Raw genomic sequence first — 57,410 nt, 5'->3', positions numbered from 1 at the left:
CATGGGTCGGTGGACCAGCGTTCAGAGAATCCCGGAGGGCTTCAGCGGCCGAGAATGCCAGCTTCACAAGCTCCTCGCCCTTAAGCCTGGCTGGTCGCTTTAATAGTCGGTCCCACACCATCCAATTTGTGCCGCTGCCGTCTTGCCTAACAAGGAAGCGGGATAGTGAGCATTCAACCATGACAGCCTTCCGTGGCAAGGCGCGGCCCGCCGGGCGTGATCCCGGCCGCCCAGTCAATCGCGGCAGAACGAATTGGTTCCTAGCCGAACAGGTCGGTCCCCGCTTGGGTGAATTTAACGAACGTCCCACTCTCATGCAGCAACAGCCAACCGCGCGATATCGCCAAATCAAGGCCGGCTTTGTATTCGGCCGGGGTGGCGCGCTCCAGGTAAAGCATCGGCGCATTTATCTTCTCGATGTAAATCTTTCCGTCTACCGGCTCGGTGGCTCTGGCGATATCCAGCAGCTTACGCGCGGCCTTTTCAGGATCGGAATAGGGGCGGTCGGTGCTGAGCTTCATGCGTATTCCGAATCCATATGCGCATCGTGAACGTGTCGATCGGTTACCGCCATATCGATCGTGGCGCCACAGAAACAGCGTGCTCGTCCACTGGTTGATTGCGTCGGTAACGGCAGGCCGGCGGCGTGCATGGCGTATTTCCAAGCCGTCCAGGCGCGCTGGCGCCGATACTCGTTGAAATCAGCTTCCGTGCATTTCGGGAAGTAGTCTTTCCAGGCGACATCGAATCCCGCCCGCGCCTCATCGAAGCTCGCCGCATAGCCGGAGCGGTTATGCCCGCGGTGTGATGCTGGGTAGAAGCCGACGTCCCATCGCCATTGCTTAGCTTTGACGGGCAAGCCCGATTGGACCGCGATCGTGCCGACCTGAACGTCACCATAAGGATGTGCCAGCAGTCGGCGTTCGGGGTGAGGGCGGCGGGTGAGCTCGGGCATGCCCCATTGAAGCGCGCTCGTAGCGGCTAGGCAAACGACCCCAGCGCTAGGGTTCGTAACTGCCGCGGCATACTCGGGATTGCGCTGTATCTTCAGCCGGAGCTGGACAAGCCGAACTGCTTTGCTCGTTTTCTGTACCGCCGTTGCAATCGAGCATAGACAGCTTGGCGTGTTCGATTCAGTTCAACAGCTATCTCGGCGGCTTCCTTTCCGGCATCGAGGAGCTCATCAAGCTTCTGCTCCTCTTCGGAGGTCCAACGCCGTCTCGCTGGACTTGGAGCTGTCATTTCTTCGCTTTGAGCTGGACTTTTGTGGGCGGTGGCGCTGCAGCCTCGCGCTCCAGCCGCTCGGCCTTGAGACGCTCGCGGTTTTTTGAGAACGCCTTTTGCGCGATCTCGTGCTCGGTCATTGCCTTTTCGGCGTCGACTTGGCGGAATGCCTTACGCGCTTCGCGCGCGGCTTTGCTGATCGGCTTCTGTGGTTCAGCTTTGCCTGGTGTCTTCGTCATTTCTTAGCCCTTCAGCCAAGATCTCGACCAGCCGGAGTTTTCCGCAACCAGAGTGGGCGAGCAAGCGATAAGACACGGCCTGACGCGCAGGGTTCAAAAGTGAACAGACGGCCCAGGAACGGCGCGCTTAACTAGATCCATTGCTTTTAGCTGCGTAATACTTGCGCTCCGCCCGGCATGATGCCGGGCTTTTCGCATGCCAAGGAGCGGCCCAGCCATGAGGAAATTCGTTGCCTACGCGCTCGACCTTAGCGGGGTGGCGCTGGCCCGTTATGACCTCGCCGCTACCGACTCGCAAACCGCGGAGCGGGAGGCCCGCCAATGTCTTGAAGACCATCCGACCATCGAGATTTGGTCTCACGACCACCGGCGGGTCGCGCGGCTGGTGCGGAAATAGACGCTAAATAAACACTTAGCCGGGCACGCCATGGATCGCAGCACCCTATACTTCCGACTCGGGATGATCTGCCTGACCGTCTTGGTGGCGTTCCTTGGCTTTATGATCTTCGCGTAAGGCCACGCAGGATGCGTTACCGCTAGATTGGGGTGATAAAATCCCTGTGCAAGGCCGTTGGTCTGTTGGCTCCGCCGAACAACACGGTAACGCCCGTGTTGCTTTGGCTCACCTCAACAATGATCCCTGTCTGCCCGGCCAGATCCGGGCATCGAGCGGCTCCGAGTTCACTCATCTTAAAGCGAGTGCCGACAACCAATCTCTTGGTTTCGTAATCCATTTTTAAAATTCTTTCGAAGCAAAACCGTCTGGGCCAAAATGCAATGCTTCCACCTGGTAAAATGACCAGGCCTTCACGCAGGGACCGAAACTAAAAAAATGTGTCCTCGGCCACTGTCCGATAGTCGGAAGTTACCTGCAGAGGAGTGAAGCGACAAGCACAATTTGTAATTATGTCACGCGAAGAGCCGCACCGGCCGGGCTTGGCTACCTATTGTTTCGCCGCAGGGGGATTTGCTTCAGGAGCCGGCGCTGGCGCGGAGGGCTCGTCCGCGGGTGCGGTTCCCCGAAGTTCTGACGCCGCCACGCAATTGCCGGCCCACAGCTTGGTCCCCTTGACCGTTCCAACGAGCTTGCAGCCCTCTGCCGCTTTTGGCTTCACCTGAACCAGCGGCTTTTGGCCCACCTTCGGCGGCGGAGGAGCCTGCGCCATCGCGTTCGCCGAAAAACATGCCGCGGCTAGAATGATCAAAACTCTCATCGTCATTTCCCCTGTAAAACGGCAGCCTGCAGGGTGGCTATTTGCGCACGAAATCTCGCGATATCTTCAAGTAATTCGTCGCGCCGTGGTCCGGTCGGAAGTTTGCGAGCGGTGGCTTCGAGCTTCGCCGCCATTTCTTCGAGGTCCCGCAGGCCGATCGCACCCATTTCTTCGCCTTCAGCCCCAGTTCGACCAGGGGGCGGGATCTAGAGTTTGGGAAACAATCGATCGCTCGATTTGTCGAGCCGTTTGTCAGCACCGGCAGAGTTAAGGTGTCCGACGAATTCGCCCGTTGGTTTGTAGATCTTTTGACCGCGGAGGTCATACAGCTTCTTTCCGGATAGGTTATAAATTTGGTTGGCAATGATGATGGCGACGTACTGTCCTTCGCTGTTGAATATCTTTCCGTCCATCGTCACCTCTCCTTTGGACGATCAATCCCTTCCTTATTTCCTCTTCGCCTTCCGAGCCGCCAAAGCTTGCGCCAGTCGCTCTCGAACTCGGCCCGCCTTTCCTCAAACGGGCATTGCGGTTCCGGAATTAACCTGCAACGCGGACATCAAGCTTAACACGCGAGTTTCGTTGCGACCATTTTAGACAGGGTTAGCGTGGCTGCAGGTCGCGCTTTGATGCTGGAACCGGGGTCGACCGTTGCTCAGAATCCCCAGTCGCGCCGAGATCATCGCGTGACAAACGATTCATTTGACTGTGCAGCTCGCGGAATTGCTTACTTGAGCTGTCCTAGGATCGCCCATGCTCGAGGCTGTTGCAGTATTTTTGGTAATTGTCAGCGTCGGCATTCTTGTCGCTCACGCGCTGGATGCCTATCGATCGTGGAAATAGCCCTCAGGGTCGCGGGAGTGGGCGCGGCTTTGGCAGCGGGATACGACCGGTGATCCGTGGGAGCTCGTCGGCCGACGCCTTCGCATTTGGATTTCGCTTTAGGATAGCCTCCGCCGCTCGTTGGTAGGCGAACACCTCGTCTTCAGACGCTATATCCTGACCACCTGTCGCTTCAGACACAGTCGGCATTCGGCGATTTTCTTCGATGAGCGGCGGCGAGATCGGGAAAACGACGTAGGTGATCCAGGCTGCAAGGGCAGCTGCGCCTAGAACGGTCGGAACAGCAAATCGCCAGCTTATCATTTTTAGCCTTGAGCCTTAGCTCAACAAGCCGAAGGCCCATCGTATCGCAACCTGGGCGCGCGCGAAAGCGCCCACGAGGTACGCTGCGTGGACTGAGGTGGTGGCGCTAGGCGGCTGAGCGCCTTGAGGACCTTTCTGACTGAACAAGAGTGTAAATCGACGGCTCCGATACGAATGATTTCCCTTGTAGAAGACTGACCGAACCCGCTTGCCGTCGCGCTGGATGATCAAGCGGTAGCCATCGTGCTTAATCTCGTGGAGCCAGTTCTTGGAAGAAGGGACCTGGTGCCGCGGGTTGGGATGCAGGGTTCGAACGCGGCGCTACGCATCGGTCTTTAGCGAGTTTAGGGTGGATCTCGCCCGGGCTCGGACCATACTAAGACGACCTCTAATCGCAGAGGCCGAGCGTCTCATGGCCACCGCTATCGAAAGATAAGATCGGCCGCTGTCTCGTAATTCAAGCAGCCGGCGATCATCCTCCTCCGTCCAAGGCCTGTTCCTACGCCGCACGCATTTAAGGCAAATGACCCCAGAGCTTGGGTCCGGAACTGCCGCCGCACACTTCACGTCGGTCTGCCCGAACATCGTTGACGATTTCTGACCATGATCCGTCAACTCTGTTCAATGCCACGGGTCGAAAACTTAAAAGTTGATCCTTATGGTTCGGCCAAAAACGGAGATGGCCAGGCTGGAGGGATTCTTCATATGACGGATCGAATTAAAATCATTTGCTCAAATTGCCGGAGGCCTTTCTCAGAGCGAGCTAGCCGGCTCAAGAACGGCTATCAGGTTCAGTGCCCGAACTGCATGCGATTGATCACGTTCGATAGTAGCTCGGAAGATCCCAATATTCGCCGCCCTTTGAAGGCTGCTCGGGACTTTCGTCATGCGGCGGAGGACGCCCTCGTCCTCGCGAGAATGGCCGCTCAAGAACCAAAGCGCGACGCTGGATACTGATGGTGGATCGGCGCGCTCGAACGCAACGGGATTCAGTTATGCCGAAGGCCGCTGCCTCGACTTAGCCCCGGCCGCCCGGTGGCGTCTCCCGGCTCGGCTTAGGTATTGTTTCGACGGCTTGCCAGTCAAGATAGGCGTATGGGCCGGACCAAGCATAGATTTCAGTTTGGCAAACCTCACAACGGAAGCTGCCGGCGACCTGCTCATTCCGCGCCTTCTGAACAGTCTGATAACCCGCGCTGCACTTTGAGCAGACGAATATCACGGTGATTGGTGTGCTCATTCTCAAACCTGCATTGGCGCGATCTGAACTACCGCGATCGATCATAAATTGAGATCAGCATCGATAACAGAAACGCAATTCGCAACTAACAAACTGGCGCTCCCAGGGCGTCACGGAGCCATCGTCAAAGTTCATTTGCTTCGCCGTCGTCAGTTGCAGCCGCGCAGGGCGCGCTTGACTGAAATCAAGATGGCCAGTTGATAGGCGAATGCTGCAGTCGTCGCTTGATCATTTCCTGGCGTAGCTTGTCCGCCCGCTCGCGAACGTTTGGGCTGGCCGTGAAATGTTCCTTGTGCATTCGGTCCGCATCAGCCTGTTGACGGATGCTCTCGTAATAACGAGCCACGCTCTCATCGGAAATTCGCTCGAAACTCATAATCAACTCCCACTTATTTTTTCGCCTTGACTAAAATAGGGGCGCGCATTGCTGCTCGGTCAATCGGATCTCGGTCCGCGGCTTCATTCCGCGGAGTTCTATCCAACCATGGTCCCGTATCCGATCGAGCATAACAGGACCAGCCGGCACCGGTAGGTGAGCTACCACCTTCCATTCAGTCAAACTGAGATACTGCATCACCGCCCTTTGGCTCATGTTGGCGGCGACCGGAGTATCTTTGGTCATTTGGTCTTGCTGTTGAGCCCCAGCTCCACAAGCCGGCGGATGGCTTCGGGGCGCTCGAGTTTCACATCCTGAAGGGCGATCCACTCGTCAATTGAGCGCATTTCATACTCGGTCCACTCGGGGTTTGGACTGGTTGCTAGTGCCTTCTGTGCCATTCCTCTAGCAGCGGCTACGGCAGCCGTGATTTTGGCTTGAGTACTTTCCTTCATCGGGTCTTCGCCTTCTTGACTGGCTTTTCGCCTGTGTCTTTCGCGAGGATATTCAGCATGCGGCTGAGCGCCTTGTAAGGACTTACCTGATTGAGCCCGAGTTTAAATCGACGGCTCCGATACGGAGGATTGAAGCGAGGCCCCGCCGGTTCACCCCCGGCGGGTTGTTCTTGGTTTCACCAGTCATTGCCATGCTGGAGACGATCAACGGCGACTATGAGGTCGGGCCGCGCAAGCACCTCAACCAGCCTATCCAGGAGGTGTTCGTTATTGTGCGGTCGGGGTTCGAGATACTCTTCAAGGATGCGCTGGGCTTCGCTCACGGCTTTGAGAGCCAATTGCCGGTCGGTCATCCGAAACTCCACCAAAGCAATAAGGGACTTTAAGCAAAATATTCGCAATTAGTTCCCCGCCGATTAACTCTCGGGCCAGGGGGCCCCACTTCACCAGAGTCCGGTATTCATCCCGATTCGGGGTGTGCATCAGCGCGGCGGGAGGGCACGCCGGGTCAGTTTAAAGGATACTTCCGAGACTTAGCCCCGCTTCGCAGCGGGGCTTTTCGTCCTCCGCACTCCTTGGTAGCCTTCTTGGTGATCTCGGCGCGCCGTTCTGGCGCGATTGATGCCTGCGTGGTCTGGCGCTCCATGGGCGCGACCGGCGCCGGTCTGCTATCGACCGGACTCGGTTGCTGCCCCGTCGCAATGTCTATCATCGACTTGGCCAGCTGGTTGGAATCACTGGGACCCTTGGGGGTTGTCATTGGAGTAGCTCGGAAGCTCTAGAGACAGGCTAGCAAATCGCGATGACGAGCAAGGTAGATCCCCACAGGGCAATGCAAGTCGCCCACTCGAAGAATTCTTCGGAAACGCGCATGTCATCGCCTCCTGTTGTCAGGAGGAGGCTGTTACGAATTTATTAAAGATTTCTGAATCGGATTTGGGTCGTCAGTTGCCTCCGGACCCGCTAGAGCCAGGCGCCGGTGGTGACGCTGATCCGATCACTGCCGGATCTGAGCGCCCAACGAGACAGCCTGCCGGTTCACGTCGGCGGTTACCTTTGTTTAACCAAACCGGCCCAGGCTAAATCTGCTGGATTGAGCGTGTTATGAAAAGCCGTCGTCGGACTGACACCGATGGCGGCTTTTTTTGCAGGGCGGTTCATGACGGAAAAGCGCAAGGCGCACAGGGTCGTATTCGAGAAGGGATTTACGGCCAACATGATGGCGATCGACGGTACTTGGCGTCGACCCTGTACAATGCTGGATGCGTCGGATACCGGCGCCAGACTTTCAATCGACGGCTCGGTTGAAGGTCTTGCCATGAAGGAGTTTTTCCTGGTGCTGTCGACTATGGGAAAAGCATATCGGCGGTGCGAACTCGCTTGGGTCAATGGCGATCAGGTTGGTGTCCATTTCATCAAACCCGGCGAGAAGAAGAAATCCTAAGGGCGCGCATCCGCTGCGTTTGTAAGCATCTAGGCCGCGGTCGTGACCGCCGGCATATCGCGTTCTGATTTGGGAACGGTCTTGCGAGATAGGCAACCGCGTCGCGCAACCTGCCGCCCGATCAAGGGGAGCATCATGCCCTCAGCTAATCGCCAATCCGATGTTGAAACCAAATGCTACACCATGGCCGAGCTTTACGAGTTGCGCTGGTAATCATCAAACGCTCGCGTTCCATGCCGCCCGGCCCCGCCGGTAACGAGCACCGGCAGTTGGCGCGTTCGATGCGCTCTCTCTGCAAGGACGTTCAGGGGCTTGCGAGCATGCGCTTTCTAGGCGCCTCGTCCTCGTCGGCCATCCACGGCTTGTTCATCCTTCGAAATTTTGCGTCAGCGTGGACCGGCCTGCACGCGAGTTGGCTTTGTGACTTTCGACGGCGATCTTTCGCGCACGCTCCAGCTCGGCGAGCGCTTCATGCTCGCCCAGCTGGCGTAGGCTCCGTCTAGCCAACCAGGTCGTCACCTTCTGCGCACGACTACCCGTCATCCTATCTCTCATCATTCGCGCGGCTCCTCAATCGGCACATGGCAGCCTCCGCATTGTGAATTGAATTTGGCTGTCCGGAAGCTGACGCCAGTGCTCTACAATCGTCATGTAGCCGCCGGCAGGATACTCCCGAAGGAAATCGCGCGCCTGAGCGCGCGCGTCTTCGACAAAGAGGGTATAGGTTTTGGCGGAGGAAGCCGTCGGGATCGAGGCGGCGAAGATCATGTACCTCTCGCGATCGGGTGGCGGCATCGCGCGGTTTCATATGTCCTCCCGCAGTCCTTTGAAAAATGGGTGTCGCACCTTACCCTCGGCGGACTTAGCACGGTACTCGATCTCGGCCATCAACTGGGGTTCGACCCAGATCCCCCTATGCGCAATCCGTTTGGCGTAAGGCTGGGTTTTGCGGATCAGCGGCGTGAGTGCTTGGCGCAAACGCACCGCCGACCCTTTATCGAAACCATGATCGACCTTGCCGGCGTAGACCAGGTCTTTTCCTTTCCGCCGGCCGAGATAGATGCCGTCCCAATCGTTGCCGTCGAGCGCGAACCCGGCAATCGCCAGCGTCTCGCGCTGGGCGCAGGTCTTCTTGACCCAGTTGTTGCCCCGGCCGGACGCATAGACGCTGTCGCGCACCTTTGAGACTACGCCTTCCAACCTGACCTTGCAGGCGTGCTTGTATATCTCGCGGCCGTCGGTCTCAAAGCTTTCGCTGAACTGGATGTCGGTCGCGGCGATCAGTTTCTTGAGGTGCGCCTTGCGCTCCATCAGCGGCAATTTTCGCAGGTCGTAGCCGTTGAGATAGAGCAGGTCGAAGGCGACCAGCACGATGCGGGTGGATTTTCCCTTCAGTTCGTTCTGCAGGACGGAGAAATCCGTGGTGCCGTCGGCGGCCGGCACCACGACTTCGCCGTCGATGATCGCGGATCCGGCGCTGATGTGCCAGGCATCGTCGGCGATCTTCCTGAACCGGTTGGTCCAGTCATTGCCGCGCCGGGTGTAGACCTTGATCGCTTCATTGGCGAGGTGGACCTGGACGCGGTAGCCATCGAACTTGATCTCGTGGATCCAGCGTTCCCCATTGGGGACGTTGCCGATCGAGGTTGCGAGCGCAGGCTCGATGAATCCGGGGAACGGCGCCTTTACGCCGATCGCCGCCGGTTTCCTCCGCTGAAACGCCACAACGCAACTCCGTCACGGAACCGGGATTCAAGCGAAACGCTGCTGATTTGTTCCCCACACTGGAACGGGATGCCGGCTAAGCGATTAAATTAGCAGGAGGAACCATGAGCAAAGAAACCCCGAAAGACGACCCTCGCCAACGCACCGATCAAGGCTCGCACGCACAGACGGACAAGCCATGGAAGGGCAACCCGGAGAAAGAGCAGCGCAACGACGGAGCCAAGATCGACCTTGAGAAGTGGCAAAAGTCCGGAACACATTAGGAGCTGACAATGGATTGGCGTCTTACGAAATCGTTGGCAGCGCGGGGGAGCGGCGAGTGAGCCATGACGGCAAGGCAGAGAATGTCTATCAAACCAAGGAATCCGCATTCGAAGCCGCGGTTGCCGCAGCTTCATTGGCGCTCCGGCAGGGTCATGAGGTGATCGTCAAAGCTCCGGGCTACTGGACGGCTACGGGTGCCGCAAACCCGGGGTAAAGCTCGCAACGCTCCAAGCGAGCTAGCGAGTCAGAGTGATGAAGTGGTCTCATCCCGTGAAGAAACGCTTTGGAACGTAAAACGGCGGCCGCTGCTGACGGTCAGCCATGGGTCGGTGGACCAGCGTTCAGAGAATCCCGGAGGGCTTCAGCGGCCGAGAATGCTAGCTTCACAAGCTCCTCGTCCTTAAGCCTGGCTGGTCGCTTTGATAGTCGGTCCCACACCATCCAATTTGTGCCGCTGCCGTCTTGCCTGACAAGGAAGCGGGGTAATGAGGATTCAACCATGACAGCCTTCCGTGGCGAGGCGCGACCCGCCGGGGTGGTCCCGGCCGCCCCGTCAATCGCTGCAGGACGAATTGGTTCCTAGGCGGGCAGTTCGGCGCCGACCGGGGTTAACTTCACGTAGGTCCCGGATTCGTGTTTCCAGAGCAGCCGCGCTCGGGATTCGGCATAGCTCGCTGGAAAGCAAGAGGGGTATCCCCGCAATGGCCGCAACGGATAGCGGGTACTGGCCGAAATAGGCCACTCGCAGATTCAAAACAGGCCACTGGGCGAAGCTAGAAGCTTAGCCACTGCATTTCCCCCTCGACCCCGGCCCCATCTCGACAAGCAGTAGCCTGTCATCCGTCATTGCATACGCGTGCACCCACACCCCGCCGCAAGCTTCAAAAACTGTGCTTGACGACGAGGGCTTTAGGCCTGGATTAGCAATTCCTAGGTTTCGATGAGCACTATGCGCGCCGTGCATGGAACGGCGCAGCTGCCCGCGGGTGCACTCCGGCCGGTTTTTTCGTTGCCGTTGCTCCGATCTCGTCAGGAACGTCTTCGCCCGTCCGCGGTTAGTGCAAGCGGAGACGGAATCACGCGAGGAGCGGGACAGTCCCGGCTAAAGGCCATGCGGTGTAACGCCCGCATGGCCTTAGTCATATGTGTAGAAAGACCGGGAGCAACACTTTGACCTATAAAATAGTCGCAGAACGCGGCGACGAAACCATACGAAGCACAAGAGAGAGTGCCCTTATCGCTGTAGCCAAGGCCAAAATCTTCATCGAAGAAGGTTGGAAAACCTCTATCACCGACGAAAACGGAAGAAATTTCGAACCTCCTGATTTCCATTTGCTGCCTGCTCATCCTGCCAAATTCCTTCATCGTCCTGAGGATTAGGCGAAGAGATCGCTCCAGTCGTAACCGTTCCGTGTGAACAGACGTACGCGCTTGCCCTCGCGAGGAACGATCAGCGGGTAGCCGTCGTGCTAGACCTCATGGATCCAGCTTATGGAGGTCGGTACCTGGTGGCGCGGGGCGGGATGCAGGGTTCGAACGTGGCGCTACGCATCGGCCTTCAGCGAGCTTGGGGTGGATCTCGCCCGTGCCCGGACAATACACAGACGACCTCTAATCGCCGAGGCCGAGCGTCTCATGGCCACCGCTATCGAAAGATAAGATCTGCCGCTGTCTCGTAATACAAGCAGCCGGCGATCATCTTCCTCCGTCCAGGGCCTGTTCCTACTTCCAAGCATCGCAAGGTTCACGGCGTCAGGGTATACGACGTGGGTTAATTCCAGACGCGGGGCGCTGTTCCAGACGGAGCAAGCCTAAGAGCAAACTGCATGCTTCTTACCGTGGCTGTCGTGGGCCGGGGGAAGAAAGCCACTCTTGCATATGGGAAACGATTTCCGCCTGTCGTGCCCTGCGCAGAAGCTTATCGCGCTGAGCCCCCGGTGGGGTGCTCTGAGCTTCCTTGAGAAGTTGCTCGGCTCGCTCCTTGGCGCGCTCGTCGAGTGAGCTTGTTGGAGGTCCGAAACGGCGTCGCTGCATGGCGCTGCTCCAATTTGATGGAACAATAACGCGCGGACCAGCACCAGAGTTCTGTACACTTGTGCACCTACCGCAATTCGGTTTCGGTGCATGCTGGGCATTGTTGAAATCTGGATGCAACGGCCACGTTAGCCACCTTTGAGAACCAACTATGCTTGAACTGCTCACGAAACGCGATTGGGCGCTGGTGGCCGTAGTTGTAGCGGTAGCGGTCCTAGCTATTTACTGGTTGGCCTTTATCGCCTCAGGCGACCGTACCTCTTAAGCTCCGGTTGGCTTCCGATGAAGCAAGGCCTCTTCAACCTGATCGGCAAGGGTTGTGAGATGCAAGGCCAGCCGGTCAAACAGATCCCGCTTTGCCGGGTCCGTGGCGAGGTCGCTAATCAGTCTGCATTCGGCCGCGTCGGTCCTGAGCTTTTCTAACTGCTTTTGATAGTCCTTCACGGCGGGCACTCCAGCTAGCCATGAACACATCCTAACACCGCTAAGTTCAGACCGCCCTCAAAAAGCGACGGCCCTGGTGCACGAAATCCAGGGCCGTCTTGGAGGTTGTCTATCGTGCTCGGGGTTGGCACGACGCTTCGCTAATTCACGACCGCCGCGACCGTTCCATACGACTAGTCCTTCTAAGTGAGGAAGCGAACAATTGCCGGCCAACTTCGTCATACATTGACGGAGGTTAGCCATGGACCAGAATGAGGATCCCCGCGAACTGGAACGCAAGATCGAGCAGGCGACCCGGATAGCTTCCAGGGTAACCGACCAGACTACCTATCAGCGCCTTACCGCCTGGGTCGAGGAGCTGAGACAGAAGCTACGGCAGCGCCTGGCGGCGCGACGGACCAAAGAAGAAATCAGGGCGCGTGCCCACGAGCTGTGGGTGCAGCAGGGCCGCCCGGTGGGTCGGGACTTAGAGTTCTGGCTCCAGGCGGAATCGGAATTAAGAGAACGTGGAAGCGAGTAGCGCCGCCGAGCCGAAAACGATCTTGTCGGACTTGCCCTTGAGTTCGTTCTGCAGAACGGAAAAATCTGTCGTGCCATCGGCGGCCGGCACAACGATCTAGCCACGATGATCGCAGAGCCTGCACTGATGTGCCATGCGTCGTTGGCAGCTTTCTTGAACCGATTTGTCCAATCGTGGCCACGACGTGTGAAGACCTTCACCGCTTCGTTCGCGAGATGGACTTGGACGCGGTAACCGTCGAACTTGATTTCGTGGATCCAGCGTTCGCCGGATGGCACCTTGTCGATCGAGGATGCCAGTGCTGACGCAATGAACCCGGGGAAGGGCGCCTTGACGCCGATCGCGGCGGGTTTCTTCCGCGGCGCCATCTTCAGACCAAGCGCATCGGCAGCGGCAGTTGGACGTCTCGATACCGGCCTTCATAGCGGTCAGTGAAATCCTGCAGCGGCAACGGAAACGTGGCCGAACCTTTTCCCGGTTCCCGCACCTGGGTAGAAGGGGCTAGGCAATCAGTTCGGTGCGTAATGACGGGACACACTCAATTGGCAATAACACCGCGTGATCGCTTTCTTGAAGCGGCGCAAAGGGAGCTTGCGGCTTTCGAGCAACGCGAGCGCGAGTTTTCCAAGAAGGAACGGAAACAACGGGCTGCCGCGATGCAGCTACCCGTCGCGAACAGCAGACTGAGCAGTCAGGCGGGGGCGCCTGTAAAAAAACGGTCACGAGCCGGAATTAACAGTTGAAGTCCATCCCCCGTGGGTGGACGTCAATGGTTAAACTAAAGCCGCCCTTCGAGGCGGCTTTTTCTTTTGGCGAAGCATCCCGTCCGCGCACCCTCGGCGCAAACGGCCCCAGCGCAATGCGCAACGCTGCAGGCCGCCAACCCAGTGGGGGTTTTCTCCCGGTCAGAGGTTGAGGAGTCTATCGGGAGCGCAGAGTCGATTCCTAAGGCGCCGGAACGTTCCTAACGTCAAGAAGAAAGCTCCGCCGGTAAGGGCGGAGCCAAGTCGAGATAAGCATCCTGACCCGCGTAAGAGTCGGTGAGACGGAAACAGGCCTCAGCCTATCCGCAAGTTCTCAGCCAACTCTTTACCCCGGTTTGCGACGACCTCGTAGCTGACCCTCGCGTCGCCCACGCTGTTTCTGTGGCGCCACGATCGACTGCAGGGCGCAAGAATTTACGTATCGCGCTTTCGTTCACGGACACGATCCCGGTCCAAATCAAGCTTGCTGACGCACGCGGCGCTTGGGATTGTGTAAAGCAGCTCTGTACCCAGACTAATTCTTCCAATGTCATAGAGGCTAGGAACCAAACGCTTCGCCCAATGGTTTGAGGCTGTGTACGCAACGCGATGGACGAATGTCGGATATCAACAAGCTCACTTGGGCACAGGTTGGGCGCGTCAAAGATCCAGGTCGATACATGTTTAGGTTCGGCTGGCTGACGATAACAGCCGAGGATTTATGGGTATGGGAAAACAACCCAACCGCGGCTTTCACTCTCGTCCGAACCCTAGGCGGCCCAATAGAAACCGATGAATTTCGGCTGGGGACGTTCGAACTGCGAACAGCTTCGAATTATTCCGAAAGCGAAAAATAGCCACCCATTTTCGGGCACTTCCCTACGTCCGTCGGCACGACAAACGCTGGACCACCGCGAATACAAGCGCGGTCAACAGGTGTTTTGTTCCAGCACGTCAACGCTGAAATACTGTGCGGCTTGCTCACCAAATCGCCTTGCTGAAACTTAGCATCCGCGCTTCGATTGATGTGCGGGTCCTTGGCGCGACACCTAGAGACTCCGAGCTTTAGCCTCATGCCATCTTTCCTGCATAACCCCCGCCGTCTTGCCAGACCGGCGGGGGTTCCGCTTTTGCAAGTTCTTTGTTTCCACCGTTGCCAAGCCTGATGCGGCATTGTCATGTCGCGTCCATGCAACACCGCTTTCTTTTATCGTGCTCGAAACATGATTCGACTCCACTTCGATTCGTACTTGCCACATAACGCATTCACCGATCGGCGGGGCAGACCGCGTGGCGCGAATGCCATGCGGCACCGACGATCGAAAATGCGATTCGGACTGGGACTTCGGGGTGCGCCCTGCGGCGATATCTTACGGGCCGGTTTGTAGTCGTTAATCCTCAGTCGGCCGGGACAATCGTTTTAACGTCCGCGCTCTCGTTTTAATCGACTCTTGGGATCGCTTGAGGATAGCGGCGATGAGCACACGAAGCCGTCCCAAAAGAAGTGGATTAAGAAAATCAGCGGCACCATCATTGCGGAGCATAGGAAACTCCCGAAGTCGTTCATCTGCGATAGGCGCGAAAGTGAAGTCTCCCAGGACCAAAAAAACCCTCCGTGCCACGGGTCTTCCAATAATCGCTTTTGCTCGGGCATAAGAACTCCCAAACGACTGCCCACTACCTAGACCATCCGTGGATTCTGATGCCATCGAGGCCGGCGTGATCCCGGACAAGGTCCCAAGGCCGCTTGCGATCGGCGCGCGGCAGTCTGTTCGCTGCAGCGATTGCAGTTCCAGAATTAACCCGCAACGCGCACATCAAGCTTAACACGCGAGTTTCGTTGCGATCGTTCTAAACAAGGTTAGCGTGGCTCGCATTGCGATTGCCCTGGAAGCAGATGCATCCTGGCGTTCCCCAATTTTGACTTATCGTATTGTGCGGGCCAAAGGTCGTTTCATGAAGACCGGTATCATCGAGTTCAGCGGACGCGCGATCGCCTGTCTCATTCGTAACCAGTCCGAGACTGGAGCGGGGCTTGAGGTAGTCAGCCCGGCGGGCATCCCAGCGCAATTTACACTTCTGATCGCCGATGATCGTATCAGGTGCACAGTGATATGGCGAACCGAGAAGTTGATCGGCGTCAAATTCCAAGAATATTTAGAGGAAAGCCAGAAACGGTTCGGCCGGCATCAGTGATACCAGCGTCGTTTCGTAGGACACGATTAATATCGAGGCCCTAGCCATGAGGAAGTTCATTGCCTACGGGGTCGACCTTAGCGGGGTCGCGCTGGCCAGCTATGACCTCGCCGCTACCGACTCGCAAACCGCCGAGCGGGAGGCCCGGCAGTATCTTGAAGAACATCCGACCATCGAGATCTGGTCTTATGATCACCGGCGGATCGCGCGGCTGGTAAGGAAGTAAGACGCGGTACTGCCTTTTTCTGTTCCGGGACTACTCACTCTGGAGCATGAACAGAGCGCGGCAAGAATGCGGCGCTTACGAGGATCAAAAAGAGTTGAAGTGAAAGGGACCAATCGGCTAAGTAATGGTGGCAAGGGCAGCGTCCGTAGTTTTACCCGGCACAAAGCCCGGCAAAATTTGGACATTTTAACAGCAAAGACGGCGGGGCCGTGACGCGCGGGACGGAAGCCGCCCGGCGCCACAACACCTTCTCTTGCGGGGAAGCCGGGCCGAGCCGATGCGTTAACGCCCGATCGGGGTGATAAAATCTTTGTGCAGGCAAGTTGGTCTGTGGGCACCATCGAACAACACGGTGACGCCCGTATTGCGACGGGAAACCTCGACAACGATGCCTGTCTTGCCGGCCAGCCATCGTAATCGAGTGGCTCCGAGTTCACTGATCTTGAAGCGAGCGCCGACGACCGGTCTATCAAATTCTTCTACGTCACTCACAATTTTACTCCACGACAAAAAACACCACTTGGAATGAAATTCAAACGAGTGTCCCGGCCCAGCGTTCCAAACGGATGGCTGGTTTACGAAGAGGCTGCGGAGGTACTCCAAAGTAGCTCGGAACGATCCAACAAGTTGCGTTAACTTTAGTCGCCGTTGGCGTTTTTTTTGGCGTTGCGGTGGATGGGCCGGCCCCAGCGAGCTTCCCGCCCTGCTGGGGCCAGCTTCTCTGCGGCCCCCGAAATGAAAAAGGCCGCCAGCTGGGCGGCTTTACGGGCGATTGGAGCTAGTGGATAACAGGAACTCGCTTATATCAAGTGCCGTTTCAATCTGCCGAAGCTTCTGGACTAATTCGTCGCGCTCGCCTTAGCGGTCGGCTCATTTCCACATTCCTACGGAAGATAACGTGTCGGTGAACGAAACCGATTGCCTTCCCCCACGCAGTCGTCCGGAAACGAAGCCGGAGCAGTCTCCTCGTCACTGACAACAGGGGATTTTCAAAATGATTGCTCTCACAGTCACCGCCATTTTAGCCGTCTGTGCCGGAACATTGATCGCGCTGGCATCGAGCGATTTCGGCCCCGAACTAGTCCTTGCCGTTGTCAGCCTCGTATAAGTAAGGCAACAAAGAAAAAACCCCGCCTTCACCCGGCGGGGCTAGTGGGGTTGGCGCGTCTCGAAAAACGCAGGGCATTTTTACCGCAAGTCGGTTCAACCTTGCGAACTAGTTGGGAGTACCCCGAGCTGGCAAAGGTGAGATTGCTCCCCACTCCTGTATCTTCACAAACATGTCCGAAGACGCCGCCAGATTTCGGAAACTAGCCGACGAATGTCGCGACCAGGCCGGACGGGCGATTAACCCGCTCGATCAAGAGCGCTGGCTGAAGCTGGGGGGAGACTGGACCAAGATGGCGCAGGAAGCCGAAGCGGCAGCGCTAATGCCCGCCTCTGGAATGCAATTCCCCTCTACCCCCGCACATCAGGCGAACAGTTGGGCGCCCGCCTGGGTGAACTAAAGCGTTAGGCCTTACTGTGCACCCTCCTTGCTTACAACCGCCGACGAGTTGATCGAATAGATGCGGCATGTCTGCTGTTGGCAGGCACAAACCGGACACGACCGGATTATCTGACGGTGTCCGTTTTTGGGGGGGGCAAAGCGGACGTCGACGTTACATAACATCGCATACGCGAATGCGGTTTGCGCTCTTTTCAAACTCTCCCGCTGGCGCGCTCTTCAACATCGGAGGTTTCGGACCGAACCGAGAACGCCACTGCTCTCAGCTGCCTCCGTGATCGCCGACATGTCGCGTTCAGACACCGGGACAGTTTCGACGAGGTCGACGCTTCCGAGCGTCCGAAGCTGTTTGCCCTTCCCGTCCGCATTTATAGTGGGGGCGGTATCCAGAGAAAGCCGAGGGCAATCACCGCAAGTAAGGCGACGATAATAACGGCGGTGATGGCGCCGGCCGTAATCTTGGCATTTTCATTTTTAACGGGCACCGGCCGCCTTTTTCACAATCTGGTATCCGTTGGCCGCGAGATCCTGAAGGATCGCTCTGGCGATGTGAGTGCTCTGATCCGGCGCGATCCACTCATAGTCGAGGTTCGGGCCTCCATCACCCTCGGGATACTTTATGAAGGCCGTGTGGATCGCGTTTGTGATGAGAATTTCGACAGCCTGGTCTGACATTGGTACCTCCAATATTCGGAAAGACTAGCACTAACTGAGGTCAATATTGGTGCGATTTCATAACTGCCAGGAAACGCCATTCCGCCACGGTGCCATGACCCTACGGCGATTTTGCAAAGCAGAGCCATACAATGGCAGCCAATGCGCTCGTGGTTCGAAACGTCCAGTTGCCGAGATCGCAAAGCGGCCATCGCGCCGCACAGTATGTTCGCATGTCCACCGACAAGCAGCGATACTCTATTCAGAACCAGGCCGCTGTCATAGGGGCATATGCGCATGCGCATGATCTGACGATTGTTCGAACCTATTCCGACGAAGGTGAAAGCGGACTTCAGCTAAAAAACAGGCTTGGCTTGAAGCAGCTGCTCGATGACGTTAGCAGCGGGCACGCCGACTTTGCGCACGTACTTGTCTACGATGTAAGTCGATGGGGACGATTCCAGGACGTCGATGAAAGCGCTCACTACGAGTACGTCTGTAAGAAAGCGGGCATTAAAGTCGCGTATTGCGCCGAGCAGTTCGACAATGATGGCAGCATGCTCTCAAGCATCGTCAAGAACCTTAAGAGGGTGATGGCAGCAGAATATAGCCGCGAGCTCTCCGTAAAAGTGCACGCGGGTGTTTGCCGCTTCGTGCGAATGGGATTCAGGTTCGGCGCCCCGACCGGCTACGCTCTGCGGCGAGAATTGGTCGATGAGAAGCTGAAGTCAAAGGGGGTATTGAACGATGGCGACCGCAAGTATCTCATCACGGATCATATCAGACTGAGGCCCGGCGCAGCCGACGAGGTCGAGGTGGTGAGGTGGATCTTCCAGCAATTCCTGGAGTTGAAGTCCGAAACGGCCATTGCACGTGAACTCAATCGGAAATTAATACCCACTAACTCGAAAGAGCCGTGGAATCGCGCTCAAATAGGTAGAATTCTCAGGAACGAAAACTACATCGGAAATCTCATCTACAACCGTCAATCGTGCAAGCTACGAGAGAGGAAGGTAAGCAACCCGCCCGATCTCTGGATTAGGAGCGAGGGCTGTCTCGAACCGATTGTTCAGCCAGAGGTGTTCTTCAAGGTCAAGAAGACGATACTAGATCGTCGCGTTGATATTTCGGAGGCAGAGATGTTGACGCGCCTGCGTCGAACGCTGCTGAAGCGAGGGCGCCTCAGTCCGGCAATTATCAACGCAACCGTGGGCGTTCCCTGCGCTAAAACCTACATTGATCATTTCGGCAGCCTGCGCCAAGCCTATAGCCTCGTGGGCTATACGTCCAAGCGGGACTGCAACCACATCGATACCCGGCAACGGTGGCTCGACCTATTTGCTGGGCTTGCCGCGCAGTTAGCAGATGCGTTTCGAAACGCATCCGTCCGCTTCGCGTTCGATAGCGGTTCGGATTGCTTGGTCGTGAATAAGGAGGGTGTGTCCTTTTTCTTGGCGCGGTGGCGTGGTGGAGAGCAGGAAACGTTCGCACCGCATTGGTCCATCAAGCGTCGGGTGGGTACACCTGAGGGGTGGATCATCGCGGTCAGATTGGGAGAGCGGAATGAAGCTGTGCTCGACTATCTGTTGCTTCGAACCACGGACATGACGGGATCGTTAACGAGATTTACGGAAATGGCTCGCGTGCGTCGTGGACCGGAGAGTTTCGAAACCTTCGATGCGCTGATGAAATCCCTCATTCGGCGTCTAACCAGGCCAGGCCGTGCTTCGCCAGCCAGGCCAGCGCAACGGAAAAAGCCACTGAAATCAACCCGGTCCAAAGGAAAGACCGACCACGCGCGGCATTGAGGGAGCGCAAATACAGATAGGCCCCGATGAACGTTCCGTAGTTCCTTTTGAAGCTGCCGTTCAGTTTCGATATTTCGACTAATTCAGAAGATTTATCGAGATGCTCAGGCATCAAGCTGGCTCCGAATGCGACTGCTAGACCAGCGCTTCATAAACCAGTGATGCCCCATAGCGCCGCGAATCCCAGATGCCTACCATGGCAATGATCGTGCGACGGCCCGCTCACTTCCTGTGGCCTCGGGCCTCTAGTCTTCAGGCTGAAAGTCCCGATCTCGCGTGCAGCGGAGAGACCGTGCGGCTTGACGTCCAGGGTTGTGAGTTTCGCATCGCCAACGTGTTCGGCCAGGATGCCTTTCCACATTGCCTCGATCGCCGCTCGGCCCTGCACCATCGCAGAACGTTTGGAAGTGCCATGGCATCATCGGTGTATAAAGACGCCATCCCGGCGAAATCGCCCTTATTGTAGAATTCTGTATATTTCGCGTTTGCCGCCTCTATCTCTGCCTTCTGTGCCGATGCTGGTCCGATCGACGCCAGCACGAATGCAATCACCAGTGCCATCCTACTCATGATGGGACCTCCGTTCCGCCTACTCATGTGCGTCATCGAAACTACGAGAAGGTTCAACCCACTTCCGAATCTGGCACAAACCGGACCACCTGGGCCGGCGCAGCAATGTCCGCTGTTCGGGGCAAAGCGGAAGCGGCGTTTCGCGGTCACCAAGACACTTTTGACCCACAACGGACGTCACCGGAGGACCGGGCCGCCTCGCGCTCAGTATGGCCTGGCCTCGATGACGTTGAGACTAGCCGCTGGCATAACGCGCGTCAGTTCGAAGCCAGACTTGGCAAGCAGGTCAGAGAACTCGTCACGAGTCCGCTCCCGCCCACCCGGCAAAGCCAACATGTGGAGATCCATGAATTTTGTCGCCGGCACTTCGTTCGCAGGCGCGATAATTCGCTCGATGAGAACCAACTTCGCCGTCTCCTGCATCGCACGCCGGCACGTCTTCAAGATGGCGATCGCTTCGTCATCGTCCCAATCGTGAATCACCACTCGCATCACGTAGGCATCTCCGCCTTCAGGTACCGATTCGAAGAAACTTCCGCCCACCATTCGGCAACGGTCGACGACGCCGTGCGCCTCCAAAACCGCCTCGGCTCCGGCAATGACCCCTGGCTGATCGAACAACGTGCCTTGCATCCGGGAATGGGCGGCCAGAATGGCTGCCAGCATTGAACCGCGCCCGCCACCCACGTCTACAACATGATGGAAAGCGGAGAAATCATACGCGCCAATAACCGATTCAGCGCCACCGCGCGAAAACTCCGTCATAGCGCGATCGAAGACCGCGCTCTCCTCCGGACGTTCGGCGCGATAATTCCAAACGTCCTTACCGTTGAGACTTTGAAAGGCATTCTCGCCGGTTCGAATGCTGTGCAGCAGATGGCCCCATGTGCGCCAAACGTAAGGACTCCCGACGCACTCCGCCCACGCGCCGATCGGTGTCGCGGAGTCAGTGCGCAAACAATCTCCCATTGGTGTCAGTGCAAACCTTCGGTTTTCATCTTCCTCAAAAACGCCCACTGCGGCGAGCGCCCGCAGCAGTCGGTAGAGAGCGCCTGCATGGCTTTGCGTTAAGGGCGTCAATTCTTCTGCCGAACGAGGGCCGCCTTTCAGATGGTCTGCGATACGAAGAGTTGACGCGACATGAATTGCCTGTGTGACCTGAAAGCCGTTGATCAGTCCCAGGAGATTGAGCCAAGGGTTGGATGTCACTGAAGAAACTCCGTAGGAGAGGAAGCGAAGACTTACTGTGCTCGGCGGATGCCCGTTGAACAAGTTTCCTTGTGGCACACAGCGTCAGTTCTCGCGGTGCAAGGCCATGCCCGAAGTTGGGGGTAAAGCCAACCTGCGGGTTGTACGCCCCGACTTCTCCGGTTGACCCAACTGCGACATCACCCCTCCGGCACCCCGGCCATGCGCAGGCCCTCATACATGCGCTCGCGCCCAGCAAGGAAATTCGGATTGTCGCTGAACCCGGCAGCACGGAAGCGGCGAACGGTGAAGCCTGGATTGAGCGTCAGTCCGGCGTGTGCGGCAGCACGCGCCTCATCGAGCAGCCCGAGTTGCGCTAGGGCGGCCGCGAGATAGAAATGCGCTAGGGGGAAATTGCGGTTGGCGTCGATGCCCCGGCGGTACCAAGCGACCGCTTCCGCGTAAGAATTGAGTTGAACCTTGGCGAGGCCGACCCACATCATCCAGCGAAAGGCGAAGATATCCCGTGGCGAGAGGTGGAGCGCCTCATGGATATGGCCCTCGGTCTCTTCGCCCCGACCGAGAAAATATTTGGCAAGACCGATTAACGCGTGCGCGTTGGGCAAGTTGCGATCCAGCGCCAGCGCCTGTTCGCATTGAGCGATGCCTCGGTTCGCGCGGTTCGTAAAAATCTGGACATAACCCATATGCATGTGGGCCTGCGCGTAATGGGGGTCCATGGACAGAACCTTAATCAAGGTCGCCTCGGCCGCTGCGAGGCGCGCGGCCCAGTCACCGGTAGAAAAGTTAGCCCCCCTATTAAGGTCAATTAACGCCACGCCAACCAATGCCTCGATATTGCCCGGATCGAGAGCCAAGGCCCGTTCAAAAAAGCCAAGCGCTTGCGCCATGTGTTCGTTGGTCAGCCCCTTGTGCATGCGAGCGATGCCTTGAAAATACAAATCCATTGCATCGGAGTGCAGCGAACGTTCCGCTCGGCACGCCTCGGCCGCGATCAGCTGGGCGTCCAGCGTGTTGGCGAGCCGGGAGACAATTTCGTCCTGCATATCGAACAGATCGGTGATGGAATTGTCGAAGCGCTCGGCCCAAAGGTGGTTGCCAGTTTCCGCGCTGATAAGCTGCACGTTCACCCGAAGCCGGTTGCCACCGCGCTGCACGGAGCCTTCGAGCACGTAGCGAACGTTCAGCTCGCGACCGATTTGCTTGAGATCAACGGCCTTGCCTTTGTAGGTGAACGAGGTGTGTCGGCCGATAACGAACGAGCCTCTGATGCGTGACAAGTCGGTGGTGAGGCTCTCGGTCACGCCATCGGCAAAGTAGTCTTGGTCGGGATCGCCGCCGATATTCGCGAACGGTAGAACCACGATGGAAAGACGCGGCGCTGAAGTGGGGCCTAGCCTGGCGCGCTCGACCAGTGTAGCCGAGCTATACCCATCCCGAACCATGGCATAAGCCCGCACCGAGCGGTCGATGTTCTTGAGATTTTGCTCGCCCATATCAACGAACTCGGCCCCGACCTTGCCTCGAACATGATCGTAGGCAGAAGACGAGATGCAGATACCCCCGGGCTCTGCGATGCTCTCGAGCCGGGCCGCGATGTTGACGCCATCGCCAAAGATATCGTGCGCCTCGACGATCACATCGCCGATGTTGATACCGACACGGAATACAAGGCGCCGATCTTCTGCCTCTCCGGCGGCGAGATTTCGAATGCTGCCTTGAAAATGCCGGGCCGCTCGCACCGCTTCGACCGCGCTGGGGAACTCGGCCAGAAACCCGTCACCTGTGTGCTTGACCACGCGACCGCCGTACTCCGCAATAGCTGGCTCGACAATGCCCGCTAAAAGGGCGGTCAGACGCGCATGTGTGCCCTCTTCGTCGTAATGCATGAGCCGCGAATAACCGGCCACGTCGGCGGCCATTATCGCCACCAACTTCCGCCCGACCCGCCCTGATTGCTCTTGCGCCATGACCGCTACCACAACCCACAACCCAGTGTAGAACGGATCAGAAGGCCGTGCCAGACGCGCCTTGCTGCCTGAACAAGATTAGGTCCGTTCTTGGCACAGAACGGACCTGCCGACCTAGCAAGCCGATGTCCGCTGTCAGTGTATGATCGGACCTGGTTCAGACGCGATCCGAGGTCCGGCTACATGTCCCCTGACGAAGTGAGTATGGCGGTCTCCGCGGTGCCCAGCTGAATCACCTTGGAAGGGCCCTCAGCCGTCCGTGCGGGGGGTCGTCGGGGAGCGCGCCTGATCCGCTTAAGTACCCGCGACTACTGTGCGCTACGCGGAGAAGGTTCGATCCCAGTTCCTCTCCCTCCGCCAGCTTTACCGAAGCCGTCTATTCTCCGGCTAGATCTATTGGTCATTGTGCCCTGTAGGAGCAGGGATTCCAGTTTCTAGTTCCGGACTCCCGATCGTCAGAGTTGGCCTGTTTTTCTCCGAATGGCCCGTTTCTCTCCGGAGCTCTGAACTCCGCTGATTCAGCACGGTTCTCGAAATTCAAACGCTTTGAACTACTTATGAGCCTCACGGGAAAGAGGTTCCAATGGCTCTCTCGGACAACCGAGAAGACCTGGATAGGAGAAATCGATCCCACAACTACGAATCGTAGTATGCTGTTAGATAGCGCTGCAGTTGGCCGTCATTGGGATGCATCCTTTCTCGCAGTCGGATTGCAGGTAAACCAATAGCAGCGCCGGGACCGGCCAAGGAGGCGTGATGTTCGCAGACGTAAAGGGACCTTCCTTCATTTTTTGGCCGGTTGGCTGCGGTGACAGCACGACCATTGTCATCAGCGAGTCCGAAGTGCTCCAGCTTGATTTGAACGACAAAGTCATGGCGGAGGACGACGACAACGAGCACATCCCTTTAGTTGATGAGCTGGTGGAAAAACTCCCCCAGCGAGACGGTAAACCCTACTTGTCGTGCTTTGTGCTTACTCACCCTGATCAGGACCACTGCCGTGGCTTTGCAGATCTGCTCAAGAGAGTCGTTATCGGGGAAATATGGCATAGCCCGCACATCTTCCGAGAATACGAAGACGAAAAGGTCCTGTGTGACGATGCGGAGGCATTTCGCAAGGAAGCCCATCGTCGTTCAGCGAAAACCATCAAGATCGGCGGCGATCCTGGTGCCGGAAACCGCGTAAGAGTCATCGGATATAGCTCCTTGTTCGAGCCTGGCGAGAAGTACCACAATCTCCCTGAGCAGTTTCACACCCGCCCTGGTTCTGAGATCACCACGCTCGACGGCGCAGAAGTCAGCGACCGATTCCATGTCTTCATCCACGGTCCCTTCAAGGAGGGTGAAGCCGACGCCCGCAACGAGACCAGCGTGACGATGCGTGTAATTATTGGCTCTCAAGATCGCCCGATGTACGGGCTCTTCCTGGGGGACGTCTCCTACCCCACCCTGATGCAAACCTTCCAGCAGACGCACTATCATAGCAATGATCCCATGTTGAATTGGAACGTGCTGCTTGCCCCGCATCACTGCTCGAAAAAAGTTATGTACGAAGACGATGTGCTCCAGCAGGACGCGATGAACGAACTGCAGACGCCTCAGCTCGACGTCGGTTACATCGTCGCTAGCTCGCCCGAATTTCCGGCGTCGAATTCCTCCGGCGATAATCCACCGCACATTAAGGCAAGAAACCGCTACGAGGAGATTGTCAATACGGCCTTCTTGTGCACCGGCGAATACAGCACATCGGAGAATTTGCGGCCGATTATCTTCACCGTGAATAAAAATGGCGTCTTCCTCGACGATGATGATTACGCGGTCTCTGATAGCGCGCGGGAAACGTTGGCAGCCGCCGTGGCGGCAGCTCGCGGGCGTGCGGCACCTCCAACTGCCAAAGTTGGTTTCGGTCGCGAATGAAATCCGAAGGGCAGGCTTGGGCACTCGGGCAACTTGCCGACATTGTTAAAGCCGCAGTTGGATCGCTCGAGGTCATCGAGATTGTCGAGCCGACCGATGAAGGCGGAGCAGTCTCTGTCTCGTTGTCGGTGGATTGCGCCGGCTACCAGCGTAAGCTGGGTGGCGTTCCGCTCAAGGCGCGGGAGCGCTTGCTCCTCAAGATTCCTTCGAATTTTCCGCTTGATTTGCCACGCTTGAACTTTTCGCACACGCGCTATCGCGAGTGCACACACGTGCAATGGGGCAGCTATATTTGCCTCTATCAAGCGCCCGACACCGAATGGCAGCCGGAAGATGGTCTCTTTGGCTTCCTGCAGCGCGTAGACGACTGGCTTCGAGCCGCCGCCGCAAATGAGCTAGACCCAGCCGGGATGCCGCTGCACCCACCCGTAAGCTATCCATTCAGCGGCCTGAAGGTGGTCCCCACGCAAAATACACCGGTCCCGGACCCACCCTTCTGGGCCGGCTATGCCAAGATCACGCGCGAGAACGACAACCGCATCGAGCTTGGCCAATGGATCCCTCACTCGGGACCTGTCCCGGACGGCCGGTTGGCTGCTGTGGTGCTTTTGCCGGTGGGGATGCCGCACGAGTATCCCGACACTGTCTCGGGACTGTTAAAGGAGCTTACCGCACGCGACGTACCCATCGAAATCATTCGGCTGATGATACAGCTCGGCGTGCTCAGAAGCGAAAGCGGCAAACCGCTCATTTTCGTTCTTGGCGCCGCCATGCGGGGCATTGCGGGTGGCGAACGCCTGCAGCATTTAGCTTGCTGGCGGATCGACGCTAAGCGCGTGGATGAAATGCGCGAGGCTATCAGGGCTTCTACAGACGAAAATCCGATTGATGTCGCCGACTTCTATGTTTGGGCTGAAAAGGCCAAAATAGAATGGTGCACCGTCCTTGAGGACCGACCCGAGATTGTCACGAGACGAGACGCTGAAAGCGCATCAGCGTGGTGGGCAGGCCGCCATGTAGTCATTCTCGGTTGCGGAGCGATCGGTAGCGCGGTCGCCATGCTACTTGCCCGGTCAGGTGTCGGCACGCTGCAGCTATATGATAAAGGCTCAGTCAAACCCGGCCTCTTGGTCAGGCAGCTATTTGATCGATATCAGATTGGAGCCAACAAAGCGGACGCAACCGCCGAAAACGTCCGTTTTGCTAACCCCGCTGTTAAGGCCCTCCAGTCAAGCGCGGATGTGGTCAGGATACTGGAAATCCCCGAACGACGTGCGGATGTCCTAGCTGCAGACGTGATCATCAACGCCACCGCTTCAACAGTGGTCGCGACTGCGCTGGAGAGACAGTTCAGAGCGTGGCCAAAAGCACACCCGCCCATCATCTCTATGGCACTCGGACACAAAGCTGACCAGGCGTTGATGACCATGGCCGTACAGACTATCCCCGGCATCACACTCGATCTTGATCGTCGCAGTAAGATCGCTCTGTCCAATCTCGCCAAAGGTAAGCACGTCCTGGATGAATTTTGGCCGATAAGCCCCGACCGGACGCGCCTGTTTCAGCCAGAACCTGGATGCTCCAGCCCCACTTTCCGCGGCTCAGCCGCTGACGTTATGGCGCTCACGGCGCAGATGACAAACATTGCGAGCAGATGGTTGGCAAATCCATCGCTTGACGTTTCGCGCGCTCAGTCCTTCGATCTGACAGGGGAGCGCACAGGCGATCTGCGCGAGTTCGAGTTCGACTGGCCAAGTGACATTATTCTGCGCGACGGTCTCAATGGTTATCAAATCCGCGTAAGCCAAGCGGCCCTTTCCGGCATGCGCTCATGGATGCGCAGGTCAGAGCGGGTTAATGGTCGACGCGTTGAGACAGGCGGGATCCTGTTTGGGCATACCGATGAATTCCTGAAAATCATATGGGTTGATGAAATTAGCGGGCCGCCCCCGGACAGCATTCAGTCTGCCGCCGAGTTTGTCTGCGGCACAGCGGGCGTCGCTGAAATGAATGCAGAAAAGATCAAGAGAACCAGGAAATCTGTCGCGTTTGTCGGAATGTGGCATACGCATCCGGGGGGAATGCCGCTTCCTAGCGAGACTGACTACGGCGCGATGGCGAAACTCCTCACGGGTGACCAATTTCAAGCAAAGCGTTTTTTGATGATGATCATCGGGGCCGACTCGTCGTTGCCCATTATTTCGGGGACCGTCTTTGAGCGAGCCTATTACCAGTAGTCCTCAGCCGAAGCGGCAGTTTATCGGACTTGCCTTGTCCGGGGGCGGAGCACGTGCAATGGCGTTCCATCTGGGAGGTCTGCGTGCGCTCCACGACAGAGGCCTCCTGGAGCAAGTGAAAGTTCTCTCCACTGTCTCGGGTGGTAGCGTTATTGGTGCGTGTTACGCCTACAGTTCAGATGATTTCGCTACATTCGATAAGAAGCTCCTCAAACTGCTCCGAAAGGGCATCCAAGGGATGATCCTCAAGGAGGTGTTGATGAGCACTCAATTGGCGAAGATCGCGCTCACATTAGTCGTAGGCGGACTACCGACAATCGCGCTGTGGTGCCTTTCGTCAATCCTGGCGTTGCTGCGAGCACTCACCGGAATTCCGACGCGAGGTGTCGAGCGAAGTCTTGCAGGATTGGGGCAATCTCTCCCCATCTGGGGCAGTCTCACAACGGCGTTCGAGCAGGCTTTAACTAAGCTCTTCGGATCGACGACAGTTCGGGACGTTGCACGCAATGGATTGCACGTGATCATAAACGCCTGTGACTTGAAGACTGGCACGGCGTTTCGCTTCGGGTCTCAAAGGTCGGGAGGGTGGCGTTACGGGCAGATTGATGGCGAACCGCCGACTGTTGCGAAGGCTGTGGCCGCCTCAGCTGCTTTTCCGGTTTTGCTGCCCCCCTTGATTGAAGTCTTCCCGTTCACCAAATCAGGCCGTACTGAAACGCATACCGTCATCCTGACTGATGGGGGAGTGTTTGATAACCTGGGCGTGTCCGTGCTGGAGCCTGGTCGAGACGGCGACGTCACCGACACATACCCGGTGACGCACATCATTAGTCTCAACGCGGGGCCAGGCCAGCTCGATGGAGGCGGCCACCCATTCTGGTGGGGGAGCCGCGTGGCAAAGTCCTTCGAAGCCGTGCATCGAAAGTCACAGGACCACGTCTATTCCCGACTTCACCGCCACGTCGAAACGGGTGAATTGGACGGGTTTGGAATGGTATATCTTGGCCAACAAGACCACCGATTGCCTTATCGCCCGACTGACCTAGTCGGTCGCGACGAAGTGCGCAATTACCCCACAGACTTTGCACCTATTTCGGCGAAAGACCTTGATCTGTTAACCAGGCGAGGTGAACAGCTCGCCCACATTATCCTCGATCGGTATCTTCCCTACCTCTGAGAGGAAATCGATTTTCCTCGCCGCGGCCTCTCAAGAGCGGCTGACTTTGTGAACGCTATCACCAATGCGTTCCCGGAGGCATCGTTAACAGGCTCCAGTCGATGTTCCATAACGTTCGATCGACGAATGTCCGCTTTCGGAGTGCAGCGGACATTCGCCCGAACTTCGATGTCCGCTAAGTGCCAATACCGGAAGTCAGACTGCCGCGATCAGGCCCAGCACTGACTGCGTATCCCGCACGTCACAAAAAGTGTGCGCCATCGCGGACAGCGTCTACTAACTGAGAAGTCCGGATGCTCAACCGGGAGGTCGGCTTTGCCCCCAACACGGGACATTGTCAGCCAGTTTTGTCAGGTCCGAAAAGTGCCAACCGGCGACATCGGCCTCATTCGATCACCTCGTCGGCTCGGACGAGCAGCGGCACCGGAATCGTGATCCCGATTGTTTCTGCGGTTCTGCGGTTAATCACCAGCAACAAGCGTGTGGGCTGCTCGACCGGCAGGTCGGCCGGTTTCGCGCCCTTGAAAATCTTGTCCACGTAAAATGCCGCGCGGCGGTAAAAATCGAACAGGCTTTCGCCATAGCTCATCAGCCCGCCGGCCGCCACGAACTCGCGCAGCGGGAACATCGATGGCAGCCGATGCTCAAGTGCAAGCTGCGCAATACGCTCTCGGTGAAGGAAGGTGACGGATCCAATCGCGACAACGACGGCCCCGACGCGCTCATTTGCCAGCGCAGGGAATGCGCTCTCTATTTGGTAAAGGTTATCGACTTCCATCGGGACGGTGGCGACACCCGCAGTTCGGGCCGCATCCTGAATATTCTTGACGATTGCCGGAGAATTTGGGCTGTGCCGATCCACGAGAAGCCCGAGGCGCGATAGGTTGGGTACCGCCATCCCAAGAAACTCGAGTTGTTTCGGAGCTGCATCATCTTGGGAACTCGCCAAGCCTGTGATGTTGCCGCCGGGATGTGCGAGGCTTGCAATGAAGCCATTGCCGACCGGATCGGTCGAGAAGCCCATGACGATGGGAATGGTGCGGGTCGCTTGCCGTACGGCAGGAATTGCCGTCGGTGTCGCAGGCACCAACACGTCGACATTCAGTTGTACCAGCTCGGCCGCGAAATCGGCAAAGCGTTCGAGCTTTCCTTCGGCGAAGCGCCACTCGATGATGAAGTCCTTACCCTCGACATAGCCGAGCTCCCGCATTCCCAGCAAGATCCCGGCGTGGTAGCTTGACTCGATTGAAACGGGACGCGAGCTGCTGGTAAGAAGGCCGATGCGTCGAGGTTTGGACAGCTGCTGCTGCGCGCGCGCCGCCAGCGGCCACGCGGCAGCCGCCCCAGCGAGATAAATGATGACATCGCGCCGTCTCATGCATCCAACCCCAGGCATCGTATCGGCAAAACTATAGCACGCGTGAAGGAAGCGCGAGTGCCTTCCAGCGCATGTCGGCCAATGTCCGAGTCGGGTCATTCGCGTCGGTTTGGCCGCGCACCGACGACTTCCGCTCTACCCCTATAAACAGACGTCGTTACCGTGCGTCGACATGTCTCAAATGTGCCGATTGTTGCAAAAGTCGAAAATCGCACAACCTTCGCGAAAGTTGATATTTGGACTTCTCTGCTGCTGCGTCGCTTTTCAGCGCCACTACGGAGGCCCGTGATCGATTTGGATGAAAAGATATGGTCCCTGCGGCCGCGCGGCGGCCCCGACGCTGGTGTCCCGAGCGGGATGTTGTCAGCTTGAATCGATCGGGGATTCCTAAATCGTGGCTTCTGGGACGGACGCCGGCGTCCATCAGGTGTCAGCGCGTGCCGGCACGATCCCCACAAGCAACGATATCCCGGGGAGATTTTCGACCCGCTCCCTCTGGCGGAGAGAACACCGCCAGGTATCCGCCGCCCCCTGCGAGCTTATATGTGGCGACCGCGCGATAGCCGACGGCGGTCAGTTCGCAACGCAAGAGCTCAATTGGCGTGCCATGCTCCGACGTCGGAAGCTCAAGGTCGACAATTCCGACCCGCGCACCCCGCTTCAAGGCGGGCGTGAGATTGTAGAGGAAGGCATAGGGTTGGGCTATCTCGTGATACATGTGCACAAGGATTGCGGCATCCAGCGAGGAAGCGGGCAGGCGCGGGTCGTGTGGTTCGCCGAGCGCGAATTTGACGTTCGTCAACTTCAGGAGTTCTGTTCGCCTGGCGAGCTCGATGAGGTAATCCCGCCTGACGTCCTGGGCGACGACAGAGCCGGCGGGCCCGACGAGGTGCGAGAGCCTGACCGTGTGGTAGCCACTGCCTGCACCAATGTCGCCGACCGTCATGCCTGGCTTCAGTTCAAGAAGACGGGCGATTTGACCAGCCTCATTCAGGGCGTCGCGGCGCGCTTCGGCGGAGCGGCGTGGGCTGACAATCCGCGCAACAGGGCGCTGAGGTGAGGGAAACTCGTTTGCATCGACTCCGGGGGAAGCCAGATAACCAATGTCAGCGGCGTATGCGCGAGTTGCGGCAAACGCCACAAGTAGCGTCGCTGCACGGGCAAGCGCCATCACGGGCCTGCCAAGCTTTCTCAGCCGGTTTAGGCGCGGTCGTCCAGTTCTTGTGAGCTCAAGATGTAGGCCCACCGTGATGTCAACGAGGTTGAACGTGACAGGCAACTCCATCTGTTCGCCTTGCGCTTTAGCTGCCGCGTCAGAAACTCTTAGAAAATCATACCCCGCAGTATGCAGGAACCAGCCGATCGGGCCCTTTCCCTCGCGCATGACTGGGACTTTGCCGCGCAACTAAGCATCAAAGCCAAGGGTACGGCCGGCGCACTCGACGACAAAGGAACATCAGCATCGCGAGGGACATGTAAGTCCACGGCCACTCGGACGGACTGCCGTAGAGGCCGAGCCAGAGTTGCAGCACATAGCGATGGCCAGCACGCCCACCAATCGCACCTGAGAGCAATACAACCCAATGGAGCCGCACTGGGTCAAGGCCATTAATGTCCGTCGCGGGTCAAAAGGGGAATCTCAGGGTATGTCCGCTCCGGGCGAAGAGCGTGCATTCCATAACAATGGATCAGCGAATTCCCTCTCTGACGGGTTTGACGACCGGCTACTGCGGAATGCGTAGCCTGGAGCGCTGTTGGCTCGACGCTACGGGCTTATGCGGAGCGCGATTTGAACCAAGTGCCGACGAACTCATTGAGAACGGCGGCGGTCGCCAACGACTAGGAGATGCAAGCGGTGCGCAAGATCGAGAACCAGTGCTTTTTGCTGTTGCTGGTCGCGGTCACGCTGGGGTTTGGCTGGGTCTTGTTGCCGTTCTATGGCGCCATTCTTTGGGCCATCGTCGTTGCCGTCATTTTTGCGCCGCTGAACCGGAGATTGCAAAGCAGGATGCGAGGGGGGCCGAATCTGGCCGCCGCGGCGACGGTGGTGATCGTGCTTGCGATGGTGATTCTGCCCTTGGGCCTGATTACAGCCTCGCTGCTGCAGGAGGCGTCGACCCTCTTCGCCAAGGTGCAGTCCGGGGAGTACAACTTCGCTGCCTACACTGAACGGGTGTTCGCTGCCCTGCCGGCCTGGATGACCGGTCTGCTGGATCGCTTCAACCTGACCGATCTGGGCAAGGTCCGCGACAGCTTGGCAACCGGGCTGGCTAAGGGCGGACAGGCGGTTGCGCCGCAGGCGCTGAGCATCGGCCTGAACACGTTCGAATTCATCGTCGGGCTCGGCATAATGCTGTACCTGCTGTTCTTTCTGCTGCGCGACGGCCAAGTGCTGGCGCGGCGGATCAAGCAGGCCGTTCCGCTCCGCACCGATCAGAAGACCGCTCTGTTCGGCCGCTTCGCCGATGTCGTCCGCGCCACAGTAAAGGGCAGCATCTTGGTCGCGATCGCGCAGGGCGCATTGGGCGGGCTGGCGTTCTGGTTTCTGGGAATTCACGCAGCCTTGCTGTGGGGTGTGTTGATGGCCTTTCTATCACTAGTGCCGGCGATCGGAGCAGGTCTTGTCTGGGTGCCTGTCGCGATCTACCTCTTGGCCACCGGAGCGGTGTGGCAAGGCGTCAGCTTAATCCTGTACGGAGTGCTGGTGATCGGGCTAGTGGACAATCTGCTGCGTCCGTTCCTGATCGGCAAGGATACCAAGCTGCCGGACTATGTCGTGCTGATCTCCACGCTCGGCGGTATCGAAGTGTTCGGCCTCAACGGTTTTGTAATAGGACCGCTGATCGCAGCGATGTTCATGGTGACTTGGGAAATCTTTTCGGCATCGGAATCTGCATCGCCGCCGCCGTAACCGTCGGGCGCAAACTGGCAGGGAAGGATACGAATTTTGAGTGACCAACACCCACAGTCGGCTACGAGAGCTATGCACGGCGGGCAGGCGTCAAAAGCACCTTGCCGGCGGCGAGGCACTGACTAGCGCTAGACAGACCGTGGACATTTATATCAGCCAGGAGAAGGGGGCCTCAACAGTTGCAGCCTGTGCCGTCGCGGTCACTCAGGCGTGCCGACTGATACGGAGCGCAGAGCAACATCAGGAAGAGCGCCCTATCAGCCTGGTATTTGGCAGCGGGTCGACTGCCCTCCGAACCGAGCATAACGACCTGCCCTTCGGTGGTGCACAAGCACCATCGCCATACGCGGCGGCGCTTTTTCAAGAGCAGCTCAAAAATAGGAAATTCCTCGGCATTGCGATTGTTCATTAGCCCTTGGTCTTGTGTCGTTCGAACTCGTCGTAGGTTCAAAGGTTTACAGCAAGTCCGGCAGAATTGCATAACGTCGGATGATCTTGTCAGTTCCTAAGGTGTCGTAACAACCTGGGGCGTGCCCTTTTGAACGGAGCATGTGCAAGAAAAAACAATTTGAAACTTAAAACAGTGGGGTGTATTTCTTCTCGCCTTGGGCTCGATCTCTTTGGCATCCGGTGCTCTGTACGTGCCACAATCTAAACTTTATCGTGTCTTTCAGTCCAACCAGAGCTTGAAGCGGGAAAGTGCCTCGCTTCCTTTTTTCCAATTCGACTATTGGTCAGTGATAAATGTCATTCAACAGCAAGATCGCGCTCTTTATCGATGGCGCCAACCTCTACGCAACCGCCAAGACCCTCGGCTTCGACATCGACTACAAGGGCCTTCTCAAGGAGTTCAAGAGCCGCGGGACCCTGGTGCGGGCATTCTACTACACCGCGATCATCGAGGATCAGGAGTATTCCTCGATCCGCCCGCTTATCGACTGGCTCGATTACAACGGCTACACCGTCGTCACCAAGGCGACCAAGGAGTTCATCGACGCCAGCGGCCGCCGCAAGGTCAAGGGCAACATGGACATCGAGCTCGCGGTCGATGCCATGGAACTCGCCGAGCATGTCGATCAGATCGTGCTGTTCTCCGGCGATGGCGATTTCCGCTCGCTGGTCGAGGCGGTGCAGCGCCGTGGCGTCCGCGTCACCGTCATTTCGACGATTTCGAGCCAGCCGCCGATGATCGCGGACGAATTGCGCCGCCAGGCCGACGTCTTCACCGACCTGGTCGAATTGCAGTCCAAGCTCGGCCGCGATCCCGCCGAGCGGCCGGCCCCGCGCGAGCCGCGCCGTCACGCGCCGCAATTCCTGCAGCGCGCCACGACCAGGGCACCACGGGGCGGAGACGACGACCTGGACGATTGAGCGGCTGGCCTAGGCGGAGGAGGCGGAGTGGGCGGTCAGTCGCCGGCTATAGGGTTAATCCCTCTTAAACGGGACCACGTCGCCGTCGGCCGCCTTGATGACAGCCTTGGCCATCTCGGTGGGACATTTAGCCTTGGCCAGCGGCGAGGGCTAAAGGATTGACGGACCGTGGAGGTCATTTTTGCCCAAGGTACAAAACCCTAAGCTTCCTTATTCCTGTCAACCAGCGGTCAACCGACTGTCAACTTAGTCAACCTTGTCAACCTAACTTTTTTCAACTTGCGGCTACCGAATGGCCGGGGTGCGAATTACCCGCGGTCGGCTGGACTGCCAGAGGGACCCCAAGGTTTAGGTGAAGCCCAAGCGTTTGCGCTGGGCACTCCAGTCCGTGGGTAGTGGCTTCAATAGGGATTGCAGCTCAAGTGTCCTTGGCTGCCGCCCGTCCAGGATAGCCTCGATAATATCGGGTGCCAAAAGGGTCAACCGCAGGATGCGGCACAGATAGGATTCATTGATTCCTTCTGCCTTTGAGAGCTCGGCGGCAGAATCGTACTTGCCGGTTTCGATCAGCCGCCGCCAACGGTGAGCTTTCGCGACGGCTTTGATCAGGCTATTCGCAAAGCGAGTGGCCGTCGGCTGCCAGTTGTCCGCGCCCGCCGGAACGATAATCTGCTTACGGCCACCGCGCTGCATGAAGGCAACGGGGATGGAAATGACCATTACACCATCCTCAACAGTTTTTCTGGGTTTGGCGGACTTCCTCATGCGGCCGTGGCCATGTCGACGGCCAAACCTTTCATCTCCGTCACCAGTGACGTGAAGCCAGCGATCACGAGATGCACGTCGACCTTGGTCGGGAAGACCACCACCCGGTCGACCAGGAGGCTCGTGATCCGTTGCTGCTCAGCCGGGAACAGCTCGTCCCAGACCTCGTCGAAGCTCACCAGCACTGCGCGTACCTCGTTCTCAGTCAATTGCGATGGGGTCCCACGTAACTGCTTCCACGTTGCCACGATGATTTCGGGAGAAGCGACCATCCGCCTCAACTGGCCGACCACGATCTCTTCGATCTCGCCTGCTGGCACACGCATGGAGGGGGTGCCAGCAGGCTCCCCGGCCTTAATGAGCCGCTGGCTGATGTAATAGCGATAGAGCCGACCCTTGCGACGGGTATGGGTCGGCGACATCGCGGCGCCAGTCGCGTCGAAAATGAGACCCTTCAACAGGGCAGGGGTCTGCGCTCGACTATTCGCACCCCGTGCGCGGGGGCTTTCTTGGATGATGGCATGCACGCGGTCCCAGAGCTTGCGGTCGATAATAACCTCATGCTCGCCGGCATAGGCAGTGCCCTTGTGCACGGCGTCGCCGACGTAGGTCCGGTTCTTGAGGATCCTGTAAAGCACGCCCTTATCGATTGCTTGGCCGTACCGGTTGCGGACGTCCTTCTGCCGCAGCTCATGTGCGAGGAGGGTGGCGGACTTCAGGACCAAAAATCGCTTAAAGATAGAGCGGACGGTCGCGGCGTCGGCCTCGTTCACCACTAGTTTGCGATCCCTAACCTCGTACCCGAAGGGGGCCCAACCGCCCATCCACATCCCCTTCTTGCGGGAGGCCGCAAACTTGTCGCGGATGCGTTCGCCGATGACCTCCCGCTCGAACTGCGCAAAGGTCATCATGATGTTGAGGTGCATCCGCCCCATGGCGTCGGTCGTGTTGAAGGACTGCGTGACGGAAACGAACGTTGTCTTATGACGCTCGAAAAGCTCGATCAGCTTGAGAAAGTCGAGCATAGACCTGGAAAGCCGATCGATCTTGTAAACTGCCACAACATCAATCCTTCCGGCCTGAACATCCGCCAACAATCGCTTGAGGGCTGGGCGTTCGATCGTCCCACCGGAAACACCACCGTCGTCATAGCGGTCGTCAACCTGGATCCAGCCTTCCGCACGCTGGCTCACAATGTAGGCCTCACAAGCCTCCCGTTGGGCATCGAGCGAGTTGAACTCCATCTCCAGCCCCTCCTCGCTGGATTTGCGGGTGTAGACAGCGCACCGGATTTTCCGAACGATTGGCCTCATCGCGCCGGGCTCCGCTGTGCCTTCAATCCGAAGAACACCAGGCCATTCCACCGGGTGCCGGTGATGGTGCGGGCGACCGCCGACAGCGACTTGTATGGGCGGCCCTGGTATTCGAAATCAGCGTCGCGTACCACCACCTGGTGCTCGACGCCTTTCCAGTTACGGATCAGCCGGGTGCCAGAAATAGGGCGATCGCCTAGAGCGCGTTTGTCGCCTTTCAGGCCCTTGACTGGCAGATCGCCAGCGGCGGCTTTCAGACGGCGATGCACGTCGGCCGATAGGCCGCCATGGGTCATTCCTGAAGGCGGTAGGCCAGGCGGCTTTCCAGGAAACGCCGATTGGCGGCGGTTCGGTCCCGAAGAGCTCCCGCCAGCGGGCTTTTAAAGCGCCGGCAGGGGCTAATTTTAGGGTCGAAATCTGCGCTAAAATGCCATCAGGCATCGATTATTCTCCGTTTCGAAGACGTTCGATGTCCGCTCTGACCAGCCAAAATGTCGAGTGAACTCTCTCCGCTCTGATCGGATAATTCTCTTGCCTTCCGGGCCTGAATACGGCTGACGGCCAACGCTAACAGCTCGGCGATTTCTTGGAGGCTATCGTCTCGGTCAAGCATACTCATTTTGCCAGACCATTCAGTCCGCTCAACAGGTGGTCGAGACACCGAAGAATAAGCCTCAAACCGCCGCCAGCGCTGTGCAATTCGGCTTCCGTAGCATCAGACTTCATCTGATCCGTTATAGCGTCCAGAATTTCTCCAAAGAGTTTGGGGTTTGATGCCAGCATGTTCGTCAACTCCGCCGTCCAACGGCGTTCGGCAGAATCAATGGCAGCTTCGGCCGAGCTAGATGTCGTTAGCCGAGGCATCTTGAACCTTGGAGGAAGGCCAGAATTTGGGTTGCTGGCAAGCTGTCTTGGCCCAGCGGAATCAGAGGCCGAAATTGAATCGGCCTTGGGGTAGGTTTTCTTTGTTATGTTAATTGAAGAGGTTTGGTCGACAACTTTGCCCTCACCAAGAGGGCAATTTTGTCCCTTCAAATGTGACATGAATCGCGCGGTACGAAGCAACCCGACTACCGCCCATTGCGACCTCCAAAGGTTCTGCTTCTTACGAAAAAAAGTCCAACAAGGACTATAGCTGTTTCGATGATTGTAACCGCCGTGTCGGGTCCGAACGACGTACCCTTTTTTGACCAGGTCGCGAACAGCGCGGATTATCGTGCGGCGGTCGACACCCAGCAGTGCCGCCAATCTCGCAAGTGAAGGATCGCAGCGGCCGGTGCGTCGATTGAAGTGCTCAATCAACGCTGCGGCTACACGACGAGAAGTTGGTGAGAGGTCGTCGGATAAGCAGATGACTTTGAATGCAATGAGTGAGTCTGACGGGCCGTTTGCCATATGCTAACCTCGCATCATTTTTCGGCCGCGATGCAAGGCTGGGCATCAGGCTTCGATAATCAAAGCCAAAATGCCCGAAGTGCGGTGGACCCTACCTGGCCAACCCGCCGGTGCATCACCTCCGTTAAGAAGTGGATCTGCACACCAGGTTGATTCGGCCCTCGGCGTCTCGGGACGGAATTCGGACGGCGGAACTTTATCCGTCTCGTTTGGAAAATATGACCGTTGGTCGCCCCTGTTCAGAGCGTAGGTTTAGCCGGTATCGGCCTCTGCCCACTTTTTCGATCAATTCAGGCCACTTAGGATGTCGCTTGAAGAGGTCTGAGATTAGGCCGCATTGGGCCTCCTGCTGGATTTCTGTTTCGTACCGCCAGTGCTGAGGGTCAAACACAGCTTGGTGCAAAATTCGAACGACCGAAGCCTGCAGTGCTCCCAGCTCAAACTCAACTCCGCGCATCACGACAAAGCTGTAGTCATCGGTGTACTGAAATTCTTGAACGAGAAATTCGTCCAAGTAGAACTGGCCGTCGACCGTAATTTTGATCCAGGGAGGGACCGGTCCGTATAGCTGAATGTCATCGTAGTCAGAATTAGGAAAAAGTGGTCCGTATGGCCAAATTTCTCGAATACGATCAGTGGAGATGAATTCGTAGGTGCTCGCACCCACCGCGTTTGCTCGCTTTGCACGAACGTAAAGATTGCCGGACAGGCATTCGCGCCAGATGGCACTGATCAGAAGGCCTCTCCATTCAACGTAGTCGATATAATTTAATTGGGCTTCGATTTCGGTTTTTCCGCGACGTTGAGCAGTAAGCCTTATGGTGTCGAACGCTCGCACTCGCTCAGGAGGAAACCAGATCCTATAGGAGTCCTCGAGCTTAATCCCTCCGATTTGGAGGAGAGAAGGCAGCGCATGGTCACTCCAATGCTCAAACAGTACAACCATGAATACGACGCTCCACGAATCATGAGCCTACTCCGCCACAATTTTTCGCGGTAGGGTACCTTTCCTTCAGGCGCGATCGAAAAGGTCCACAATTGAGCTCTCGTTGAAATCGTCAGCGAGATCGGCATGTTCGGGAGGGATCCGTCGGTTTTGCTGGTGCCCGGCTCACTTAAGGGCCGACATTGCCGCCAATCATGGATGGCCGCTTTGGAGTTGCTGGAACGGCGCGAGGCCGCCTTTAATGGTCCAGATTCCAAGCCGTTTAATCGATTCCAAACCTCGTGCTGCAAGTATGAGGCCTGCTCGAATGTGGCGACGTCGAGTTGTTAAGCTAAGGTGTTAAGCGCGTTAAGTTTGTTAAGGTAACTTTTGCGTCGGCGGCTACCGGGAATGCGGGGTGCGAACTACCCACTATCCCCAAAGCGGCCGAGAGGGACCCAACGCAGACCGAGTGCCGGCGCTGAGCCCGCAAACCCCTAGACCGGTATTAACCGCATTCATCGCCTGCACGCGCGGCTCAACATCTCTTAGGTATGTGGTAGTTCGCAAGAATTCGATTTCGGTCGCTTCGTCGGCCTCGTCAACGTCGATGTACCAAGACCTCGGCGCCGCCCCCGGACCAGCTTCCGCTGCTCGATCTGACCATGGATAATTATGACCGGGAAAGCCCTGGCGATCCTGAGCCCCTTAGAGGGAGGGTAGCTTAAGATTTCTAGAATGACATCGGTCTGCAGTACGAGAGCCGTTCGATGCGCCCGTTAGTCCAGGCCCCGAGCAAGACGGTGCCGCACGGGCTACGGGTCACGGCCGCGGCAATTGACCATCGTAATTGAAGCTAACTATTTAGCTGCTTGCTTCCCCGGCTAAGCGTCCATACGGCGTCTCAGTTCAATGCTATCCGTCCCTTTCGATTGCATTTCTCACATGGTGCGGGATAGATTTTTCGGCCGGGCTGGACTGGCTGCGTTACCGGGGCAAATCCGGTGCCACCGCATGCTGGACATCTAATCTCAGTCGGCTTCTTCGGTAGGTCTTTCACGGACGGCTTTTTCATCGCAATCTTTCAAAGCAAACCGTCGGCCGGAGCATGTTCGGCCGACGTGGGTCCGGGAAATGTCCGGTGCTTTCAACCTACCCGGCCTTCGCGCATCCGCAACCAAAGTCGTTCATTAGGCTTGATGCGCGCGATGCTGGTTAAGGCTCCCGTGCTTTTACGGGCACGAAACGGCGTTGCCGTCCTTGTCGACGCTGCGCGCCACGATCTTCAAAGCGTGCCCGCAGCCGACGTCACGCTCCTCGTCGGTTGTTAGTATCACCGACATGGCCCTCGGGTGAAGCGGCTCGACGACCACGTTCGGCGCGGTCGTCAGGAAATCCTAGACGAGGTCAGGGCCGGGGATTGGCTTTTGAGTTGGTGCCCGTCGCCTTCGAGATGCAAAAAGTGCGTCAACCAGCGGCTTTATTTTCGGCCAAGTTCCGCCCCGATTAGTGACCTAGACTTTGGTACTACCATAACAGGGGGGACAAAATGAAAGCAGCTGATTATGCGCGCATGGCGGAAGAGTGTTCACGGCAAGCCGACGTGATGCCACCAAGCCCAGAGCGTGATGCTCTGATCGAGAAAGCCCGGCAATACCGGTCCTACGCCAAAATAGATAATTGGGTAGCTTCCAAGGAGCTACGGCCACCCGGGTAGTGCGATGCTGGTAGCGCCGGATCGGGGAGAATTTTGGTTAACGCTTCCCTGATATGGTCTGGATCGTCGCGGAACTGTTTCGCGTACCGCTACCATGGTGCTGCTTGCAATCATCGAAATCACGAGTCCCATGGAGGCTCGACGTTGCCGCTATGCCCAATACCGAGGCGAAAAGGCGGATTGCCGGTCACGGGAATGATACGTTCAGTCCAGAAGTATAGTTCGAACGGTTCGAGGCGTTGGTTGTCTTGGTGGTATCCAAGCTAGGCTTGGCCGCCTAGCTTCGCGCCGCGGATGACTGACCGCAATCGTGATGGGCGCAAGCAGAGAACGTCAATCGAACGTCGGATAGATAATAGTCTGGCCGTTCTCGCACTTTGCAACGTTGATATCCATAAATCCGAGGCTAAATTTCTGCGTTCTAATGCACACGACCAGATTGTCTTTGCCACCGTTGACGGCATCCAGTTCATCCGTTGAAAGCACACGCTCCTCAGACTTGGCCATTGCCTTTACTCCTATTTGCCGGCGCGGGATGTCGCCTGTATCGGCACTTTTATCGAGTTTAGATCGGTGAAGCTGTGATGCTAATCACGCCGAGGAAGCTCCGTGCGTCAAAAAGAGGCGGCGGCCTACATCATGGCGTTGCAACGTAATTTTCTTTTCCTATCTCCGGACGGGAACCTATAGCGATTCTCCGCGTAACGGTTGAGGGCGCACTGGAGGCAGCTATGAACGAGGCCATTGCCGTTCTGGTAGTCGATGATGACACCTCTATACAAAGTATCGTTGAAGAAACGCTGAGCGATGGAGGCTTTTCACCCACGGTTGCTTCAACAGGCGAGGAGGCGGCAATACTATTGAACGCCAATAGCTACCGCGCGATTGTCATCGATGTTGCATTTGGGCGAGACCGTGTGAGGGGTTGGTCGGTCGCACGGCGAGCCAGGGCATTCAATCCGGCATTGCCTGTCATTTATATCACAGGAGGAAATGCCGACGAATGGGCAGTGGAAGGCGTGCCGAACAGTATTTTGCTGACCAAGCCGTTTGTGCCGACGCAGCTCGTGACCGTAGTTTCGCAGCTCCTGAATGCCGGACCCGGGCCCATCGCTCCCGAGACAGCCAGATGAGGCTGACCAACTAGCCACTGAAGCGGCAGAAACTCGCCGCTCGATGCGATAGTGGCGTGCGTATTACTAAACGATTATCGCTGAAGAATTTCAAGCGCCCCGGCCTCTCATCGATTGGCTCGACTATAATAATTTCGCAGTGCGTACGAACTCAATCAAAGAGTTCGATGATGGTGAGGGCCGGTGCAAATACAAGCGCAATAATGGTATCGAACTTGCGGTCGATGCTTTCACTGCATTCGCCTGCGCTGCTGCAACATAAAAACAGCAACTATGTTGCTCTTGTTGACGCTACGACCAAACCGCATACGGTGGTATGCCCTTTGGTCATGGAGCGCGTGATTGCATATCTGAGAGTTTCTACGCAACGGCAGCATCGCTCTGGCCTCGGCCTTGACGCTCAGCGAGCCACCATCGAGCGCTTCGCTGCCAATGAATCCCTCACAATTGCTGGCGAATATATCGAAGCTGAAACCGGGAAAGGAGCGGACGCCCTGGACAGGCGCCCGCAGCTGGCCGCGGCGCTGGCTGCAGCAAAGGCTGCGAAGTGCAGCGTAGTTGTCTCCAAACTCGACCGCCTATCGCGCGACGTGGCCTTTGTGGCCGGTCTTATGGCCCAGCGGGTGCCATTTATCGTGGCCGAATTCGGCCGAGATGCAGATCCCTTCATGCTGCATCTTTACGCGGCTCTGGCCGAGAAGGAACGGCGCATGATCTCGGAGCGGACAAAGGCGGCCTTGGCTGCAAAGAAGGCGGCGGGAACGGCTTTGGGCAATCCGCGCAATTTAGCGCAGGCGGGCAATCTCGGCCGAGCGGCCCTGATCGAAGGCGCGGATCGGTTTGTCGAGAGCTTAGTGCCTGTCGTCCAGGCCGTGCGGTCTGAAGGGGCTACGACCCTGCGAGCAATCGCGCAAGCGTTGAACAGGCGGGGGTTTAAATCTCCGCGCGGCGGCGCATGGCATCCGTCATCGGTTGCCAATCTCTCGGCCCGGTCTGATAGCTTTTTATAGGCGGGAATTTCAAGCTCAGCAAAGGACGCCTCAGTTCCTTCCCGGAGCTGGGGCCGTCTTCTGATCGTCGCTCTTCAAAGCTTGACGCACGTCCCCGAACGCACAAACCAGATAGCGCGGCCCTCGAACCACGCTGAGGATGAGAGCTCAGGCTAACCAAAATGCTCGCCAGCTCGGCTAGGGTTTTTGCGTGTTCATGAGTGACGGTCAACATTCCAGCCCGGATCTCTGCCACAATTAAAATGTCCACTACCCGCCTTTTAACATCCCTTGCAGATACTTTTCACCTTTGCATCGACCTTAGCGTTCTCTTGGCTAATCACCGCGTCAGCGGGAATGGATGGGCCGCCTGGCGTTACCGTACCATCGATGCGGCCAGTGCTTGTGCCGCCAGCTCTGTTACCTGCCGTTCCCGTTGTAACAGAGCCGCGAGGTGCGGAGTTTCTCCCGCCAGCATTTCCAGGCGAACCTCCAGAATTGGCGGTCCCCACCGTATTCGTGCCCGGTGCATTCGGAGCTGCAGCAGCATTAGCCGCCCCACTGGGGTCGTTCAACGAATTGTTGAGACCCGCAGGATTCGCGGGCCCGTTCGGTGCGCCGCTGATGGCCGAGCTCCCAGCTCCAGCGGAGCCTGCGCTAGGGGCTGCAGTTCCGGGACTGGTCCCCACAGACCCTCCCGAAGCGCCGCCGGCAGACGCGCCGCTTGACGAACTGCCCCCAGCGGACCCTCCGCCCGAGCTTCCACCGCCGCCTCCGCCTCCACCACCTTGAGCAAATGAGGCAATGGGCGAAAGCACAAGAGCTGTAATGAGTAATTTGACGGGGAGGCGTATCGACATAGCCAATCTCCTTCTCCACACCACAATCAATTGGGGGAGGGGTTGTTCCTATTTCCCGAAAAGGCGCCATACCCGCCGATGCCCCATAGAGGGCTAGACGTCATACCGCAGCGAATTTTAGACGGCCGGCCGCTTTCCCTTTTTCTTCAACAAATCATTCAACGCCTCGATTGCCAGTGCATTAAGCGTGGTATCCGTCTCAGCAGCTAGCATCCGCAGCGCTCGCCAGCCGTCCAGGTTCATCGGGATCAACAACGGGCACGCCATAGAGCGATGAGGTAGCGACGTTCTCGCCGGAAGAGTGAATGGACAAGGTCGGTAGGAAGAGGCCATAGCTGATGGCGTTGGCCCGATATCATCGTCCCGTCCCGGCAGTTATCGATGACCGATAGTGATACCGTTACCTGATTTTCAGGGTTGCCCTCCGCCATCGAAAAAGGCTCCGGCGAACCGGCGCCAAGGGAAACAAACGTAAGGCAACTGGGGTATCAGACGTAAGGCACGCCGTAGTACTCGTTTACGGACCGCGTACGGTTCGCGTCGGCCCAGTTCCAGTTATCATCGTTGCTATATTTCGGGGCGCCTTCGATTTTCGCCGGAGCAACGCTTGTCACGTACCCTTCCAAAGTGGTGTCATATTTCAGCGACTGCCAAGGGAGTGGATAGTGGTCGTCACCGATGCCAAGGAAGCCGCCGAAGCTCAGTACCGCATAGGATACTTTCCCGCTCACCTTGTCGATCATCACACGCTCGATCGAACCGATCTCCTTACGGTCGGCGCTGTACACCGGGGTCCCTTCAACTTTGTCGCTGCCAATAAGGCTGCCTGTTTCTCGTTCTTCCATGTGCGTCTCCATAGTCAGATACGGGGAAACTGGTTTTTCAGCAGTTCGTTCCTGAGGTTGTCGATTTGCCGCACTCGGCGAAAGCGATTGCCAACACTCGCGCTGCTGTCTGCATAATCAGCATGTGAACGGAGCATTAGCAGCAGGACCGATCGGACGAATGCCAGTCGGCGAGAGCAACCAGTCCTGCATATGCGCGGCGGAGCTTCACTGTTTGGCCACGCAGGAGCTTCTGGCTTACAGCGGGGAGAATGCGGCACGCGTGCGAATTGACGGGCCAGCCGTTATGCTGGAACCGAGTACGGCTCAGGCTGCTGCAATCTCCTTGCACTAGCCCGCGACCAACGCGGCAAAATACGGATCGCTATCGGCAGCGGGTGGTCACGTTGAAATCTCATGGACCGTCACAGCAGGCGGAAGGCTCAGTTTGCGCTGGATCGAGTCGGGTGGACCGACCGCCACGCCCCCCACTGTTGTTGGCACCTTTGAGACCTGCTCTATTGGAGTGGACCGGGAGTCATCTCCGAGTGATAAAAGCGTCGTTTTTGACCCACACCGGACTTCAGTGCCGTGGCAAGCACCGAATGCGTTCGGCTCTTTCGAACACGTTCCAGATTGCCCCCGCCACGACGTGAGATAATTACTTCACTCCACCGGGCAGCCATCCTACGGCCTCGACGGTGCGGCTGTACGGTCGCTCGCTGCAGGGGCGCAGTAGCCAAGGATGCCTGTGATCGGGTTCCTTGGTGCCGCTTCTCTCGACGCCCGCTTCCTCGCATACCGCACCCTCGCAGCAATGATCGGCGTGGAGAGTGTTTTTACGATAGCTGACGGTCATTCGATGATCTCGTCAGCGAGGATGGTAATAGAAGATGAGAAAGTGAGACCAAGTGACTTCGCCGCTTTCAAATTGAGGACGAGCTCAAAACGCGTCGGCTGCTCGGCTGGAAGATCGGCAGGCTTTGCTCCCTTTAAAATTTTATCGACATATGCGGCTGCTCTGTGAAAGTGCGCCACTAGACTAGGACCGTAGGCCATTAAGCCGCCGGCCTCGACGAAATCGCGCTCCGGAAAAATGCCCGGAAGGCGGCGGTTGACCGTGAACGCGCCGATGGGTTTGGCCAGGCTTAGGAGCATTCCGTCCGGAAGCGTCATGACTACTTCCGGCCACCCACTGGCCATTTGCTCCAATGCCATGGGCAGATTGTCAGGCGTTTCTACCGGAATGAACCGAACCTGAACTCCCATTTTGCGTGCGGCAACCTCGGTCTCTTTGATGTTCGTCTCAATTGTTGCCCGGTTCGGGTTGTAGAGGACGGCCATTGACGCCACTCCGGGCACGACGTCTGTTATGAGTTGAATCCGCTTGGCGGTGATCTCCTCCGATTGCAGCGAAAGGCCCGTGGCATTGCCGCCGGGCCTAGCAAAGCTTGCGAACACACCCGCTCCGACCGGGTCAGAGGCAATGGCCACAACTATTGGAATTGTCTGCGAAGCCTTCTTCGCCAATATCGCTGCCGCGATGCTCTCTACGACAATAATGTCGACGTTCTGCGCCAGAACTTCATTCAAAAGTTCGGGCAATCTATCAGGTTGCCCCTCGGCATAACGAAATTCGAGGACGATGTTCTTTCCGTGTTCGTAGCCGAGTTCCCGCAGTCCGGTGATGAAAGCCTTAAACATATGCGAGGACTGCGACACTGCGAGCGTCACTACGCCTATCTTCCGAGTTGCGCTCGAAGTCGCCTGCGCTCGAGCGATTGGTCGGGGAGCGAGCGCCAAGAGGATAGGTGACGCCGCCGCGTAGCCGAGGCGGATGAGGAGTTGGCGGCGTCTCAAGGGTTACCCCCAAGGCTCGGTCCAATATGTCGAACGCTATCACGTCCAGCCCGCGTCGGGGACTAATTCGCTTCAAGATCATGCAATCGGCAAATGTTCAGCCGTTGGACGATGCGGTCGATTGTAGATTTCGAGCATGGCGCGCGACAGTCGACGAGCTGCGCGAGCGGACTCGTTCAAGGCTTGGAGGTTCCTCGACGAGTCCGCAACCGCCGCCGCTGCCGGTTTCCGGCATAGGGAAGCTTACCCTTCATTCCAGCTTCGTCTGCACATTAATGGACACAGAGAAGCGAGAACCTGCGCTGTGTGGCAATTGAGTTACCGTAGTTTGCGCTGTTCTCGGTATTTAATTTCGACGACCGATTTCCGCACTGAACTGGGCATCGTCTAACAACCCACCCCCTTTGCGCAAAGACCGCCTTGCCTAATTCGAGTTGTGTTCACAAATGGACAGAACTCCAGCCCGTGCGCGTGCGTTAGTCGTCGGTCAGGAATGGCTTGCTTCTCCGGGCTTACAGCCGCCATGGTGACAACGACGCTCGCAAGCGCCTGTGGTTCTCCGACCGTGAACAACGTTTCCCGTGTGGCTTGGCGGCTCGCGCCACTGAAGCTCGGTGGTATAATCGACCATGGAGGCAGTCTGGAAACTCAGCCCATGCGCGCACTTGAGATACTTGCCATCTACGTTACGCCTTTCCTGCTCATAGGGACCAACGCTGCCGACCCACTCAGAGACGAGACGGGCATATTGGCGCGTTGTCATGCTGCGGTTAGGACCGCAATGGCCGGCGAACTAGAACTCGCCGGGCCGCTTGCCGGCGATCTTTAGATAGTCGTCGACCGCCTGGCGGGTTTGCTCGCTCAATTCAAATCTGACAGGCCGTCCAGTTTTCTTTTTCCGGACAGTCGCGCGATCCGCCGTGTATCCGCCCGCGGCGACATCCTCGACCCGGTTAGCGAGGACATCACAGCCGCGAAGCTTGCTGTCGATTGCCAGATTGAACATGGCGAGATCGCAGGCGCGCCTTCGTTCGGATCGAGCAGACATGTTTGGGTCGTAGCGGCGGGTTCGCCCCGGTCAGCTTGCCCTTGTTCCACGGCGCTCGCTTGGGGGCGGGGTCGCATTCATTTGATCTTGCATCGCCAACTCCTCGGCTCAGTTAAAAAGGCAAGAAGCACGAGTCATCGGGCGTTGAAATCAGGCCGCCTTTCGGGTCAAAGCGGACTTCGGGTTCAGGATAAACGACTTGTAGCGTTTGACCCTTATGTGGACGTGATGCTCTTGCCGGATACCAGCGCAGATAATGGCTGAGGTGATTTTGATCGTAATCATTTTGCGGCTCCGGACCAGACAAATTTCGATCATCAAATGCTGCTTAAATCCCGCATGATCCCACCTGTCGGTCAGGAATCATCAGACCACCCGGCTGTTTCACCGTGTCTTCGCGGCGTAGAAAAATGGCTTCGTCGGGAGGGGCAATTGTGTCGTCCCAAGCCGATCACGAAGGGGCTTCACGGATTGTGAGCACCAGCGGGGTCAAAGCTTTCTGATGACGGCCTTGGCCGCGTCGCCCGCAGCATCTTCGGAACCCGAATCCAACGGCGTCACGATGCTCAATATTTCCTTCCCGTTTGTCCGAGAAGCGATGCAGGGGCGTCGGTCTGTTCGCGTTATCGAGGCGCGCCACAAACCCGGCTGTCGCTGAAAAGTGGTGATGGAGTATTTCGCTGGGTCGGCCATTCCAGGCTCCTTGTTAAACGTCGAGGAAGGTCTCCTGAAGACGCTCTCCCAATTGATTGATTTTGTTAGTGCTAAAGTGGGGGCTTGAGCCACCAACCTCCTGCTTTCCATTCATAGGACAGACGAGCAATTACACTTTAGTTGATTTGTCCTGAGAATGGCTATGGCCGTTCCCACGCCTTGGTTCGACTATGCTATTCGGTATTCCGGGTCTGTCGCATAGCGCTCGGAATCGTCGAACCGGCTGAGGATTTCCTAGAACCCGCCTTGAGTGCGTGCCACGGAAACAACCGCTACCAGCAGAGCGAGACCGCCTGATAGCGCAGCCCAAGCGATCGCATTGAACTGAGCTTGCGCTCTGTCCGACGTTCTGCGCAAAAAGTCCTCGACGAATCCGTTCATCGGGCGCTCCTCATTTAGTGGGATGATCCGGAGCGTGCATATGCCTCGAGGGGTCCGTGGCGATGTGATCTACATCACTAACGATGAGCGCGGACCAAGAAGTCTGTCGAAAAGCTGACAGTAACTTTCGGCGGGAATGGTTCCCGCCGCTATTATTCAACCGGCAGCGGAATCCTGCGAGGAGTGGGGGCGTCCCGGTCAAAGGCCAATGCGGTGCCACGCCCGCGTGGCTTTGGTCATCAGGACCGCCAACGGATGTGTAGACAGCTTGGCTGAGCAGGTTCTATGTCCGGCCAAAGCTAACGATTTAGTTTAGTTAGTTTTTAGATTTTCGGCCGAGGCTCGACCGATGATCGAGCGCCGAACAACGCCCAGACACGAAGTTCATAGAACAGGAACCATTGAGTTCGCTGGTAGAACGGTCAACTGCACTATCCGAAATATATCTCCAATGGGCGCGGCGCTAGAAGTGGCGCGCGCGTGTTCAATTCCGCACGAGATCACCTTGCTGATGGCTGATGGTCATCTCAGGCAACATTGTTACGTTATTTGGCGCAAGCCGACGTGTGTAGGCGTAACGTTCGACCGCCTGAGTGAACCGGACCTTGGGAGCTGAGCAACGAGCGGAAATCGATATGCGCCTAGGATGAGCTCAGTGATCCCAACTCTCGTCGCCACCTTGGCGATGTCGCCCTATTGGCACCTCTGGACATGCCAGTATATCCTGAGAATGCCCGTTCACCGGGATAGACCGGAAATCGCCGTGGTCCGGTCAAACCGACGCGAATGACCCATTTCGGACGGCGGCACTCAATCGGAGCTTTGCGCGAGTTCGACCAGCCAGACGTTGGGGGTTTCTCATGTTGACTCTCGGCTCGCGTGCACGAAGGACAGCCCGTTATTGACCGTTTCGACATCAAGACCCGCGGCGACGGCGAATGAGTTGGCAATGGAATCCAGTTCGTGCCGTGAAATCACGTCCTCAATCCGGACGAAGCCGTTTGGCGCTCGCTCTTCTACCAGTTGCATGGCGGCCTCCGGCCCAAAGCTGCGATTGCGCAGCGTTATGTCATTCATGACGGGCCGGCGTGTCGTGTCGTAATGCTGTAGTGCCTCGACCGGATTGGAAATTGCGCTCAGCGCAGCTGTAAGCAACCGTGCATCTAGGATCGCCTGGGACCCGGCCTGGCTGCCGATTGGCTGCATCGGATGGGCGGCATCGCCGAGCAGGGTGACGCGGCCGCATGTCCATGTCGAAACGGGGTCGCGGTCGACCAGCGGAAATTCAAAAATATCCGGCGACTGCTCGATCAGCGCCGGCATATCGAGCCAGGGAAACTTCCACCGGCCGAACGCCGCCAGCACCTTGTCCCTTGTGACACGCTTGTTCCAGTCTTCCCGCGGCGGTGCCTCGTCAGGCACGGTCATCTGGCAAAGCCAGTTGGTGAGCCGTTTGCCGCTCGCAGCACGGGCAACGGGATAGGCGATGATCCGCTGATGGAAATGTCCGGCGATGGCCATCGTCCGGCCGTCCAGGAAAGCTTCGGCCTCGACGGCGGCGCGCCACATCAATTGCCTGGCGAAGCGCGGACCGGCTTCGGTGGGATGGATTTGACGCCGAACCGCGGAATGGATGCCGTCGGCGCCGATCAGGACATCCGCTTCGTCGATCACCTCCGTGCCGGATTCTCGATCGCGGAAGCGGCCCCGGACCTTTCGGCCAATTTGCTCGAACGTCGTGAAGGTCAGTCCGCTACGGAAATTTTGGCCGATGCGTTCGCGCACGGCCCTTAGCAACAGGAACTGCAGACGTCCGCGATGGATTGAATATTGCGGCCATCGATATCCGGCCGCCGTCCCTCTGGGCTCGCTGTGGATCAACTGTCCGAACTTGTTGCACAGGTTCAGCCGTTGGGTGGCGTTGCCGGTCTCGGCGAGTGCATCGCCGAGCCCGAGGTCGACAAGTTCGCGCACGGCGGCCGGTTGAAGGTTGATGCCGACCCCGAGCGGCGAGAGATCGCGCACCGTCTCATAGACCCGGACATTGATGCCGGCCTGATGGAGGCTGAGTGCTAGGCTCAGCCCGCCAATACCGCCTCCGACGACGATGATTTCCATCTTCTTCATTTCGCCGCGACGCGGGGATCCCTGACGTTGCTGAAGGTCACGAACTCGACGTTGCGCAGTTCGCCCTCCACCTTCTCGACTTTCCGGATGTAGATGTTGTGGACGACTTCGCCGGTTGCGCGGTCGATCGACATCGGACCGCGCGGGCTCTCCCAGGTGCTGCCCTTCATAGCCGAGACCAGCGCCTTGCCGTCCGTTGCGCCGCCGGTCTTTTTCAACGCCTCATAGATTACGTGCATGCCGTCGTAACCACTCGCCGCCATGAAGTTGGCGCGAGCATGGTTGTCTTTCTGGTATTCGTCGGCGAAAACCTTGTTCAAGGCAGACGGATGCGCGGCTGAGTAAAAATGTGCTGTGACGGCACCCAGCATGGCGTCGCCCATGTTCGAAAGCGCCTCGTCGTCGGTCAGATCGCCGGGCCCGATCAGCTTGATGCCGGCCTTGTCGAGGCCGCGCTCCGTGAATTGCTTGGCGAAGGTGGCGGCCTGGACCGACGGAATGAACACGAACACGGCTTGCGGTGCCGCGTCCCGGACCCGTTGCAGGAACGGCGCGAAGTCGGGGTTTCGCAACGGGACGCGGATCGTTTCCGTGATCTGGCCGCCGCCGGCCTTGAAGTTATTGGCGAAGGTCTCCTCCGCCTCAAGTCCGGGCGCAAATTCCGTCACAAGGGTCACCGCTTTGCCGAGGCTGTTCTGGATTGCCCAATCCGCCATGATGGCGGAGGATTGCGCCAGCGTGCCGCTGGTCCGGACGAAGAAGGGCGATTTTTCCACCACGGCCGTCGTGCTCGAAATCATGATGACGGTCGGCTTCCGTGCTTCGGTCAGCAATGGCGCGCTGAACAGCAGATCCGCCGTCAAACCGCCGCCAATGACGTCGACCTTTTCGTTGACAACCAGTTCCTGAATGAGCCGCTTTCCGGTTTCACCGGATGAAGCGCCGTCCTTGACGATCAGCTCGATCCGCTTGCCGGCCACGGTATCGCCGTGCTGCTTGATGTAAAGGCGGGCGCCGGAGATCACTTGCAGGCCTGCACTTGCCAGCGTCCCGGTCATCGGCATCACCATGCCGATTTTGACCGTATTCTGTGCGTTCGAACTGCTCGCGGTAGCGGCCGTCACGCCGAGTATTGCAATGGTTCGGGCGATAGATCTGCTCAACATGGCCGTCCTCCGTAAAGGTTGTCGGTGCTGTTTCGCGGCGTTGGTATTCCTGAAATGTTTGGATGGCTTGAATGTTGGTTGAATTGTTGTCGCCAAATGCTGTAGTTTGGAAGTTCGATTTTTCGACATCCCTGTAGCCTCCAGACTAAGGGTCGAAGAATGGACTGGTCAGACCGCGTCGGCCATCGCGTCCGTTTGCGCGACCTTCACATCGTGCTCGCGGTGGCGGAATCCGGCAGCATGGCGAAGGCGTCCGCCATGCTGGCCATCTCGCACCCCGTTGTTTCTAAGGCGATTTCCGAACTGGAGCAGACGTTGGGCGTCAGCCTGTTCGACCGCAGTTCCCGGGGAGTCGAGCCTACGCCATATGGAAGGGCGTTGATCGAGGCAGCCGCCAACGTGTTCGACGAGATGCGCCAAGGGTTCAAGCGCATTGAGTTCCTCGTCGATCCGACGGCCGGTGAACTGGCCGTCGGCTGTCCCGAAATCATCCTGGCCGGTGTGCTGCCTGCGATCACGGAGCATTTTCTTGGGCAACACCCCCGCGTGCAATTGAAGGTCATCCACGCCGATACGGCGTTGATGCAGTTTGACCAGTTGCGCAAGCACAACGTCGAACTCCTGATCGCGCGAATGCCGCGGCCGTTCGTCGATGAAGATCTCGTCTCGGAGCCGTTGTTCGACGAACCCTTCTCCGTGGTGGCGGGGATCGACAGCCAATGGGCACGGCGTCGCCAGATCGAACTTGCCGAGCTTGCCGGGGAAGCCTGGGTACTGCCGCCCCCCGACAGCGTTCCCGGGGTGCTGATCGCCGAGATTTTTCGCGAGCATGGACTGCGGCAACCGCGCGCGGGCATCCTCACTCTGTCGGTTCAATTGACGACGACCATGATTGCTACCGGGAGGTTTGTCGGGCTGCTGCCGAGTTCGGTGGCGCGGTTCAATGCCAGGCGTGTGGGGCTCAAGATTCTGCCGGTCAAGGTGCCGACCGTACTGGGCTCGGTCGTCGTCATCACGGTGAAGAAACGCACCCCCAGTCCGCTCGCCCAGATATTCATCAGTTCGGCGCGCGCCGTCGCAAAATCGATCTCGGATGCGATATAGTAATGTCTGCGTTTGGGCCCGCGGCAGTCTGCTCGCTCATCAATCAGTATGTCATTCGCCGGCGATGAGCTGTCGCATACTGCGCAGGTCGAAAACGATGTCACCATCTCGGAAGTGTTATTTAGGCAAGGTCGCTCAGAGGTTCTTCAACATCAGGCCGGCCAAGGGTACGCGCTACACCTATGAAGCGACCTTACCTGAAGGGAGTTCGTGCCGTTGGACTCGTACCTTATAATCCAAGGCGCGTAGATAGCGAGGCAGCCGCGTAGGTCACAAGCAAATTACAGGGCGCCAGAAAATAATGTAATGGATAATCCTGTACCTCAACACCCGGCAGCTATCAGTGAATAAAAATACCATAAATTGCAATCACGTAACTGGTGTGACCAGCGGTTTACGCAACCGTAGGCCGCTAGACGCTTGAAGTCTGTAGCCAAGTTGTTCGTCGGGACAGCGACAACGCGTAGCCGCCAGCCGAAATGCCGCGCGATTGTTTCGACCTTCTCGCGCTCTTGCGATCGGTAGCCATGAATCTCCTACGTATAAGCACCCAGAAGCACGATCTTCTCATCGCGGCTTTTTCCGCTGACTAGCTTGCACAGCAGATCGCGCAGCTTGATCACCGGCGTGACTCCAATTGGCCTCAGCCCTTCATCTCACCGACGCAAACACATGGAGCTTATTCACGGCATCCAGTACAAGCCGGGCCGCGATCGAAATGTCCGTCGATGCGTTCGTCGTGAGACGGCCAGGAAAAATCTTGTGGCGGCGATTAGTTCACCTCCACGGTCCCTTCATCAGACTTCTCCGAATTTCTGAACAGTCATCAAGCGCAAGAAACAATCACCCGGGCTGGCAAGCGAGCTGTGCAGCTATCCGCCAATGCACCTCGGGCTTTGTTTTTTCCGGACGGGCTTGCAGTCGCTCATGGAGGCTTTCCTCTGACGGACCTTCACGCAAAGCTGCAAGAAACCGTTCATTCGAATGATGCTTCATGCTCGTCGGACTTTGTATGGGCAAGAGCCCATCCGACGGCTGCCAAGAGCGGACATCAGCTCCTTTGAGAATATCCCTTCGGGCAATGCGATCCTTAATCTCCTGCAGCATCGCGAACAGTATGTTGAATGAGAGACCATACTGATGCAATTTGACTTTCAACATATGCGGTCGATGAGAGGCTGCTGTCATAGGGTTCTTTTCGTTCAGGAGTCATGCCCACGACTCCGCGAACCAACGCACTACCGCTTCAATCACGGGCCCTAAGCTAGTCTAAGCGTGCCGATGGAACCGTCAACCCTGGCCGATGTTTTAGTTGATTGATAGGCCAAGCTCTGTGATTCTGCTAGGGATGGCTATTGAGGCTTATAGTTGAGTGTATTCGTAATAGACGCGGACCAGGACGTAAATGAGCTGATCCGCAAGCTTCAGGCGCGCGAGTCGGAGCTCGCTCTCATTCATCGGATTGCTGGCATTGGTGGAGTTGAAGTTGACCTGAGGGACGGATATCGCAATCGGAGGTCTCCAGAATACCTAGCGATCCACGGCCTCCCCCCAACAGCCACTAATGAGTCTCATGAGAGTTGGGTTGCGCGTATACATCCCGAAGATCGGATACGGACAGAACAGCAATTTCTGGATGCGTTGGCCGATGCGACCCAACTCTACTCGGCGGAATACCGCATCGTTAGGCCAAGTGACGGTCAGACGCGATGGGTACGCGTTGCGGCTCAAATAGAACGTGATTCGGATGGTCGACCCGTTCGCTTAATTGGCGCGCATTTCGATGTGACGGACTCGAAACTTGCGGAACGTATTCTGAGGGAGAGCGAGGAGCGCTTTCGGTCAATAGCTAATAGTGCACCTATTCCAATGTGGGTTACTCAGCTCAACGGCGAACGGTCCTTCGTGAATCAAGCCTATTCTGACTTCTTCGCACTCAGCCACGACGAGGCGCTAAAGCTTGATTGGCGCAGCCGTGTGCACCCGGACGACGCTGCCCAATTAGCAGAGCCCGAGCAGTTGCGGACACTGGTACCGAACTCCACTTCTGCCTCCGGCAACCCCTTCCCAGTTCAAATAAGAATCGCTCGGGGAAATGGCGATTGGCGATGGGTAAACGCTGTCTCCCGGCCCAGGTTCGATGAGCATGGGCATCACATAGGATTTATCGGCGTCGCACACGACATCACCGCAGAGAAGCAGGCGGAGATTGAACTTCGCGCGTCCGAAGAACGTTTTCGGCTAATGGCGGAGAACGCACCTGTGATGATTTGGATCAGTGACGAGAAGGGTAACTGCGTTCATCTCAATCAGATGCTTCGCGAATTCTGGGGCGTTTCCGAAAAGGAGGTTGCAGCATTCCAGTGGAGCAACACGCTGCATCCCGAAGACAAAGCCATCGTGATCGATGAAGTCGCGTCCGCTATAGAAAAGCAGAGTACGGTGTCGCTGAAAGCTCGTTACCTCGATGCGAAAGGACGCTATCGTACACTCGAAGCACGAGCGCATCCGCGATTCTCCCCGCTTGGCGAGTTTTTGGGAATGATCGGGGCAAATGTTGACGTCACCGAACGGCAGGAAGCTGAGAAGGCTCGGGAGCTACTCGTGGACGAACTCAACCATCGCGTCAAGAACACCCTATCAGTGGTTCAAGCGATTGCGCATCGATCCTTCAATAAGAACGTAGACCCGGTCTTGGCGCGGCGTGCCTTTGAAGGACGGCTCGTTGCACTGGGGCAGGCGCATGATCTGCTCACGAATGCAAGTTGGGAGAACGCCTCGTTGGCGGAGCTTGCTGAGCTGACCCTCGACTCGAAGGGCGCAACCGCAGGTCAAATTTTCCTCACGGGACCGACGATTTTGCTGTCGCCGAAACAAGCCGTTTCTCTTGCGATGGCTTTTCATGAGCTGTGTACGAATGCGAGGAAATACGGAGCGCTTTCTACCAATGACGGCCAGGTCCACGTTGAATGGAAGCGAATACACGGTGCGGAGCCGCAAGTCCACATACTCTGGTCTGAAACGGGTGGACCTCCGGTTTCTGTGCCGACACGACGCGGTTTTGGATCTACGCTTCTCGAACGCACCTTAGCTGAAGATCTTGACGGACAAGTAACCGTCCAATTTGACCCGATAGGGCTTCGCTGCTCGATAGCCGTTCCCATTCCTTACGCTGCCGCCCGTGAAAGCTCGTTACCTGTAGCTTCTGCTTGGTGTCCTAAGACGTAATGCGCTCCCGAAGAAACCAACCCTGGACCGAAGATGACAGCCAGCGTCTCAAGGCGCTTGTGGCAAGCGGAGCATCGGCTGCGCGCGCTGCCGCCATATTCGGCCGGTCGATCGATCACATTCGCGAACGAGCCCGGAAGCTTGGCACACCCTTCCCATATGGACATTGGTATCACGCGCGGTGAGATCGACTATGTCGCCTCGAACCATTCGATCTCGCCCGATCCCTTCCCTTGGACGTCTGATGTCGGCACCCTAAGATGACCGCCATTGGCACTTTTGAGACATGCCGACCGGCCGTGACTATGTCCGCTTCCCGGGGGAGACCGGAAGTCGCCGTGGTCCGGCCAAACCGACGCGAATGACCCCAACTGCGACATCAAGGCTGATCGCCTTTGGGGCGAGAGGGGTGTCATTTGTCTCGCTGGCGGGTCGCAAAGTGCTAGGCTCGAGTATCGCACGAAGCTTTTCCAGGAGGCACATGCAACGCCGCGATTTCATCGCGATTCTTGGCGGCACAACGGCGTTTTGGCCGCTTGGCGCACGCGCACAACAATCGCCGGAACGTGTTGCGCGCATCGCCTTTTTGGGACCAGGAAGCTCATCAACCGTCAGCTCGAACCACATAGATGCCTTCAAGCAAGGACTACTTGAGAATGGCTTGGTGGAGGGACGTAATCTCACCGTGGACTATGTCTGGGCGGATGGCCGAGCGGAGAGATTGCGCCAGCTCGCAGAGGACCTTGCGAAGCGTAATTTCGATATCATCGTGACTGTCGGTGCACAGCCGGTGCTCGCGCTGATGGCAACACGAATGGCAACGCCGATCGTTTTCGCTATCGTCGGAGACCCGATTGCAAGTGGCGTTGTAAAGAGCCTCGCGCGTCCGGGGGGTAGCGCGACTGGTCTGTCTATGTCGAATGCTGATCTGGAGACCAAACGCATCGAAGTGCTTAAGGAAGTTGTCCCGGCTGTTACGCGGCTGATGATATTGCACCATTCGAGCATTCTTCCCGCCACGGTGGCGGAGGCAGTGGCTGCGGCCCGTGCATTGGCAGTCGAGCCGGATATCGTCGAAGCAAGCTATCCTGACCAATTTGAGGAGACGTTCGAGCGGGCAATCGGGCGCGGCGTCAATGGGATGGCGACGATGGCTTCGCCTTTCCTGAATTTTTGGCGCACGCAGTTGATCGAGCTCGCCACCCGTCATCGCCTGCCCTCGGTTTGGGAAGCGGCTGCTTATGTGGGTGATGGCGGGTTGCTATCGTATGGGCCGAGTTTCCCGGATATGTTTCGCCGGTCTGCGGGATATGTTGCGAAGATCCTGAATGGAGCCAAGCCCGCCGATCTACCAGTTGAGCAACCCATCCGGTTCGTACTCGCGGTCAACCTCAAGACCGCGAAGTCGCTCGGCATAGCTGTCCCGCCGACGCTTCTTGCTCGCGCCGACGAGGTGATTGAATAAAGATGCTATTTGCTGCAGTGCATGAGTCCGGTTGTGGCACGAAGCGGAAGAGCCGAGCCGATCTGGCGATGTCCGTTGACGAGGGTAGACCGGAAGTGGCTGGCCGACCGTCAAACCGACGCGATTGATGTAGTGGACGACGCCCGCTCCAGGCATCGAATGTGCCAAAGGGGTGATCGTTGAACAACGAATCACCG

Annotated in this window: 50 protein-coding genes and 2 pseudogenes; 22 read left to right on the top strand and 30 right to left on the bottom strand. The window is 57.5% G+C overall.

Annotated features, from left to right (window positions below; translation table 11 throughout):
• Nucleotides 1-260: 260 nt before the first annotated feature.
• The 3 genes from JQ629_RS29495 to JQ629_RS29485 form a co-directional block, all read right to left on the bottom strand.
• Nucleotides 261-521 (bottom strand): hypothetical protein, encoded by a 261-nt coding sequence (locus tag JQ629_RS29495; protein WP_212415594.1) that lies wholly within the window; start codon nt 519-521, stop codon nt 261-263.
• The gene (locus JQ629_RS29490) at nt 518-955 is read right to left on the bottom strand and encodes a hypothetical protein (RefSeq protein ID WP_212415593.1); all 438 of its coding nucleotides are present in this window, start codon (nt 953-955) and stop codon (nt 518-520) included. Before JQ629_RS29490 ends, JQ629_RS29495 begins: the two co-directional genes overlap by 4 nt.
• A 283-nt stretch (nt 956-1,238) precedes the next feature.
• Entirely contained in the window at nt 1,239-1,463 is a 225-nt protein-coding gene (locus tag JQ629_RS29485) for a hypothetical protein (RefSeq protein ID WP_212270008.1), read from the bottom strand.
• Between the two features lie 217 nt (nt 1,464-1,680).
• Between JQ629_RS29485 and JQ629_RS29480 the strand changes: the two genes are divergently transcribed.
• Nucleotides 1,681-1,860, top strand: a complete 180-nt coding sequence (locus JQ629_RS29480) for a hypothetical protein (protein ID WP_212415592.1) — start codon at nt 1,681-1,683, stop codon at nt 1,858-1,860.
• Between the two features lie 139 nt (nt 1,861-1,999).
• On the opposite strand, the gene JQ629_RS29475 is transcribed toward JQ629_RS29480, so the two are convergent.
• The 5 genes from JQ629_RS29475 to JQ629_RS29455 form a co-directional block, all read right to left on the bottom strand.
• The gene (locus JQ629_RS29475; RefSeq protein ID WP_212415590.1) at nt 2,000-2,197 is read right to left on the bottom strand and encodes a hypothetical protein; all 198 of its coding nucleotides are present in this window, start codon (nt 2,195-2,197) and stop codon (nt 2,000-2,002) included.
• Nucleotides 2,198-2,679: 482 nt separating this feature from the next.
• Nucleotides 2,680-2,844 carry a hypothetical protein gene (locus JQ629_RS29470; RefSeq protein ID WP_212415589.1) on the bottom strand — a complete coding sequence of 55 codons (165 nt, stop codon included), beginning with the start codon at nt 2,842-2,844 and terminating at the stop codon, nt 2,680-2,682.
• Between the two features lie 39 nt (nt 2,845-2,883).
• Entirely contained in the window at nt 2,884-3,090 is a 207-nt protein-coding gene (locus tag JQ629_RS29465; protein ID WP_212415588.1) for a hypothetical protein, read from the bottom strand.
• Nucleotides 3,091-5,247: 2,157 nt separating this feature from the next.
• On the bottom strand, nt 5,248-5,439 hold the full coding sequence (locus JQ629_RS29460) for a hypothetical protein (protein WP_212415587.1): 192 nt from the start codon (nt 5,437-5,439) through the stop codon (nt 5,248-5,250).
• Between the two features lie 242 nt (nt 5,440-5,681).
• Nucleotides 5,682-5,894: a hypothetical protein gene (locus tag JQ629_RS29455; protein ID WP_212415586.1), complete on the bottom strand. Its 213-nt coding sequence runs from the start codon at nt 5,892-5,894 to the stop codon at nt 5,682-5,684.
• Nucleotides 5,895-6,064: 170 nt separating this feature from the next.
• On the opposite strand from JQ629_RS29455, the gene JQ629_RS29450 reads away from it, so the two are divergent.
• Both JQ629_RS29450 and JQ629_RS29445 read left to right on the top strand, forming a co-directional pair.
• Complete coding sequence (locus JQ629_RS29450; protein ID WP_212415585.1) at nt 6,065-6,280, top strand: hypothetical protein; 216 nt, start codon at nt 6,065-6,067, stop codon at nt 6,278-6,280.
• Nucleotides 6,281-7,026: 746 nt separating this feature from the next.
• Complete coding sequence (locus JQ629_RS29445; protein WP_249133462.1) at nt 7,027-7,338, top strand: PilZ domain-containing protein; 312 nt, start codon at nt 7,027-7,029, stop codon at nt 7,336-7,338.
• A 570-nt stretch (nt 7,339-7,908) separates the two neighbouring features.
• Here JQ629_RS29445 and JQ629_RS29440 read toward each other — a convergent pair.
• Both JQ629_RS29440 and ligD read right to left on the bottom strand, forming a co-directional pair.
• Nucleotides 7,909-8,106 (bottom strand): hypothetical protein, encoded by a 198-nt coding sequence (locus JQ629_RS29440; RefSeq protein ID WP_212415584.1) that lies wholly within the window; start codon nt 8,104-8,106, stop codon nt 7,909-7,911.
• Nucleotides 8,107-8,142: 36 nt separating this feature from the next.
• Nucleotides 8,143-9,063, bottom strand: a complete 921-nt coding sequence (gene ligD, locus JQ629_RS29435; protein ID WP_212415583.1) for a non-homologous end-joining DNA ligase — start codon at nt 9,061-9,063, stop codon at nt 8,143-8,145.
• Between the two features lie 104 nt (nt 9,064-9,167).
• Between ligD and JQ629_RS29430 the strand changes: the two genes are divergently transcribed.
• The 3 genes from JQ629_RS29430 (at nt 9,168) to JQ629_RS29420 (ending at nt 10,707) form a co-directional block, all read left to right on the top strand.
• Nucleotides 9,168-9,326: a hypothetical protein gene (locus tag JQ629_RS29430; protein WP_212039284.1), complete on the top strand. Its 159-nt coding sequence runs from the start codon at nt 9,168-9,170 to the stop codon at nt 9,324-9,326.
• Nucleotides 9,302-9,541, top strand: coding sequence for a hypothetical protein (locus JQ629_RS29425; protein WP_502753431.1), 240 nt, complete (start codon nt 9,302-9,304; stop codon nt 9,539-9,541). Before JQ629_RS29430 ends, JQ629_RS29425 begins: the two co-directional genes overlap by 25 nt.
• 956 nt (nt 9,542-10,497) lie before the next feature.
• Nucleotides 10,498-10,707, top strand: a complete 210-nt coding sequence (locus tag JQ629_RS29420) for a hypothetical protein (RefSeq protein ID WP_249133461.1) — start codon at nt 10,498-10,500, stop codon at nt 10,705-10,707.
• A 915-nt stretch (nt 10,708-11,622) separates the two neighbouring features.
• Here the strand turns inward: JQ629_RS29420 and JQ629_RS29415 are convergent.
• Entirely contained in the window at nt 11,623-11,805 is a 183-nt protein-coding gene (locus tag JQ629_RS29415) for a hypothetical protein (protein ID WP_212415580.1), read from the bottom strand.
• 241 nt (nt 11,806-12,046) lie between these two features.
• Between JQ629_RS29415 and JQ629_RS29410 the strand changes: the two genes are divergently transcribed.
• Nucleotides 12,047-12,325: a DUF2934 domain-containing protein gene (locus tag JQ629_RS29410; RefSeq protein WP_212415579.1), complete on the top strand. Its 279-nt coding sequence runs from the start codon at nt 12,047-12,049 to the stop codon at nt 12,323-12,325.
• Here the strand turns inward: JQ629_RS29410 and JQ629_RS29405 are convergent.
• Nucleotides 12,320-12,693: pseudogene (locus JQ629_RS29405) on the bottom strand (ATP-dependent DNA ligase); the annotation flags it as partial. The gene JQ629_RS29410 and the pseudogene JQ629_RS29405 sit on opposite strands and share 6 nt — an antisense overlap.
• Nucleotides 12,694-14,934: 2,241 nt before the next feature.
• Between JQ629_RS29405 and JQ629_RS29400 the strand changes: the two are divergent.
• Complete coding sequence (locus JQ629_RS29400) at nt 14,935-15,264, top strand: PilZ domain-containing protein (protein WP_349631343.1); 330 nt, start codon at nt 14,935-14,937, stop codon at nt 15,262-15,264.
• 46 nt (nt 15,265-15,310) lie between these two features.
• Nucleotides 15,311-15,490 carry a hypothetical protein gene (locus JQ629_RS29395; RefSeq protein WP_212415578.1) on the top strand — a complete coding sequence of 60 codons (180 nt, stop codon included), beginning with the start codon at nt 15,311-15,313 and terminating at the stop codon, nt 15,488-15,490.
• 282 nt (nt 15,491-15,772) lie between these two features.
• Here JQ629_RS29395 and JQ629_RS29390 read toward each other — a convergent pair whose 3' ends face one another.
• Both JQ629_RS29390 and JQ629_RS29385 read right to left on the bottom strand, forming a co-directional pair.
• Entirely contained in the window at nt 15,773-15,982 is a 210-nt protein-coding gene (locus JQ629_RS29390; protein WP_212415577.1) for a hypothetical protein, read from the bottom strand.
• A gap of 1,489 nt (nt 15,983-17,471) precedes the next feature.
• A complete protein-coding gene (locus tag JQ629_RS29385; protein ID WP_212415576.1) occupies nt 17,472-17,672 on the bottom strand; it encodes a hypothetical protein in 201 nt (66 codons plus the stop codon).
• A gap of 131 nt (nt 17,673-17,803) precedes the next feature.
• Between JQ629_RS29385 and JQ629_RS29380 the strand changes: the two genes are divergently transcribed.
• Nucleotides 17,804-19,459 carry a recombinase family protein gene (locus tag JQ629_RS29380; RefSeq protein ID WP_212415575.1) on the top strand — a complete coding sequence of 552 codons (1,656 nt, stop codon included), beginning with the start codon at nt 17,804-17,806 and terminating at the stop codon, nt 19,457-19,459.
• Nucleotides 19,460-20,233: 774 nt separating this feature from the next.
• Here the strand turns inward: JQ629_RS29380 and JQ629_RS29375 are convergent.
• Together JQ629_RS29375 and JQ629_RS29370 are read right to left on the bottom strand one after the other, a co-directional pair.
• Nucleotides 20,234-21,238, bottom strand: coding sequence for a methyltransferase (locus JQ629_RS29375; protein ID WP_212415574.1), 1,005 nt, complete (start codon nt 21,236-21,238; stop codon nt 20,234-20,236).
• Nucleotides 21,239-21,417: 179 nt separating this feature from the next.
• On the bottom strand, nt 21,418-23,208 hold the full coding sequence (locus JQ629_RS29370) for an adenylate/guanylate cyclase domain-containing protein (RefSeq protein ID WP_212415573.1): 1,791 nt from the start codon (nt 23,206-23,208) through the stop codon (nt 21,418-21,420).
• A gap of 756 nt (nt 23,209-23,964) precedes the next feature.
• Here JQ629_RS29370 and mblB point away from each other — a divergent pair.
• From mblB to JQ629_RS29355, 3 genes are read left to right on the top strand one after another with little or no spacing between them, the layout of a single operon-like run.
• Nucleotides 23,965-25,125 carry an anti-phage 6A-MBL system MBL-fold protein gene (gene mblB / locus JQ629_RS29365; RefSeq protein WP_212415572.1) on the top strand — a complete coding sequence of 387 codons (1,161 nt, stop codon included), beginning with the start codon at nt 23,965-23,967 and terminating at the stop codon, nt 25,123-25,125.
• Nucleotides 25,122-27,362 carry an anti-phage 6A-MBL system cap2_3 protein gene (gene cap2-3, locus JQ629_RS29360; protein ID WP_212415571.1) on the top strand — a complete coding sequence of 747 codons (2,241 nt, stop codon included), beginning with the start codon at nt 25,122-25,124 and terminating at the stop codon, nt 27,360-27,362. The genes mblB and cap2-3 overlap by 4 nt, the downstream gene beginning before the upstream one ends.
• Entirely contained in the window at nt 27,340-28,539 is a 1,200-nt protein-coding gene (locus JQ629_RS29355; RefSeq protein ID WP_349631342.1) for a patatin-like phospholipase family protein, read from the top strand. Before cap2-3 ends, JQ629_RS29355 begins: the two co-directional genes overlap by 23 nt.
• Before the next feature lie 385 nt (nt 28,540-28,924).
• Here JQ629_RS29355 and JQ629_RS29350 read toward each other — a convergent pair whose 3' ends face one another.
• The gene (locus JQ629_RS29350) at nt 28,925-29,917 is read right to left on the bottom strand and encodes an ABC transporter substrate-binding protein (RefSeq protein WP_212039121.1); all 993 of its coding nucleotides are present in this window, start codon (nt 29,915-29,917) and stop codon (nt 28,925-28,927) included.
• A gap of 430 nt (nt 29,918-30,347) precedes the next feature.
• A complete protein-coding gene (locus JQ629_RS29345; protein ID WP_212039120.1) occupies nt 30,348-31,088 on the bottom strand; it encodes a methyltransferase domain-containing protein in 741 nt (246 codons plus the stop codon).
• 684 nt (nt 31,089-31,772) lie between these two features.
• Between JQ629_RS29345 and JQ629_RS29340 the strand changes: the two genes are divergently transcribed.
• Both JQ629_RS29340 and JQ629_RS29335 read left to right on the top strand, forming a co-directional pair.
• The gene (locus JQ629_RS29340; protein WP_212415569.1) at nt 31,773-32,828 is read left to right on the top strand and encodes an AI-2E family transporter; all 1,056 of its coding nucleotides are present in this window, start codon (nt 31,773-31,775) and stop codon (nt 32,826-32,828) included.
• Nucleotides 32,829-33,572: 744 nt separating this feature from the next.
• The gene (locus JQ629_RS29335; RefSeq protein WP_212415568.1) at nt 33,573-34,199 is read left to right on the top strand and encodes a LabA-like NYN domain-containing protein; all 627 of its coding nucleotides are present in this window, start codon (nt 33,573-33,575) and stop codon (nt 34,197-34,199) included.
• A gap of 348 nt (nt 34,200-34,547) precedes the next feature.
• On the opposite strand, the gene JQ629_RS29330 is transcribed toward JQ629_RS29335, so the two are convergent.
• The 6 genes from JQ629_RS29330 to JQ629_RS29305 form a co-directional block, all read right to left on the bottom strand.
• Nucleotides 34,548-34,919, bottom strand: coding sequence for a hypothetical protein (locus JQ629_RS29330; RefSeq protein ID WP_249135353.1), 372 nt, complete (start codon nt 34,917-34,919; stop codon nt 34,548-34,550).
• A gap of 41 nt (nt 34,920-34,960) precedes the next feature.
• On the bottom strand, nt 34,961-36,277 hold the full coding sequence (locus JQ629_RS29325; RefSeq protein WP_212415566.1) for a recombinase family protein: 1,317 nt from the start codon (nt 36,275-36,277) through the stop codon (nt 34,961-34,963).
• Nucleotides 36,274-36,573, bottom strand: a complete 300-nt coding sequence (locus JQ629_RS29320) for a DUF2924 domain-containing protein (protein WP_249135352.1) — start codon at nt 36,571-36,573, stop codon at nt 36,274-36,276. Before JQ629_RS29320 ends, JQ629_RS29325 begins: the two co-directional genes overlap by 4 nt.
• Before the next feature lie 319 nt (nt 36,574-36,892).
• Complete coding sequence (locus JQ629_RS29315; RefSeq protein WP_212415565.1) at nt 36,893-37,672, bottom strand: helix-turn-helix domain-containing protein; 780 nt, start codon at nt 37,670-37,672, stop codon at nt 36,893-36,895.
• 196 nt (nt 37,673-37,868) lie between these two features.
• Nucleotides 37,869-38,618, bottom strand: a complete 750-nt coding sequence (locus JQ629_RS29310; protein ID WP_212415564.1) for a hypothetical protein — start codon at nt 38,616-38,618, stop codon at nt 37,869-37,871.
• A 2,029-nt stretch (nt 38,619-40,647) separates the two neighbouring features.
• A complete protein-coding gene (locus JQ629_RS29305; RefSeq protein WP_212415563.1) occupies nt 40,648-40,821 on the bottom strand; it encodes a hypothetical protein in 174 nt (57 codons plus the stop codon).
• A gap of 224 nt (nt 40,822-41,045) precedes the next feature.
• Between JQ629_RS29305 and JQ629_RS29300 the strand changes: the two genes are divergently transcribed.
• From JQ629_RS29300 to JQ629_RS29295, 3 genes and pseudogenes are all read left to right on the top strand, one after another.
• A complete protein-coding gene (locus JQ629_RS29300; protein ID WP_212415562.1) occupies nt 41,046-41,447 on the top strand; it encodes a response regulator in 402 nt (133 codons plus the stop codon).
• A gap of 85 nt (nt 41,448-41,532) precedes the next feature.
• Nucleotides 41,533-41,676: pseudogene (locus JQ629_RS37985) on the top strand (LabA-like NYN domain-containing protein); the annotation flags it as partial.
• Nucleotides 41,672-42,457 carry a recombinase family protein gene (locus JQ629_RS29295; RefSeq protein ID WP_349631341.1) on the top strand — a complete coding sequence of 262 codons (786 nt, stop codon included), beginning with the start codon at nt 41,672-41,674 and terminating at the stop codon, nt 42,455-42,457. The pseudogene JQ629_RS37985 and the gene JQ629_RS29295, both read left to right, overlap by 5 nt.
• 956 nt (nt 42,458-43,413) lie before the next feature.
• Here the strand turns inward: JQ629_RS29295 and JQ629_RS37980 are convergent.
• From JQ629_RS37980 to JQ629_RS29280, 4 genes are all read right to left on the bottom strand, one after another.
• Nucleotides 43,414-43,509: a ribbon-helix-helix domain-containing protein gene (locus JQ629_RS37980; protein ID WP_502753434.1), complete on the bottom strand. Its 96-nt coding sequence runs from the start codon at nt 43,507-43,509 to the stop codon at nt 43,414-43,416.
• A 275-nt stretch (nt 43,510-43,784) separates the two neighbouring features.
• The gene (locus tag JQ629_RS29290) at nt 43,785-44,153 is read right to left on the bottom strand and encodes a PRC-barrel domain-containing protein (RefSeq protein ID WP_212415561.1); all 369 of its coding nucleotides are present in this window, start codon (nt 44,151-44,153) and stop codon (nt 43,785-43,787) included.
• 822 nt (nt 44,154-44,975) lie between these two features.
• Nucleotides 44,976-45,854, bottom strand: a complete 879-nt coding sequence (locus tag JQ629_RS29285) for an ABC transporter substrate-binding protein (RefSeq protein WP_212415560.1) — start codon at nt 45,852-45,854, stop codon at nt 44,976-44,978.
• A 919-nt stretch (nt 45,855-46,773) separates the two neighbouring features.
• A complete protein-coding gene (locus JQ629_RS29280) occupies nt 46,774-47,028 on the bottom strand; it encodes a site-specific integrase (protein WP_212415559.1) in 255 nt (84 codons plus the stop codon).
• A gap of 1,444 nt (nt 47,029-48,472) precedes the next feature.
• Between JQ629_RS29280 and JQ629_RS29275 the strand changes: the two genes are divergently transcribed.
• Nucleotides 48,473-48,739, top strand: coding sequence for a PilZ domain-containing protein (locus JQ629_RS29275; RefSeq protein WP_212415558.1), 267 nt, complete (start codon nt 48,473-48,475; stop codon nt 48,737-48,739).
• A 242-nt stretch (nt 48,740-48,981) separates the two neighbouring features.
• Here the strand turns inward: JQ629_RS29275 and JQ629_RS29270 are convergent, their stop codons facing one another.
• Nucleotides 48,982-50,250 (bottom strand): flavin-dependent oxidoreductase, encoded by a 1,269-nt coding sequence (locus tag JQ629_RS29270; RefSeq protein WP_212415557.1) that lies wholly within the window; start codon nt 50,248-50,250, stop codon nt 48,982-48,984.
• Nucleotides 50,247-51,416, bottom strand: coding sequence for an ABC transporter substrate-binding protein (locus JQ629_RS29265; RefSeq protein ID WP_212415556.1), 1,170 nt, complete (start codon nt 51,414-51,416; stop codon nt 50,247-50,249). Before JQ629_RS29265 ends, JQ629_RS29270 begins: the two co-directional genes overlap by 4 nt.
• Nucleotides 51,417-51,575: 159 nt before the next feature.
• Between JQ629_RS29265 and JQ629_RS29260 the strand changes: the two genes are divergently transcribed.
• The 3 genes from JQ629_RS29260 to JQ629_RS29250 all read left to right on the top strand — a co-directional run bounded on the left by JQ629_RS29260 (nt 51,576) and on the right by JQ629_RS29250 (nt 57,213).
• Nucleotides 51,576-52,520, top strand: a complete 945-nt coding sequence (locus JQ629_RS29260; protein ID WP_283815962.1) for a LysR family transcriptional regulator — start codon at nt 51,576-51,578, stop codon at nt 52,518-52,520.
• A gap of 1,368 nt (nt 52,521-53,888) precedes the next feature.
• On the top strand, nt 53,889-55,748 hold the full coding sequence (locus JQ629_RS29255) for a PAS domain S-box protein (protein WP_212415554.1): 1,860 nt from the start codon (nt 53,889-53,891) through the stop codon (nt 55,746-55,748).
• A gap of 481 nt (nt 55,749-56,229) precedes the next feature.
• Nucleotides 56,230-57,213: an ABC transporter substrate-binding protein gene (locus JQ629_RS29250; protein WP_212415553.1), complete on the top strand. Its 984-nt coding sequence runs from the start codon at nt 56,230-56,232 to the stop codon at nt 57,211-57,213.
• Nucleotides 57,214-57,410 lie beyond the last annotated feature (197 nt).

It is taken from the genome of Bradyrhizobium sp. AUGA SZCCT0222 (assembly GCF_018130205.1).
Classification (GTDB): domain Bacteria; phylum Pseudomonadota; class Alphaproteobacteria; order Rhizobiales; family Xanthobacteraceae; genus Bradyrhizobium.
Note: the sequence above shows the minus strand (reverse complement) of the source record. Positions and strands in the feature narration are given on the sequence as shown.

Excerpts from the sequence above, each read along its gene's own strand:
- JQ629_RS29495 (WP_212415594.1), bottom strand. The coding sequence starts at position 521 with ATGAAGCTCAGCACCGACCGCCCCTATTCCGATCCTGAAAAGGCCGCG.
- JQ629_RS29490 (WP_212415593.1), bottom strand. The coding sequence starts at position 955 with ATGCCCGAGCTCACCCGCCGCCCTCACCCCGAACGCCGACTGCTGGCA.
- JQ629_RS29485 (WP_212270008.1), bottom strand. The coding sequence starts at position 1,463 with ATGACGAAGACACCAGGCAAAGCTGAACCACAGAAGCCGATCAGCAAA.
- JQ629_RS29480 (WP_212415592.1), top strand. The coding sequence starts at position 1,681 with ATGAGGAAATTCGTTGCCTACGCGCTCGACCTTAGCGGGGTGGCGCTG.
- JQ629_RS29475 (WP_212415590.1), bottom strand. The coding sequence starts at position 2,197 with ATGGATTACGAAACCAAGAGATTGGTTGTCGGCACTCGCTTTAAGATG.
- JQ629_RS29470 (WP_212415589.1), bottom strand. The coding sequence starts at position 2,844 with ATGGGTGCGATCGGCCTGCGGGACCTCGAAGAAATGGCGGCGAAGCTC.
- JQ629_RS29465 (WP_212415588.1), bottom strand. The coding sequence starts at position 3,090 with ATGGACGGAAAGATATTCAACAGCGAAGGACAGTACGTCGCCATCATC.
- JQ629_RS29460 (WP_212415587.1), bottom strand. The coding sequence starts at position 5,439 with ATGAGTTTCGAGCGAATTTCCGATGAGAGCGTGGCTCGTTATTACGAG.
- JQ629_RS29455 (WP_212415586.1), bottom strand. The coding sequence starts at position 5,894 with ATGAAGGAAAGTACTCAAGCCAAAATCACGGCTGCCGTAGCCGCTGCT.
- JQ629_RS29445 (WP_249133462.1), top strand. The coding sequence starts at position 7,027 with ATGGCGGCTTTTTTTGCAGGGCGGTTCATGACGGAAAAGCGCAAGGCG.
- JQ629_RS29440 (WP_212415584.1), bottom strand. The coding sequence starts at position 8,106 with ATGATCTTCGCCGCCTCGATCCCGACGGCTTCCTCCGCCAAAACCTAT.
- JQ629_RS29430 (WP_212039284.1), top strand. The coding sequence starts at position 9,168 with ATGAGCAAAGAAACCCCGAAAGACGACCCTCGCCAACGCACCGATCAA.
- JQ629_RS29410 (WP_212415579.1), top strand. The coding sequence starts at position 12,047 with ATGGACCAGAATGAGGATCCCCGCGAACTGGAACGCAAGATCGAGCAG.
- JQ629_RS29395 (WP_212415578.1), top strand. The coding sequence starts at position 15,311 with ATGAGGAAGTTCATTGCCTACGGGGTCGACCTTAGCGGGGTCGCGCTG.
- JQ629_RS29385 (WP_212415576.1), bottom strand. The coding sequence starts at position 17,672 with ATGTCAGACCAGGCTGTCGAAATTCTCATCACAAACGCGATCCACACG.
- JQ629_RS29380 (WP_212415575.1), top strand. The coding sequence starts at position 17,804 with ATGGCAGCCAATGCGCTCGTGGTTCGAAACGTCCAGTTGCCGAGATCG.
- JQ629_RS29370 (WP_212415573.1), bottom strand. The coding sequence starts at position 23,208 with ATGGCGCAAGAGCAATCAGGGCGGGTCGGGCGGAAGTTGGTGGCGATA.
- mblB (WP_212415572.1), top strand. The coding sequence starts at position 23,965 with ATGTTCGCAGACGTAAAGGGACCTTCCTTCATTTTTTGGCCGGTTGGC.
- cap2-3 (WP_212415571.1), top strand. The coding sequence starts at position 25,122 with ATGAAATCCGAAGGGCAGGCTTGGGCACTCGGGCAACTTGCCGACATT.
- JQ629_RS29350 (WP_212039121.1), bottom strand. The coding sequence starts at position 29,917 with ATGAGACGGCGCGATGTCATCATTTATCTCGCTGGGGCGGCTGCCGCG.
- JQ629_RS29345 (WP_212039120.1), bottom strand. The coding sequence starts at position 31,088 with ATGGCGCTTGCCCGTGCAGCGACGCTACTTGTGGCGTTTGCCGCAACT.
- JQ629_RS29335 (WP_212415568.1), top strand. The coding sequence starts at position 33,573 with ATGTCATTCAACAGCAAGATCGCGCTCTTTATCGATGGCGCCAACCTC.
- JQ629_RS29330 (WP_249135353.1), bottom strand. The coding sequence starts at position 34,919 with ATGGTCATTTCCATCCCCGTTGCCTTCATGCAGCGCGGTGGCCGTAAG.
- JQ629_RS29325 (WP_212415566.1), bottom strand. The coding sequence starts at position 36,277 with ATGAGGCCAATCGTTCGGAAAATCCGGTGCGCTGTCTACACCCGCAAA.
- JQ629_RS29320 (WP_249135352.1), bottom strand. The coding sequence starts at position 36,573 with ATGACCCATGGCGGCCTATCGGCCGACGTGCATCGCCGTCTGAAAGCC.
- JQ629_RS29315 (WP_212415565.1), bottom strand. The coding sequence starts at position 37,672 with ATGGCAAACGGCCCGTCAGACTCACTCATTGCATTCAAAGTCATCTGC.
- JQ629_RS29310 (WP_212415564.1), bottom strand. The coding sequence starts at position 38,618 with ATGGTTGTACTGTTTGAGCATTGGAGTGACCATGCGCTGCCTTCTCTC.
- JQ629_RS29305 (WP_212415563.1), bottom strand. The coding sequence starts at position 40,821 with ATGGCCAAGTCTGAGGAGCGTGTGCTTTCAACGGATGAACTGGATGCC.
- JQ629_RS29300 (WP_212415562.1), top strand. The coding sequence starts at position 41,046 with ATGAACGAGGCCATTGCCGTTCTGGTAGTCGATGATGACACCTCTATA.
- JQ629_RS29295 (WP_349631341.1), top strand. The coding sequence starts at position 41,672 with ATGCTTTCACTGCATTCGCCTGCGCTGCTGCAACATAAAAACAGCAAC.
- JQ629_RS37980 (WP_502753434.1), bottom strand. The coding sequence starts at position 43,509 with ATGCTAGCTGCTGAGACGGATACCACGCTTAATGCACTGGCAATCGAG.
- JQ629_RS29290 (WP_212415561.1), bottom strand. The coding sequence starts at position 44,153 with ATGGAGACGCACATGGAAGAACGAGAAACAGGCAGCCTTATTGGCAGC.
- JQ629_RS29280 (WP_212415559.1), bottom strand. The coding sequence starts at position 47,028 with ATGTCTGCTCGATCCGAACGAAGGCGCGCCTGCGATCTCGCCATGTTC.
- JQ629_RS29275 (WP_212415558.1), top strand. The coding sequence starts at position 48,473 with ATGATCGAGCGCCGAACAACGCCCAGACACGAAGTTCATAGAACAGGA.
- JQ629_RS29270 (WP_212415557.1), bottom strand. The coding sequence starts at position 50,250 with ATGAAGAAGATGGAAATCATCGTCGTCGGAGGCGGTATTGGCGGGCTG.
- JQ629_RS29265 (WP_212415556.1), bottom strand. The coding sequence starts at position 51,416 with ATGTTGAGCAGATCTATCGCCCGAACCATTGCAATACTCGGCGTGACG.
- JQ629_RS29260 (WP_283815962.1), top strand. The coding sequence starts at position 51,576 with ATGGACTGGTCAGACCGCGTCGGCCATCGCGTCCGTTTGCGCGACCTT.
- JQ629_RS29250 (WP_212415553.1), top strand. The coding sequence starts at position 56,230 with ATGCAACGCCGCGATTTCATCGCGATTCTTGGCGGCACAACGGCGTTT.